Annotated in this window: 50 protein-coding genes, 1 rRNA gene, 2 pseudogenes and 1 riboswitch (1 of these 54 only partly in view); of the genes and pseudogenes, 21 read left to right on the top strand and 32 right to left on the bottom strand. The window is 70.6% G+C overall.

Features of this window, described 5'->3' with window-relative positions; genetic code table 11:
* On the bottom strand, window positions 1–203 hold the beginning of the coding sequence (locus tag FLV34_RS12200) for an epoxide hydrolase family protein (RefSeq protein ID WP_142650943.1). Its footprint begins 943 nt before the window's first position; 203 of the gene's 1146 nt are visible here — the first part of the coding sequence; the start codon lies at window positions 201–203; its stop codon lies off the left edge, out of view.
* 62 nt (window positions 204–265) lie between these two features.
* On the opposite strand from FLV34_RS12200, the pseudogene FLV34_RS12195 reads away from it, so the two are divergent.
* Window positions 266–1213 (top strand): annotated as a pseudogene (locus FLV34_RS12195) (helix-turn-helix transcriptional regulator); the annotation flags it as partial.
* A 241-nt stretch (window positions 1214–1454) separates the two neighbouring features.
* Here the strand turns inward: FLV34_RS12195 and FLV34_RS12190 are convergent.
* The 4 genes from FLV34_RS12190 to FLV34_RS12175 all read right to left on the bottom strand — a co-directional run bounded on the left by FLV34_RS12190 (window position 1455) and on the right by FLV34_RS12175 (window position 5498).
* Complete coding sequence (locus tag FLV34_RS12190; RefSeq protein WP_147943114.1) at window positions 1455–2207, bottom strand: SDR family NAD(P)-dependent oxidoreductase; 753 nt, start codon at window positions 2205–2207, stop codon at window positions 1455–1457.
* A gap of 72 nt (window positions 2208–2279) precedes the next feature.
* Window positions 2280–3635, bottom strand: a complete 1356-nt coding sequence (locus FLV34_RS12185; protein ID WP_261985749.1) for an MFS transporter — start codon at window positions 3633–3635, stop codon at window positions 2280–2282.
* 71 nt (window positions 3636–3706) lie between these two features.
* Window positions 3707–4288, bottom strand: a complete 582-nt coding sequence (locus tag FLV34_RS12180) for a TetR/AcrR family transcriptional regulator (protein ID WP_147943112.1) — start codon at window positions 4286–4288, stop codon at window positions 3707–3709.
* Between the two features lie 37 nt (window positions 4289–4325).
* Complete coding sequence (locus FLV34_RS12175; protein ID WP_142650938.1) at window positions 4326–5498, bottom strand: NAD(P)/FAD-dependent oxidoreductase; 1173 nt, start codon at window positions 5496–5498, stop codon at window positions 4326–4328.
* A 55-nt stretch (window positions 5499–5553) separates the two neighbouring features.
* Between FLV34_RS12175 and FLV34_RS12170 the strand changes: the two genes are divergently transcribed.
* Together FLV34_RS12170 and FLV34_RS12165 are read left to right on the top strand one after the other, a co-directional pair.
* Window positions 5554–6123: a PadR family transcriptional regulator gene (locus FLV34_RS12170; protein ID WP_147943111.1), complete on the top strand. Its 570-nt coding sequence runs from the start codon at window positions 5554–5556 to the stop codon at window positions 6121–6123.
* Between the two features lie 50 nt (window positions 6124–6173).
* A complete protein-coding gene (locus FLV34_RS12165; protein ID WP_147943110.1) occupies window positions 6174–7142 on the top strand; it encodes an aldo/keto reductase in 969 nt (322 codons plus the stop codon).
* Between the two features lie 122 nt (window positions 7143–7264).
* Here FLV34_RS12165 and thpR read toward each other — a convergent pair whose 3' ends face one another.
* From thpR to FLV34_RS12135, 6 genes and pseudogenes are all read right to left on the bottom strand, one after another.
* Window positions 7265–7834, bottom strand: coding sequence for an RNA 2',3'-cyclic phosphodiesterase (thpR, locus tag FLV34_RS12160; RefSeq protein ID WP_147943109.1), 570 nt, complete (start codon window positions 7832–7834; stop codon window positions 7265–7267).
* Window positions 7797–9050: an MFS transporter gene (locus FLV34_RS12155; protein ID WP_142650935.1), complete on the bottom strand. Its 1254-nt coding sequence runs from the start codon at window positions 9048–9050 to the stop codon at window positions 7797–7799. The genes thpR and FLV34_RS12155 overlap by 38 nt, the downstream gene beginning before the upstream one ends.
* A gap of 5 nt (window positions 9051–9055) precedes the next feature.
* Window positions 9056–9499 carry a MarR family winged helix-turn-helix transcriptional regulator gene (locus tag FLV34_RS12150; RefSeq protein WP_142650934.1) on the bottom strand — a complete coding sequence of 148 codons (444 nt, stop codon included), beginning with the start codon at window positions 9497–9499 and terminating at the stop codon, window positions 9056–9058.
* Between the two features lie 282 nt (window positions 9500–9781).
* Entirely contained in the window at window positions 9782–10207 is a 426-nt protein-coding gene (locus FLV34_RS12145; RefSeq protein WP_142650933.1) for a VOC family protein, read from the bottom strand.
* Window positions 10208–10370: 163 nt separating this feature from the next.
* Window positions 10371–10637 (bottom strand): annotated as a pseudogene (locus FLV34_RS12140) (helix-turn-helix transcriptional regulator); the annotation flags it as partial.
* A gap of 173 nt (window positions 10638–10810) precedes the next feature.
* Window positions 10811–12274 (bottom strand): NCS2 family permease, encoded by a 1464-nt coding sequence (locus FLV34_RS12135; RefSeq protein WP_261985748.1) that lies wholly within the window; start codon window positions 12272–12274, stop codon window positions 10811–10813.
* 136 nt (window positions 12275–12410) lie between these two features.
* Between FLV34_RS12135 and FLV34_RS12130 the strand changes: the two genes are divergently transcribed.
* Complete coding sequence (locus tag FLV34_RS12130; RefSeq protein ID WP_147943107.1) at window positions 12411–12668, top strand: DUF2530 domain-containing protein; 258 nt, start codon at window positions 12411–12413, stop codon at window positions 12666–12668.
* Window positions 12669–12680: 12 nt separating this feature from the next.
* On the opposite strand, the gene FLV34_RS12125 is transcribed toward FLV34_RS12130, so the two are convergent.
* The 3 genes from FLV34_RS12125 to FLV34_RS12115 all read right to left on the bottom strand — a co-directional run bounded on the left by FLV34_RS12125 (window position 12681) and on the right by FLV34_RS12115 (window position 17060).
* A complete protein-coding gene (locus FLV34_RS12125) occupies window positions 12681–13181 on the bottom strand; it encodes a TetR/AcrR family transcriptional regulator C-terminal domain-containing protein (RefSeq protein WP_222709477.1) in 501 nt (166 codons plus the stop codon).
* Between the two features lie 133 nt (window positions 13182–13314).
* Window positions 13315–16260, bottom strand: a complete 2946-nt coding sequence (locus FLV34_RS12120) for a sacsin N-terminal ATP-binding-like domain-containing protein (RefSeq protein ID WP_142650929.1) — start codon at window positions 16258–16260, stop codon at window positions 13315–13317.
* Window positions 16261–16262: 2 nt separating this feature from the next.
* Window positions 16263–17060: a DUF3027 domain-containing protein gene (locus FLV34_RS12115; RefSeq protein WP_142650928.1), complete on the bottom strand. Its 798-nt coding sequence runs from the start codon at window positions 17058–17060 to the stop codon at window positions 16263–16265.
* Between the two features lie 137 nt (window positions 17061–17197).
* On the opposite strand from FLV34_RS12115, the gene FLV34_RS12110 reads away from it, so the two are divergent.
* Entirely contained in the window at window positions 17198–18427 is a 1230-nt protein-coding gene (locus tag FLV34_RS12110; RefSeq protein ID WP_261985747.1) for an MFS transporter, read from the top strand.
* Window positions 18428–18594: 167 nt separating this feature from the next.
* Here FLV34_RS12110 and FLV34_RS12105 read toward each other — a convergent pair whose 3' ends face one another.
* On the bottom strand, window positions 18595–18993 hold the full coding sequence (locus FLV34_RS12105) for a cold-shock protein (RefSeq protein ID WP_142650926.1): 399 nt from the start codon (window positions 18991–18993) through the stop codon (window positions 18595–18597).
* A 196-nt stretch (window positions 18994–19189) separates the two neighbouring features.
* Between FLV34_RS12105 and FLV34_RS12100 the strand changes: the two genes are divergently transcribed.
* The 3 genes from FLV34_RS12100 (at window position 19190) to FLV34_RS12090 (ending at window position 23853) form a co-directional block, all read left to right on the top strand.
* The gene (locus FLV34_RS12100) at window positions 19190–21559 is read left to right on the top strand and encodes a helicase C-terminal domain-containing protein (RefSeq protein ID WP_147943104.1); all 2370 of its coding nucleotides are present in this window, start codon (window positions 19190–19192) and stop codon (window positions 21557–21559) included.
* Window positions 21560–21606: 47 nt separating this feature from the next.
* Window positions 21607–22125, top strand: a complete 519-nt coding sequence (locus FLV34_RS12095; protein WP_147943103.1) for a hypothetical protein — start codon at window positions 21607–21609, stop codon at window positions 22123–22125.
* Between the two features lie 72 nt (window positions 22126–22197).
* Complete coding sequence (locus FLV34_RS12090; protein ID WP_142650923.1) at window positions 22198–23853, top strand: DNA repair helicase XPB; 1656 nt, start codon at window positions 22198–22200, stop codon at window positions 23851–23853.
* Window positions 23854–24677: 824 nt separating this feature from the next.
* On the opposite strand, the gene FLV34_RS12085 is transcribed toward FLV34_RS12090, so the two are convergent.
* A complete protein-coding gene (locus FLV34_RS12085; protein ID WP_142650922.1) occupies window positions 24678–25058 on the bottom strand; it encodes a hypothetical protein in 381 nt (126 codons plus the stop codon).
* Window positions 25059–25123: 65 nt separating this feature from the next.
* On the opposite strand from FLV34_RS12085, the gene FLV34_RS12080 reads away from it, so the two are divergent.
* Together FLV34_RS12080 and FLV34_RS12075 are read left to right on the top strand one after the other, a co-directional pair.
* On the top strand, window positions 25124–27109 hold the full coding sequence (locus FLV34_RS12080) for an AAA family ATPase (RefSeq protein ID WP_147943101.1): 1986 nt from the start codon (window positions 25124–25126) through the stop codon (window positions 27107–27109).
* Window positions 27106–27534 carry a GNAT family N-acetyltransferase gene (locus tag FLV34_RS12075; RefSeq protein WP_147943100.1) on the top strand — a complete coding sequence of 143 codons (429 nt, stop codon included), beginning with the start codon at window positions 27106–27108 and terminating at the stop codon, window positions 27532–27534. Before FLV34_RS12080 ends, FLV34_RS12075 begins: the two co-directional genes overlap by 4 nt.
* A 71-nt stretch (window positions 27535–27605) precedes the next feature.
* Here FLV34_RS12075 and groL read toward each other — a convergent pair whose 3' ends face one another.
* The 5 genes from groL to FLV34_RS12050 all read right to left on the bottom strand — a co-directional run bounded on the left by groL (window position 27606) and on the right by FLV34_RS12050 (window position 32650).
* Entirely contained in the window at window positions 27606–29228 is a 1623-nt protein-coding gene (gene groL / locus FLV34_RS12070) for a chaperonin GroEL (protein ID WP_079319299.1), read from the bottom strand.
* Window positions 29229–29631: 403 nt separating this feature from the next.
* Complete coding sequence (locus FLV34_RS12065) at window positions 29632–29832, bottom strand: cold-shock protein (protein WP_079319298.1); 201 nt, start codon at window positions 29830–29832, stop codon at window positions 29632–29634.
* 256 nt (window positions 29833–30088) lie between these two features.
* Window positions 30089–30364 (bottom strand): MoaD/ThiS family protein, encoded by a 276-nt coding sequence (locus tag FLV34_RS12060; RefSeq protein ID WP_142650919.1) that lies wholly within the window; start codon window positions 30362–30364, stop codon window positions 30089–30091.
* Between the two features lie 45 nt (window positions 30365–30409).
* Window positions 30410–31684, bottom strand: coding sequence for a threonine synthase (gene thrC, locus FLV34_RS12055; RefSeq protein WP_142650918.1), 1275 nt, complete (start codon window positions 31682–31684; stop codon window positions 30410–30412).
* A gap of 14 nt (window positions 31685–31698) precedes the next feature.
* Window positions 31699–31838: riboswitch (SAM riboswitch) on the bottom strand.
* A gap of 260 nt (window positions 31839–32098) precedes the next feature.
* The gene (locus FLV34_RS12050) at window positions 32099–32650 is read right to left on the bottom strand and encodes an RNA polymerase sigma factor (RefSeq protein WP_142650917.1); all 552 of its coding nucleotides are present in this window, start codon (window positions 32648–32650) and stop codon (window positions 32099–32101) included.
* 103 nt (window positions 32651–32753) lie between these two features.
* On the opposite strand from FLV34_RS12050, the gene FLV34_RS12045 reads away from it, so the two are divergent.
* Window positions 32754–34178 (top strand): trehalose-6-phosphate synthase, encoded by a 1425-nt coding sequence (locus tag FLV34_RS12045; RefSeq protein ID WP_142650916.1) that lies wholly within the window; start codon window positions 32754–32756, stop codon window positions 34176–34178.
* Window positions 34179–34299: 121 nt separating this feature from the next.
* Window positions 34300–35481, top strand: coding sequence for a sugar MFS transporter (locus FLV34_RS12040; protein ID WP_147943099.1), 1182 nt, complete (start codon window positions 34300–34302; stop codon window positions 35479–35481).
* Window positions 35482–35695: 214 nt separating this feature from the next.
* On the opposite strand, the gene FLV34_RS12035 is transcribed toward FLV34_RS12040, so the two are convergent.
* The 3 genes from FLV34_RS12035 to FLV34_RS12025 form a co-directional block, all read right to left on the bottom strand.
* On the bottom strand, window positions 35696–36382 hold the full coding sequence (locus FLV34_RS12035; RefSeq protein WP_142650914.1) for a hypothetical protein: 687 nt from the start codon (window positions 36380–36382) through the stop codon (window positions 35696–35698).
* Window positions 36383–36392: 10 nt separating this feature from the next.
* Window positions 36393–37214 (bottom strand): trehalose-phosphatase, encoded by an 822-nt coding sequence (otsB, locus tag FLV34_RS12030; RefSeq protein ID WP_147943098.1) that lies wholly within the window; start codon window positions 37212–37214, stop codon window positions 36393–36395.
* An 86-nt stretch (window positions 37215–37300) separates the two neighbouring features.
* The gene (locus FLV34_RS12025) at window positions 37301–37582 is read right to left on the bottom strand and encodes a DUF3263 domain-containing protein (RefSeq protein ID WP_185949070.1); all 282 of its coding nucleotides are present in this window, start codon (window positions 37580–37582) and stop codon (window positions 37301–37303) included.
* Between the two features lie 106 nt (window positions 37583–37688).
* Between FLV34_RS12025 and FLV34_RS12020 the strand changes: the two genes are divergently transcribed.
* Window positions 37689–38495: an S-adenosyl-l-methionine hydroxide adenosyltransferase family protein gene (locus FLV34_RS12020; RefSeq protein ID WP_261985746.1), complete on the top strand. Its 807-nt coding sequence runs from the start codon at window positions 37689–37691 to the stop codon at window positions 38493–38495.
* An 11-nt stretch (window positions 38496–38506) separates the two neighbouring features.
* Here the strand turns inward: FLV34_RS12020 and FLV34_RS12015 are convergent, their stop codons facing one another.
* From FLV34_RS12015 to FLV34_RS11995, 5 genes are all read right to left on the bottom strand, one after another.
* The gene (locus tag FLV34_RS12015; protein WP_142650910.1) at window positions 38507–39523 is read right to left on the bottom strand and encodes an ABC transporter ATP-binding protein; all 1017 of its coding nucleotides are present in this window, start codon (window positions 39521–39523) and stop codon (window positions 38507–38509) included.
* Window positions 39507–40538, bottom strand: coding sequence for an ABC transporter ATP-binding protein (locus FLV34_RS12010; protein ID WP_185949069.1), 1032 nt, complete (start codon window positions 40536–40538; stop codon window positions 39507–39509). Before FLV34_RS12010 ends, FLV34_RS12015 begins: the two co-directional genes overlap by 17 nt.
* A gap of 13 nt (window positions 40539–40551) precedes the next feature.
* Window positions 40552–41499: an ABC transporter permease gene (locus tag FLV34_RS12005; protein ID WP_142650909.1), complete on the bottom strand. Its 948-nt coding sequence runs from the start codon at window positions 41497–41499 to the stop codon at window positions 40552–40554.
* Window positions 41492–42418: an ABC transporter permease gene (locus FLV34_RS12000; protein ID WP_142650908.1), complete on the bottom strand. Its 927-nt coding sequence runs from the start codon at window positions 42416–42418 to the stop codon at window positions 41492–41494. The genes FLV34_RS12005 and FLV34_RS12000 overlap by 8 nt, the downstream gene beginning before the upstream one ends.
* A 133-nt stretch (window positions 42419–42551) precedes the next feature.
* The gene (locus tag FLV34_RS11995) at window positions 42552–44231 is read right to left on the bottom strand and encodes an ABC transporter substrate-binding protein (RefSeq protein ID WP_205830929.1); all 1680 of its coding nucleotides are present in this window, start codon (window positions 44229–44231) and stop codon (window positions 42552–42554) included.
* Window positions 44232–44630: 399 nt separating this feature from the next.
* Here FLV34_RS11995 and FLV34_RS11990 point away from each other — a divergent pair, with 399 nt between their 5' ends.
* The 4 genes from FLV34_RS11990 (at window position 44631) to FLV34_RS11975 (ending at window position 47153) form a co-directional block, all read left to right on the top strand.
* On the top strand, window positions 44631–45536 hold the full coding sequence (locus FLV34_RS11990; protein WP_142650906.1) for an ABC transporter permease: 906 nt from the start codon (window positions 44631–44633) through the stop codon (window positions 45534–45536).
* 22 nt (window positions 45537–45558) lie between these two features.
* The gene (locus tag FLV34_RS11985) at window positions 45559–46356 is read left to right on the top strand and encodes an ABC transporter ATP-binding protein (protein ID WP_168066413.1); all 798 of its coding nucleotides are present in this window, start codon (window positions 45559–45561) and stop codon (window positions 46354–46356) included.
* Window positions 46357–46375: 19 nt separating this feature from the next.
* Complete coding sequence (locus FLV34_RS11980; RefSeq protein WP_142650969.1) at window positions 46376–46912, top strand: YbhB/YbcL family Raf kinase inhibitor-like protein; 537 nt, start codon at window positions 46376–46378, stop codon at window positions 46910–46912.
* 61 nt (window positions 46913–46973) lie between these two features.
* Window positions 46974–47153, top strand: a complete 180-nt coding sequence (locus FLV34_RS11975) for a hypothetical protein (protein ID WP_142650904.1) — start codon at window positions 46974–46976, stop codon at window positions 47151–47153.
* A gap of 385 nt (window positions 47154–47538) precedes the next feature.
* On the opposite strand, the gene FLV34_RS11965 is transcribed toward FLV34_RS11975, so the two are convergent.
* The gene (locus tag FLV34_RS11965; protein ID WP_142650902.1) at window positions 47539–48507 is read right to left on the bottom strand and encodes a hypothetical protein; all 969 of its coding nucleotides are present in this window, start codon (window positions 48505–48507) and stop codon (window positions 47539–47541) included.
* A gap of 388 nt (window positions 48508–48895) precedes the next feature.
* Between FLV34_RS11965 and FLV34_RS11960 the strand changes: the two genes are divergently transcribed.
* From FLV34_RS11960 to FLV34_RS11945, 4 genes are all read left to right on the top strand, one after another.
* Window positions 48896–49465 (top strand): DUF1707 domain-containing protein, encoded by a 570-nt coding sequence (locus FLV34_RS11960; RefSeq protein ID WP_147943095.1) that lies wholly within the window; start codon window positions 48896–48898, stop codon window positions 49463–49465.
* A gap of 17 nt (window positions 49466–49482) precedes the next feature.
* Window positions 49483–50511: a phosphate acyltransferase PlsX gene (gene plsX / locus FLV34_RS11955; RefSeq protein WP_147943094.1), complete on the top strand. Its 1029-nt coding sequence runs from the start codon at window positions 49483–49485 to the stop codon at window positions 50509–50511.
* Between the two features lie 51 nt (window positions 50512–50562).
* Window positions 50563–52284: an arginine--tRNA ligase gene (argS, locus tag FLV34_RS11950; RefSeq protein ID WP_142650899.1), complete on the top strand. Its 1722-nt coding sequence runs from the start codon at window positions 50563–50565 to the stop codon at window positions 52282–52284.
* A 406-nt stretch (window positions 52285–52690) separates the two neighbouring features.
* Window positions 52691–54004, top strand: coding sequence for a hypothetical protein (locus tag FLV34_RS11945; RefSeq protein WP_147943151.1), 1314 nt, complete (start codon window positions 52691–52693; stop codon window positions 54002–54004).
* A gap of 397 nt (window positions 54005–54401) precedes the next feature.
* Here the strand turns inward: FLV34_RS11945 and FLV34_RS11940 are convergent, their stop codons facing one another.
* Together FLV34_RS11940 and rrf are read right to left on the bottom strand one after the other, a co-directional pair.
* Window positions 54402–54785, bottom strand: a complete 384-nt coding sequence (locus FLV34_RS11940; protein ID WP_142625402.1) for a cell division protein SepF — start codon at window positions 54783–54785, stop codon at window positions 54402–54404.
* A 1722-nt stretch (window positions 54786–56507) separates the two neighbouring features.
* A 5S ribosomal RNA gene (gene rrf / locus FLV34_RS11935) occupies window positions 56508–56616 on the bottom strand; the annotation flags it as partial.

Below are 56616 nucleotides of genomic sequence, written 5' to 3'. Positions count from 1 at the left end.
GCGCGCCAGTCGTACCCGTCCCGCCAATACTCGGCCAGCCGCTTCACGTACGCGACCGGCACGCCGTACTCCCAGCCGGTTTCCGGGATCTCGTCGGGCCAGCGGGTCCGGCCGAGCCGGTCCTTCAGGTCGTCGAGGTCGGCCTGCGGGACGTCGATGCGGAAGGGCCTGATGGGCGGCGTGATCTGCGTGTTCTCGCTCATGAGGCCGACATTACGGACCCTTCCGGACAGGTTCCGTCCGGAAGTGCCGCCAGACTGAGAACATGCTGGAAACCTCGGCGCGGCTGCTGCGCCTGCTGTCGTTGCTCCAGGCCAGACGTGACTGGCCCGGCGCGATCCTGGCCGACCGGCTCGGCGTGAGCGAGCGGACGGTGCGCCGCGACGTCGACCGGCTGCGCGAGCTCGGCTATCCGGTGGAGTCCAGCCGCGGCACGGACGGCGGCTATCGGCTGGTCGCCGGGGCGGCGATGCCACCCCTGCTCCTGGACGACGAGGAGGCGGTGGCCGTGGCGATCGGGCTGCGGGCCGCCGCCGGTGTGACGGGCGTCGAGGAGGCGGCCGACCGCGCCGCCGCCAAGCTCGAACAGGTGCTGCCGGCCCGCCTGCGCCGCCGCGTGAGCGCTTTGCAGACGTACACCGAGCCGGTGCCGCCCGACCGCCCGGGTCCCGCCGTGGATCCCGCCGTGCTGAGCACGCTCGCCGCGGCCTGCCGCGACCGCGAGCGGCTGCGGTTCGACTACCGCGGCCACGACGGCTCCACCGGCGTCCGGCAGGCCGAGCCCCATCGGCTGGTGTCCTGGGGCCGCCGGTGGTACCTCGTGGCCTGGGACCTCGACCGTGACGACTGGCGCACGTTCCGGGTGGACCGGATCGCGCCGCGCACGCCCACCGGCCCGCGCTTCCCGCCCCGCGACCCGCCGGAGGGCGGCGCGGCGGCGTACGTCGCCCGCGGCGTGTCGGCGGCGGCCTGGCGGCACCACGCCCGGGCGCTCGTCCACGCCCCCGCCGAGGTGGTCGCCGCGCGGATCAACCCGGCCGTCGGCGTCGTGGAGGACGTCGACGGCCGCACCTGCGTGCTCGTGACGGGGGCCGACACCGTGGGCTCGCTCGCCGTCCACCTCGGCCTGCTCGACCTCGACTTCGAGGTGACCGGCCCGCCCGAGCTGGTGGAGCACCTGCGCGCCCTCACCGCCCGCTACGCCCGCGCGACCGCCGCAGCCCCAGCCCCAGCCCCAGCTCCAGCCCCAGCCTCGGCCTCGGCCTCAGCGGCTCCGACGGCAGAGGCCGACGCGGAGGTAGAGGCGGAGGCGAAGAGGTCAGGCTGAGGCGGCCGGGCCCAGGCCGCGACTCGGGGCCAAACCGACGCTCGGGGCCGGGCTGAAGGGGCCAGGCTGCTGGAGCCAGGCTGCTGGAGCCAGGCGCGGGCGGGAAAGCCGGGCTGAGGCTGCGAGGTCAGGCCGTGGCGCCGCCGTCGAGCACCAGGTCGAGCCCGACAGCGAATCCGGCGTCCTCGGAGGCGAGCCAGAGCGCGGTGCCGGTGATCTCGTCCATGGTGCCGACCCGGCCGATCGGCAGCTCCCTCTGCAGCCGGTTCGCCCGATCCGCCTCGGTCTCGCCCGGCCGCATCGACATCGGCGTGTCCAGCGGCCCCGGGCTGATCGCGTTGATCCGGATGCCGTCCCTGATGCACTCCAGCGCGGCCGTACGGGTCAGGACGCTGACGACGGCCTTCGACGCGCCGTAGGCGCCCAGCCCCGGCACCCGCATGTGCGCGCCGACCCGCGAGCCGATGTTGACGATCACACCGGCGCCCTGCGCGCGCATCGCGGCGATCTCGTGCTTCATCGCGAGGAACATTCCGGTCGCGTTGACCTCCATGACCCGTGCCCAGTCGTCCTCCGCCAGGTCGGCCACCGGGCCCGCGACGAACGTCCCCGCGTTGTTGACCGCGATGTCCAGGCGGCCGAAGTGCGCCACGATTCCCTGGACGAGCCCGGCCATGCCGGCCGAGTCGGTCACGTCCACCGTACGCGTGACGGCACGGCCGCCCTCGGCCTCGATGAGCTTGACGGTCTGCTCCAGCGCGTCACCTCCCCGGGCCGCCGCCACGACGACGGCGCCCTCCCGGGCGAACCCCTGGGCGATCGCCCGGCCGGCGCCGGAACCCGCCCCGGTGACCAGCACGACCTTGTCCGCGAACCTCATCTGTCGCTCCTTTGTCCATGCGAATTTGCCGGAATTCGTCCGCCGCGAACTTGTCCACTACGAACTCGTCCACTAGGGATTCGTCCGCTGCGGATTCGTCCAGGCGAACGCGACGGCGACCGTCGCCGCCGCGAGTAGGAAGGCCGGTGCCATGGCGGTGAGGGCGAACCCGTAGCCCTCCGTCATGGCCCGGGCACCGCCCGCGGGTACGGCTCCCGCGCGGGCGGCGGCGAGTGCCACGAGCGCGGCGAGGCCCACCGTCGGGCCCGCCTCCATGGCGGTGTTGACCAGTCCCCCGGCCGCCCCGGCGTCCTCCGCCCGAACGCCGTCGAGGGCCGCCACGGTGGCGCCGGAGAAGGCCAGCCCCGACGCGACCGGGAAGACCAGCAGCCCGGCGAGCACGGTCCCCCCGGACGCGACACGGCCGAGCAGCAGCATCGACACCGCCGCGAGCAGCAGCCCGGCGACCAGCACATGCCGTACGCCGAGGCGGCGCAGCAGGCGGCCGCTCACCGGGCCCATGACCACGACCAGGAGGAAGGGCAGGAAGGCCAGGCTCGTCGCGATCGGCGACAGCCCGCGCACCTGCTGCATGTAGAGACTGAGCAGGAACGTGGTCGTCGCGCTGGCGGCCGCCGTGAGGAAGACGACGAGCAGGGCGGCGCCCCTGCGGGGATGCGCCACCAGCCGGAGCGGCAGCAGCGGCCGGGGCGTCCGCGCCTGGAGTGCGACGAAGCCCGCCGTCAGCACCAGGCCGGCGACGACGACGGCCGTCTCCCCCTCCAGCAGGCCGTACGCGAACGCGATCAGCCCGGCCGTGGCGAGCAGCGCGCCGGGCACGTCGAGGCGGGCCGCCGTACGCGGCACGGGCGGCAGCAGGGCGATCCCGGCGGCCACGGCCGCGACGCCGACGGCGGCGGGCAGGAGGAACGACCAGCGCCACGAGGCCACGGCGGCGACGAGGCCGGACAGCAGGCTGCCCGCGACCGCCCCGGTGACCGACAGGGTGCCCCACACCGCCAGGGCGCGCTCGCGCTCCCTGCCCTCCGGGCGCAGCCGCGTGACCAGCGAGACGGCCGCAGGGGCGGCCATCGCGGCACCCGCTCCCTGCGCGAAGCGCGCGGCGAGCAGGACCGCGTTGCCCGGGGCCAGCCCGCCCGCCGCCGAGGCCAGCGCGAGCAGGGCCATCCCGGCGAGGAACATCTCCCGGGCGCCCCACCTGTCGGCGAGCCTGCCCCCGAGGAGCAGCAGCCCGCCGAAGGTCAGCCCGTACGCCGAGGTCAGCAGTGCCAGATCCCCCTGGCCGAGGCCGAACTCCCGCTGGATGGCCGGCAGCGGCACGGTCAGAAGTGTGATCGCCGCGACGAGCGTGACCTGCGCCCCGCCGAGCACGGCGAACGCCACCCTGTTTCTGGATCGATCGGTCAAGAATGAGGGCATGAAAAACGCCCTCCCCTTCCTTTGCGAGACGGCTTCGGGAGACGGCTTCCCGGGAGAGATCAGCGGAGCATCGCGAGTGCCTGTGCTGCGGCGTCGCGGAGGCGGGCGGGGTCGCCGTGCCCCTTGCCCATCACCCGCAGCCCTTGCAGGAAGACGAGCATGAAGCGCGCCAGCGCCCGGGGGTCGGACTCGGCGGAGATCTCCCCCTGGGCGCGGGCGCGGATGAGAGCCGAGGTCAGCGCCGTCTCCAGGCCCGTCCAGTTGGCCTCGACAAGCCGGGCGACCGGCTCGTCGCGTGGGAGGAGCTCGGTCGCCGCGTTCACGATCATGCAGCCGCGCCGTTCGCGGTCGCGGATCGAGCCCTCGGTGTAACGCTCGACCAGCGTCCGTACGGCCGGCAGAGCGGGGCCGGGCTGCGACAGCAGCTCGATGGGGTTGGGATCGCACGTCTGCGCGTAGCGCTCCAGCGCCTTCATGTACAGGTCGTGCTTGCCGCCGAAGGTGGCGTAGAGGCTGGCCCGGCCGATGCCGAGGTGCTCGACCAGGTCGGCCATCGAGGTGGCCTCGTAGCCGCGCCGCCAGAACAGATCCAGCGCCCGCTCCAGCACGACGTCGGGGTCGAACTCCTTGGTCCTCGCCATGTCCCCGACCTTAGACCAATTGAGAACGATCGGTCAATTAAGCCGCGACCGGATCGTCCCAGGTGATCCGGTAGTCGTGCATCCAGGCCAGCGCGTTGCGCTTCTCCACCTGCCGCATGACCACGGGAAGGATCAGGTCGCGGACGAAGGCCCCGCCGGCGCCCGGCGCCTTGCCGTTCCCGTTGCGCTTGCCCTGCGCCACGACACGCTCGACCCGGTCGCGCCGCAGCCGTTCGAAGGCGGCGAACGCCCCCGCGAGGTCCGGCACGTCGCGCAGGCACTTACCGAGCACCACGGCGTCCTCGATGGCCATCGACGCGCCCTGCCCGGAGGACGGCGAGGTGGCGTGGGCGGCGTCCCCGACGAGGATCATGCGCTCGCCGGACCACTTCGGCACCCTCGGGAAGTCATAGGTGCTCCAGCCGGGCAGGATGTGCGGGGTCGCCGCGATGATCTCCCGCATCGGCCCGGTGTCGCCCTCGAACAGGTCCATGAGCCGTGCCCGCCACCGCTCGGGCGTGATCGCCGCGAGCTCCTCGGGGGTCATCTCCCTGCGGCTCGGCGGGTTGGCGAACCACCACACGTCCCCCTCCGGATGGATCAAGTATCCGAAGAAGCACCGCCTGCCGAAGATGAAGTTGCAGACTCCCGGCCTGCCCGGCACCCGCACCCCCTTCGCATAACCACCGGTGTTCAGCAGCCCGACATAACGCGCGCGGGGCGCGTTGGGGTCGATCAGGGTGCGGGTGCGCGAGCGCAGCCCGTCGGCCCCCACCAGCAGGTCGCCCTCCGCCCCGGTGCCGTCCGCGAAGACCGCCCGCACGCCGTCCGGGGTGGCCGAGGCGTCGGCGAGCCGCTTGCCGTAGTGGATCCGCACGCCCCGCCGTACGGCCTCGTCGCGCAGCGCCTGGTAGAGGTCGGCGCGCCGGAGCGTGCGGCTCGGCTGGCTCGTGGTCGCCAGCAGCCTGCCGCGCGCGTTGCGGATCTCCATGACCGGCGTGTCCATGCCGAGGTCGCCGACGAGGTCGCGGAGATCGAGCAGGCGCAGGGCCTCCAGGCCGTTCACCGCGAGCGTGAGGAAGGCGCCGACGCCCTCGGCTCCCCGGTCATAGGCCTCGAAGACCTCGCTGTCGATTCCGGCGCGTTGCAGCGCCATGGCCGTGACGGGACCCGCGATCCCGCCGCCGATGATCAGTGCTCTCTTGGTCATGAGATGACTATACATATTATGACTAATCGCCGACAAGGCCCCTATGATTGGGCGCATGTCGACGCGGCGCTCCCCTCTGGCCACGGCCGTGCTCGCCCTGGTCTGCGAGTCGCCGATGCACGCCTATCGGATGCAGCAGCTGATCAAGGAACGGCACCAGGACGACGTGGTCAACGTCGCGCAGCGCAACAGCGTCTACCAGACGATCGAGCGCCTGCTCCGCGACGGGCTGCTGGCGATCCGCGAGACCACCCGCGAGGAGAACCGGCCGGAACGCACGGTCTACGAGGCCACCGAGACGGGCCGCGAGACGCTCAAGCAGTGGATGCGGACCATGCTGTCCACCCCGGCCAGGGAGTTCCCCGAGTTTCCCGCCGCGCTCGCCTTCCTGCCCGTGCTGACGCCGGAGGAGGCGCTGGCGGCGCTGCGGCAACGCATCACCGCACTGGAGGCCCGGCTGTCCGCGCTCGACACCGAGATGACCGACAACCTGCCCTCCGTGCCCCGCCTCTTCCTCGTGGAGACCGAGTTTCAGCGGGCCCAGATCGCCACGGAGCTGGAGTTCGTACGCGGCCTCGCCGCCGACCTGAGCGAGGGCCGCCTCACCTGGGACTTCAAGATCTAGGGCGTGCCGGGCTGGCCTGGAGTCCACTCCAGGCACCTAGGGTGGAGGCCATGGAATACGGACACCTTGGCCGCACCGGCCTGCTGGTCAGCAAGCTCTGCCTGGGGACGATGAACTTCGGTCCGCTGACCACGGAGGAGGACTCCTTCGCGATCATGGATCGCGCCCACGAGCTCGGGATCAACTTCTTCGACACGGCCAACGTCTATGGCTGGAAGAAGGGCGAGGGGATCACCGAGAACATCATCGGCCGCTGGTTCGCCAAGGGCGGCGGCCGTCGTGAGCGTACGGTCATCGCCACCAAGCTCTACGGCTCGATGGGCGACTGGCCGAACGAGGAGAAGCTGTCCGCGCTGAACATCCGTCGGGCGGCGGAGGCCTCGCTGCGCCGGATGCAGACCGACTACATCGATGTCTACCAGGCCCACCACATCGACCGGGACACCCCGTTCGAGGAGTTCTGGGAGGCCATGGACATCCTCAAGCAGCAGGGCAAGATCCTGTACGTCGGCTCGTCGAACTTCGCCGGCTGGCACATCGCCAAGGCCCAGGAGGCGGCCCGCCGCCGCAACACCCTCGGCCTGGTCAGCGAGCAGTCCCACTACAACCTGCTCGTCCGCGCGCCCGAGCTCGAGGTCATCCCGGCCTGCGAGGACTACGGCCTCGGCCTGATCCCGTGGAGCCCGCTGGCGGGCGGCCTGCTCGGCGGCATCCTGCGCAAGATCGACAAGGGCCGCTCGGCATCCGACCAGATCGCGGCCCAGCTCGACAAGCACCGCGGCAAGATCGAGCAGTACGAGGCGTTCTGCGACGAGCTCGGCGAGGACCCGGCCAACGTCGGGCTGGCGTGGCTGCTGCACCAGCGGGCGGTCACCGCGCCGATCATCGGCCCCCGCACGGTCGAGCAGCTCGACGGCACGGTCCGGGCGCTGGAGATCAAGCTGGACGACAAGGCGCTCGCCCGGCTCGACGAGATCTTCCCCGGCTTCAAGACCGCCCCGGAGGAGTACGCCTGGTAGCCCAGGCACCGGTGATCGCAGATCAGGCGCTGTTGAGCAGCGCGCCGACGATCACGATGAACACGAGCAGCGCGAGCACCGTGGGCAGCAACCAGCGACGAGGACGATCCACGCCATGGAGCCTAGTCGCGGACGGCCAATGGGTACGCCTCGACCTGCTCATACCGCACAGTCGCGCCGGTGTGGCTGCGTACGAGGTGCACCGACGACACCTCCCAGCGCCGCCCGCCGAAGGCGCCCAGGGCGCCGACCAGGGGGCGCAGGTCGTCGCCGTGGCGTGACCGGGTCCGGGAACGGGCCAGGGTGAGGTGGGGATGGAACCGCTTGCGGTCCGTCTCCGCCGCCCCGGCCCGCCGGGCGCCGGCCGCGACCGACCCGGCGAGCCTGGTCAGCGCCGGCCCGGCCTTCAGACCGACCCAGAAGATGCGTCCCCGGGAGGCCGAGGGGAAGGCCCCTGCGCCGCCGAACGACACCGTCTCGGGGGAATAGCGGGCGGCCGCGCGGGCCAGCCGCGCGCTCAGCTCGGGCAGCACCTCGTCGGGCACCTCGCCCAAGAAGGCCATGGTCACGTGCCACAGCGCGGGATCGACCCAGCGCAGCTCCGACCACTCGGCACGTACGGTCTCGACCGCCGTGGAGAGCTCCGCCAGCGCCTCAGGCGGCGGCAGCAGCGCCACGAACAATCTGCTCACGTGCCGATTCTTCCCTGCGCGCCACGCGAGCCGCGACCATCCGGGTCACCAGTACGGCCAGGCAGACGCCGCACATGCTCAGCAGGCCGGCGGCCACGACCGAGGCCCGGGGACCGGCCAGTTCGGAGAGCCAGCCCACCAGCGGCGCCCCGATCGGCGCTCCCCCGGTGAAGACCAGCACGTAGATGCCCATGACCCGGCCGCGCATCTCGGGGGAGGCGCCGAGCTGCACCATCGTGTTCGCGGTCGTGTTGACCGTGATCATCGCCATGCCCGCGGGGACGAGCATCAGCAGGAACGCCGCATACACGGGGGCGAGCCCGGCGACGACCTGGAACAGCCCGAAGCACAGCGCCCCGGCGATCAGGAACCTGCGGCTCGGCTTGACCCGGCGCGCGGCCAGCAGCGCCCCGCCGAACGCCCCGACGGCGAACGCGCTGGACGCCACGCCGAACGAGGACGCGCCCGCGCCGAACGCCTGCTTGGCCATCAGCGCGATGCTGGTCGAGAAGCTCTGGGCGAAGATCGCCATGAACGCCACGAGCAGCAGCGGCAGCAGCAGGTCGGGCCGGCCGCCGACGTAGCGCAGGCCCTCGCGCAACTGGCCCTTGCCGCGCGGCACGGGCTCCGGCGAGCGCAGCTCGGACGTCCGCATGAGCGCGAGCCCCGAGATGACCGCGGCGAACGACACGGCGTTCAGCACGAAGATCGGGCCGGTGCCCATCCAGGAGATCAGCAGACCGGCCACCGCCGGGCCGACGACCCGGGCGAGGTTGAAGGTCGAGCTGTTCAGCGCGATGGCGTTCGGCAGGTCGCGCCGGCCCACCATCTCGACCACGAACGACTGCCGTGTGGGCACCTCGACACAGGACACCAGGCCGAGCGTGAACGCCATGGCGTACACGTGCCAGACCTGGGCGGTGCCCGTGATGACCAGGACGCCCATGGTGAGCGCCAGCAGGCCCATGAGCGTCTGGGCCACGATGAGGATCCGGCGCTTGGGGTAGCGGTCCGCGATCACCCCGCCGAACATGCCGAACAGCATCGTCGGCAGGAACTGCAGCGCCACGGTGACGCCGAGCGCCGAGCCGCGGCCGTGCGCGAGGTCGAGGACCAGCCAGTCCTGGGCGGTTCGCTGCATCCAGGTGCCGACGTTGGAGATCACGCCGCCGGAGGCGAACAGGCGGTAGTTGTAGGTCCGCAGGGAGCGGAACATGCCGCCTACATCGTGGACAGCTTCTCCAGGATCGGCGCCGCCGCTCGCAGCGTCGCCCTCTCCTCCGGAGTCAGGTCCTTGAGCCGCTGCGCCAGCCAGGCTTCCTTGGTGCGGCGTTCCTCCTTCAGCAGCGCCGCTCCCTGCGGCGTCACGCTGACCGTCACCTGCCGGCGATCGGTCGGATGAGGTTTGCGCTCCAGCAGACCCCTGGCCTCCAGCTTCGCGATCACGCGGGTCACCGAGGGCGGCTGCACCTTCTCGTGCTCCGCGAGCTCGCCGGGGGTCATTGAGGTGTGGCGCTCGACGGCGACGAGCGTCGCGAGCTGTGTAGGCGTCAGTGAGTGGTGCGCGGCCTGCTTGCGCATCCGTCGCGTCAGCCGGGCGAGGGACACGCGCAGGGCCGACGCGAGAGCGGCGTCGCTGCGCAAGTTCTGGGCGTTCGTTAGCATGACTCATTACCTTTGCTAACTATATGACGCATGTCCGTATTCCTCCAACTCGTCCGACTATCCGGGCAAATTTTGTGACGCTGCACGCCGATCGCGACACACCGTACCGGCGCGGTCCGGGTCGGCGACCTCCGTCGCCTCGCACCACGATCCGGAGCCGCGCACCCGATCACGAGCCGCGCACGATCGGGAGCCGTGCGCACCGTGGGGCGGTGGTCATCTGCCCGTGAACGACCGAGGCCCGGCCCCCGCATGGGGACCGGGCCTCGTATGCGCCTCGCGTCAGGCGAAGTCCTCCGGCGTGAACTCCCTGGGCTCGACCAGGACGAGCCAGTTGCCCTGGTTGTCGCGGATGACCGCCTCCACCCCGTACGGCCGGTCGGAGGGCTCCTGGAGGATCGTCACGCCCTTGGCCGCGAGCTCCTGACAGGTCTTGCGGCAGTCGTCCACGCGCAGCCCCAGGCCGCCGGCCTGCCCCTTGTCGAGCTGCCTGCGGTAGAAGTCGGCGCCCTCGTCGTCGAGCGGCGGCCCCGGCTTCATCAGCGTGATTTCCAGCTCCGGGTGGTCCGGGTGGTTGATGGTGACCCAGCGGAACCCGTCCATCTGGATGTCGGTGTTGGAGACGAAGCCGAGGACGTCCACGTAGAAGTCGCGGGCCTCGTCCTGGTCGCGGCAGTAAAGCGTGATCAAGGAGACGTTCCGAATCATGTGGCGACGCTACTGCGACCCCTCTGACCTGGGCTTCTCCGAAATTGCACAATCGTCGTCGCGCTTGGGCGCACCACGCAGGTCGAGCACGCCGTTCATGAACAGGTAACACCCGGGGACGCGGGGGCCGCCGCGCGCCGCGCGCCGCCCACCGGTCGCGGTATTCGCTCGGGCTCTCCCCCACCATCCGGCGGAACTTGGCCGAGAACGAGCCCAGGCTGCTGAACCCGACGGACATGCAGACCTCGGTCACGGTCAGGTTGGCGAAACGCAGCAGGTCCTGGGCGCGCTCCAGCCGCCGCCTGGTGAGGTAGCGCATCGGCGTCTCGCCGTACGCCGCCTCGAAGCAGCGGACGAAGTAGAACTTGGAGACCCCGGCGACGGCGGCGAGCCCGTCGAGATCGAGCTCGCTCCGGTAGTCGCGGTCCATGCGGTCTCTGGCCAGGCGCAGTCGCGGCAGCAACTCCGCCGGCACCACCCGCTGTCCCCTCACGGCCACGTCACGACCCTATTCGGCCCCACCGACAGATTCCCGCACGCCAGGGCCCTGGGACAGGCGAAGGCCGCCGCGACGTCGCCACGGCGGCCTCCGTACCGCGCGGATCAGCCCAGGCCGAGCAGGCTCTTGATGGGCTCCAGCGCGAAATACACGACGAACAGCGCGCCCACGACCCACATCAGCGGGTGGAGCTCGCGCGCCTTGCCGCGGAGCACCTTGATGACGATGTAGCTCACGAAGCCCGCACCGATCCCGGCGGTGATCGAGTACGTGAACGGCATGAGCACGATGGTCAGGAACGCGGGGATCGCGGTCTCGAAGTCGCTGAAGTCGATCTCCTTGACCTGGGTCATCATCAGGAAGCCGACGACCACGAGAGCCGGGGTCGCCGCCTCGAACGGCACGATCTCCGTCAGCGGGGCGAAGAACATGGCCAGGAGGAACAGCACGCCGGTGACGATGCTCGCCAGACCGGTGCGCGCGCCCTCGCCGACGCCGGCCGCCGACTCGATGTAGGTGGTGTTGGACGACACGCTGGCCGCGCCGCCGGCCGCGGCCGCGAGGGAGTCGACGAGCAGGATCTCCTTGGTGCGCTCGACGGTCCCGTCCTCCTGCACCAGGTTGGCCTGGCGGCCCACGCCGACGATCGTGCCCATCGTGTCGAAGAAGTCGGCGAGCATGAGGGTGAAGACGAACATCACGGCCGCCAGGCCGCCGATCTTGGCGAAGCTCCCGAACAGGCTGAACTGGCCGAGCAGCGACAGGTCGGGCAGCTCGATGAAGTTCTTCGGCCACGCGGGCACGTTCAGCGACCACCCGTTGGGGTTGCTCCCGTCCGGGGTCTGCGGCCCGATCTTGCCGATCGCCTCGACGATCATGGCGAGCACGGTCGTGCCGACGATGCCGAGCAGGATGGCGCCCTTGACCCTGCGGGCGACGAGGAAGGCAGTCACGAGCAGGCCGACGACGAAGACGAGCGTGGGCCACCCGGTCAGCGAGCCGTTGCCCAGCGCGCCGAGCTTGACCGGGACCGTGGTGTTGCTCGCGTCGGGCATGCGCCGTACGAACCCGGCGTCGACGAACCCGATCAGCGCGATGAACAGGCCGATGCCGACGCTGATCGCCGTCTTGAGCTGGGCGGGGATCGCGTGGAACACCGCCACCCGGAAGCCCGTCACCACGAGGATCGCGATGACGATGCCCTCAAGCACGACCAGGCCCATCGCGTCCTCCCACGACATCTGGCTGGCGATGCCGAAGGCGAGGAAGGCGTTCAGTCCAAGGCCGGTGGCCAGGGCGAACGGCACCCGGCCGAAGACGCCCATGATGATCGTGAGGATGCCCGCGACGAACGCCGTGGCCGCGGCGACCAGCGCGATGTTGGGGTTCCGCCCGTCACCGAGGAACTGGCCCGTCTTGTCGGCGACGGTGCCGATGATGAGCGGGTTGAGCACCACGATGTAGGCCATCGTGAAGAAGGTGGCGAAGCCGCCGCGGACCTCCTGTCCGACGGACGAACCACGCGCTGAGATGGAGAAGTACCGATCGAGAAAGCCAGACGTGTTCATGGGGTTCGCATTCACGCGCGCAGAGTCGCAGGCCCTTACCATCCACGGAAAGAGCCAGGGGGGCAGCGTTGTCTTTTCGTGACGGGTTTGTCATGAAGATACCGGCATGCTGCCATGACCTTCTAAGCTGGCTGGCGTGAGCGAGCGCCGGCCGGACCCCAAGCCTCTCAGGACGAGGGACACCCTCACGATCCTGGTCGGGACGGCCCTGTGGGCGATCGCCCTGGTCGTCGTGCTGCTCGTGGTCAGGCCGGCCGATCCACGGCCGGTCTGGGTCTGCGTCGCCGGGATCGGCCTCGGCGTGTTCGGGGTCCTCTACATCCGCCGCCGCGACGCCCGCCTGCGCGAGCCCGTCCCCGCCGCCGAAACCGGCGACCCGGAACCCCGCCGCTGACCGCGGCCCCTCTCAGCGCGCTCCGGCGAGGAGCGTCGCGATGCCGTCGAGAAGCCGCTGCAGGCCGAACTCGAACAGGGCGTCCATGTCGAAGTCGTATCCTCCGGCCGCCTGGAGGCGCTCGAACAGCGGCAGCCCCCCCCCCGCCGTGATCGCGTCGAACGCCGACTTGCGGGCGTCCATCCAGGCGTCGGCGTCGAGCCCGGTCAGCGCCTCGGCCTCCGCCTCGAACTCCAGGTTGATCGCGGTGCCCCGGATGTGGTTGAACACGGTGATGTAGGCGGTGAGCATCGTCACGGCGTCGAGGCCGTGACCGTCGAGAGCGCCGAGCACCCATTTCATGGACGGCAGCGCGCTGGGGATGAGCTGCGGTCGTGTCACGGACATGGCCGGTGCGAGCCACGGGTGCCGCCGGAACGTCGCCCACAGCATCCGGGCGGCCAGCTCGATCCTGCTCCGCCAGTGCCGGGGCGGCTCCTCGGGAAACCGCATCCGCCCGAAGACCGCCTCCATGCGCGCCATGACGCGCCGGCCGATGCGGAACCTGATCGCGGCGCAGTTCGCCAAGGCGTCGAGCATCGACCTGCCCGACTACGACCTGCCTGCCCTGCGCTGAGACCCCACGGCGCTCCCGACGGGCAGTGGGCTACAGCGAGGCCGTGGGGTCGAGGTCGGCCTCGGCGAGCAGCAGGGGCACCCGGGCGGGGTCGCGCAGGAGCGCCGCCACGGCGAGGCGGTCGCCCCACTGGCCGGCCGCCCAGGCGAGACCCCTGGCCAGGCCGTCCACGCCGGTCGCGTGCACCGCGCCCTCGAAGAACCGCCACGGCACCGGCCTGCCGTCCACGAGCAGCTCGTCGTGCTCGACGTACGTCGCGGGGGCGCCGGGCAGCAACGAGCGCACCTCGGGCGGCACGGGCTTCTCGGTCCCGGCCGAGGTGACCGCTCCGGTGACCACCTCACCGGCGAGCGGCAGGTCGAGCACCTCCGACAGCGCCTCGGCGAGGTCGAACGGCGCGAGCACGAGCGGCCGGTCCTCCACCAGGGCGAGCAGGTCGGGCGCCTCCACCACGACCGGGCCGTCCTCGACGTCCGCGACCGTGACCGTGCCCTTCAGCACGGCCCGTACGGCCTCGGGCGGGCTCACCCGGTCGGGATCGACGGCCGCCAGCGCGATCCACAGCGACCGCAGCTGGGCCCGGTCGACCTCAAGGGACGAGTCGGCCAGCAGGTCGAGCAGCTCTTCCGGGCCGCCGTGCGAGTCGAGCAGGTCGGCGAGCGTGGACCGGACGCCGATCATCTTCAGCGCGTCGTCGTCGATCCCCGCGGGCGCCTCGCCGTACAGGCCGAACAGCAGCGGGTCGCCCGTCGGGAGCCGCAGCTCCGTCGGCCTGCGCCCGGCGAGCACCTCGTGCCGCGACAGCCACCAGGCCGTGTAGGACGGCACCTCGACGGTCTCCCCCGCGGCGAGCACCCGCATGGGCCGCAGGGCGGCGCGCAGCGGGGGCCGCGACAGCAACGCGAGGGCGTTCTGCCAGTCGGCGACGTATTCCAGGTCGCGTACGGCGGTGAACTCCCGGACCACCGGCGGCACGTCGAGATCGGGCAGCAGGTCGAGCACGGCCTCCAGCCACTCGTCTTCGAGGTCGAGATCGTGGTCGCACTCGGCAGGGTCGAGCAGCACGTCGGAGTCGTTGACCACGGCGAAGCCGTCGAGCACCCCGGCCGCCGCCAGCACGTGCGGGCCGAACTTCTCCACCAGGTCGGGGGCGGCGACGCCGAACGGCACCTCGGGGTCGATCAGACCGGCCAGCGAGCCCTCGGCCAGCAGCAGCTCGCCCGCCGCGTAGAGCTCGCCGTCGGCGCCGCGCAGCGCCAGCTCTGCCAGCCAGGGGGCCTCCCCCGCGGTCAGGCCCGCCGCGTCGACCAGGGCCAGCACGGCCTGGGCCACCGGCTCGGGGTCGGCGCTGTGCAGCGACTCGGCCACGGCCGCGTGGGTGAGCGGGTCCTCCAGGACCGTACGCGGGGTCGCCTCGGCCGCGCCCAGCCGCAGCAGCAGCGGGTGCGCGGCGTCCGGGTGGACGATCCGCAGCCCCAGCGGCGCGAGCAGAGCAGGGTCGAAAGTTCCCGATTCCTGTGACAGCACGAGCGTGCCGCGCGGGCCGCGCACCAGGCGGCCGTCGGCCAGCGGCACGGCGATCGCGCCGATCGCCTCCGGGTCGTCGGCGGGCAGCACGTCGTAGAGCGACCGCCACCACGCCGGGTCCTTGTCCTCCACTGCCTCGCCCGACAGCATGTCGACGACGTCGGCCAGCTCGACCCGGCGCACGCCGAGCGTGGTCAGGGCCGGGTGCCGGGAGGACCAGCCCGATGGCAGCAGCCCGGGCACGATGCCGGCGATCTTCTCCAGGAACTCGGCCTGCCCCTCGACCGCCCGCGCCTGGCTGCCCGGCACGACGCCCTCGGAGATCGTCGGCAGCAGCGGCGTGTCCGGCAGCGCCCTGACGATCTCCCGCCTGATCGCCGCGTCGAGCGCGCCCTTGCCCATCAGGCCGGGCACGAGGCCGAGCAGGTCCGGGGTCGCCGGAAGCTCCCCCAGCAGCCGTACGTACGCCTCGGCGGCCCTGGCGACCAGGAAGTCGGTGAGCGGCCCGGGGGCGACGTGCCGCCGGTCGGTGGTCATCGGGAACGACGCGATCAGCAGCGCGGGCAGGTCGAGCGGCTCGTCGCTCGGCGTCGGCGCGTGCACGACCCTGGGGACGTCGCCGCGGCGGCCACCGGGGACGGCCCAGCGGACCTCCCAGTAGGGCCGGGCCCGCTCCTCGGTCGGCCGGTCGGCGAACAGCTCGGCCACCTGATCCGGGGTGAACGTGCCCGACTCGGTGACCACGTGCCAGCCCTCGGCCGAGATCGTGCGGACCTGCCCGTCCACCTCGATCTCGACGGCCTCCAGCGCCGGCATCGACAGCGGCAGCGCGGGCCCCGCCTCTTCGAGCATCCGCCGTACGGCCTGCTCGGCGGCCTCGTCGCGCAGCGGGAGCCGTACGAGCGTGTCGAAGCCCTCGGGGACCTCAAGGGAGTCGTCGGAGAACGGCAGCCGCAGCAGCGGGACGTGCCCCTCTCGGCCCTCCAGCTCGGCCGCGAGCTGCGGCCGGGCGGCGACCAGCGCGGCGGTCTCCTCGCGGGACCAGCGCACCCCGTGGGCCTCGCCCGAGGGCAGCCGGGAGGCGATCGAGGGCGCGTCGGTGACCGACACCACGGCCGCGAAGCCGACGCCGAAGCGGCCGGCCGCGCCCACCTCGTCCTTCTTGCCCGAGACGCGCAGGGTGCACAGGCCCTCGACGCCGGTCTGGTCGAGCGGCGCGCCGACGTTGGCGGCCAGCAGCACGCCGTCGGCGAGCGTCAGCCGCAGGCGGCCCGGCACGCCGGCCCGCAGCGCGGCGTCGGCGGCGTTCTGGGCGAGCTCCACGACCAGCCGGTCGCGGTAGCCGCCGAGGGCGAAGTCCTCCTCGGCGTTGGCGTCCTCGCGGAAGCGGGCAGGCGAGGCCGTCCAGGCCGCGAGAACGGTGTCACGCAGGCGCGCGGTATCGAACATGATCAGGCGTGGCCCAGGGGTTCGGAGCCGGCCTCGTCCACGGAGCCCGACTCGATGAGGTCATATCCCATGTCGTCCAGGATCGGCGGCGCCGGATCCATGACCATCGAGGGCACGGTGGTCGCCTCGGAGTGCGCCCCGCAGCCGTGGTCGGCGGACACCACGCGGCCGTCGTCCGGCGCGTACTCGTTGGCGCAGACGCCGAAGCCGAGGCCCAGCGCTCCGGCGAGCGGCCAGTAGAAGCCGCAGGTGGAGCATTGCGCCGGGGCGGCGTGCGCGATCGGGGTGTGCGGTCCGGCCTCACCGGCGCGCCAGCGTCGCGCGGCGAGGTCACGGCCGAGCACGGACAGGACGCGGGCGCGTCCAAGCCCGAGCTCGAAGAGCATCTGCTTGTCGATGTCCTCGTCGGCGGAGGCGAACCCGGGCACGAGCCGGTCGTCGTCGGCCTCGGCGGGCAACAGGTCGCCCACGCCCAGGTCACCCGGGCGCAGGCGCTCGTTCCACGGCACCCAGCGGGGAGCGAGCAGCGCGCCCGAGCCGGGCAGCAGCACGGTCTCGCTCACGGTCACCACACGGGCGCGGGAGGCGCGGGTGACGGTGATCGCCCAGCGCCAGCCGTGGTAGGCGCGGTCGAGGCACTCGAAGTAATGGGTGACGACCCGGTCGCCCTCGTTGTCGAAGCCCAGGTGCTCTCCCACCTCCCCGGGGCGCGCGATGTCTTCGGCGGCCCGGCGGGCGAGGTCGACCGCCGCCGCACAGGCCTGGTCGACTGGAGTGCTACGGATTCGGGTACGACTCACACTCCATTTTCACCCACGCCGCGAGCGGACCGCACCGGCTCGATGGGCAAAACATGGAAGGACCCTCGGTGCCTATGGTGAAGATTTGGGCGAAAGTTACGCGTGTTGTGAGGGCACCGGCGCGTGCGACGCGCCGGTTGACGCACGCCCAGGGAGCCGGGCGCACCGGTCTCGGCCACCTCATCGAGGTGACCGCCGCCCATTCCGCCGGGGACGCTCTGGTCACCGTGGCCCTCGCCGGGGCGCTGCTGTTCGGGCTGCCGGTCGGCCAGGCCCGCGGCCAGGTCGCGGCATATCTGCTGATCACCATGCTGCCGTTCGCGGTGGTGGCGCCCTTCGTCGGGCCGGTGCTCGACCGGCTCCGATCGGGCCGCCGCTACATCATGGCCGGCACCCTGCTCGCGCGCGGCCTGCTGTGCTGGGGGATGGCAGGCGCCGTCCACGCCTCCGACACGGTCACGCTGTTTCCTTCGGCGCTCGCCGTGCTCGTCCTCTCGAAGGCCTACAACGTGTCACGGGCGGCGGTCATGCCGAGCGTGCTGCCCGCCGACATCCCGTTGGTGACGGCCAACGCCAGGGTCGCGCTGTTCGCGCTGGTGTCGGCCGGCGCCGGCGCCGGTGTCGCCGCCGGCCTGTCCGCCGTGGCCGGGGCCGACTGGGTGCTGCGCGTCGCCGTGCCGCTGTTCCTGCTGTCCGGGGCGTTCGCCGTACGGCTGCCGCGGCACGTGGACGCGCCCGACCTGGAGGAGGCCGGGCCGCGCCCCCGCTGGCGCACCGTGCTCAGCCTGGGCCCGGTGGTGGGCGAGGCCATGGGGGCCAACGCCGCGATCCGGGTGCAGTCGGGCTTCCTCGTGTTCTTCCTGCTGTTCCTCGTCCAGGACGGCCACCTGCGCGGCGTGGATCCAAAGGCCGCGCTGGCGCTGCTGGCCGCCGCCGCGGGCGCGGGCGGCCTGGCCGGGGCCGCCGCCGGCTCCTGGTCGCGATCCCGATCTCCGCACCTGACCGTCATGGCCACGCTCGCGCTGGCCACGGTCGCCACCGTCGCCGCGGCCTTCTTCTTCGACGTGTGGACCGCCGCCGCCGTGGCCCTCGTGGGCGCGTTCGCCCAGGGCCTCGGCAAGCTCGCGTTCGACGCCATCGTGCAGCGCGAGATCGGCGAGGAGGTGCGCTCCTCGGCGTTCGGCGTCGCCGAGACGCTGCTCCAGATCGCCTGGGTCCTCGGCGGCCTGCTGGGCCTGGTGATGTCGCTGTTCGTGGCCGGTCCCGCCGGGCTCGGCGTGATGTCCGCCGCCCTCGCGCTCTCGTTCGGCCGCCTCGTCATCCTCCGCCGCCGCAGGCTCGCCGCCCGCACCGCCACGGCCACCTGAACCGGCCACCTGAACCGGCCACGTGGACCAGCGCCTTGAACCAGCCGCCTTGAATCGGCCACTCGCGCCACCACGCCCGCCTACGCGGCCCCGCACCCCGCCACGGCCCGCGTCCGCCCAGGGGTTGGCCGGGCGGCGGGAACGGACGCGGCCGGTGAGGGGACCGGTCAGGCGTCGAGGTCGTCGGCGACGGCGCGCAGGACTGTGGCGATCTTCTTGGCGTGCGCCGCGTCCGGGTGCTTGCCCCGCTGGTAGGAGTTCGAGATGTCGTCGAGAAGCTTGATCAGATCCTCGACGATCACGACCATCTCGTCGGGCTTCTTCCGCTTCGCCTTGGCCTTGGCGGTCTTGGCCAGCGTCGGGGGCTGGTCGATCACCCGCACCGAGAGCGCCTGCTGACCGCGGCGGCTCTCGGCGACACCGAACTCGACCTTCTGTCCGGGCTTGAGCGCCTCGACCCCCTTGGGCAGGGCGGAGGAATGCACGAAGACCTCACCGCCGTCGTCGCGGGTGAGGAAGCCGAAACCCTTGTCGGCGTCGTACCACTTGACCTTGCCACTCGGCACAGGGGTGACCTCGTTCAGACTGTCGTGAAGGTGACTGTAGGTAGGTTATGCCCAGAGACCGGCCCCATGGACCCACTCGAAGGCCAATGAAGCGTCCCGTGACGAGATTCTTGTCGATCTTCCCGGCGAGTGCGCAAACCCCTGCCACACGGGCGCTCCGGCGGCCGGACGAAGGCCGAGCCCTACCATGGAGAGAATGACGGGCACGGACTTCGCCGAGTGGCTTCGCGGCCGTTCCGACGAGCTGCTGCGGGCGCTCGTGGCGGCGCGGCCCGAACTCGTGACGCCCGTCCCCGCGCACATCGACGGCCTGGCCGCCCGCGCCTCCAGCCCCTCGGCCATCGGCCGGGCGCTGGACCGGCTTGACCGGTTCACGCTCGCCGTCCTGGAGACGCTGGCCCTGCGGCCCGGTCCCGCCGATCGCGAGACGTTGCTTTCCCTGCTCCGCCGCGCCGTTCCCGCCGATCACGACGACGAGACCCTCGGGTCCGCCCTCGACGCCGCGCTCGGCGTGCTGACCACGCGCGCCCTGGTCTACGGCGCCGCCGACGCGCTGCTGCCCGCGCCGGGCGTGGCCGAGGCGCTCGAACCCCCGGCCTCCCTGGGACCGCCGGCCGCCGAGGTGTTCCGCCACCACCCGCCCGAACGGCTCGACGTGCTTCTGCGGGACATCGACCCGGCGTACGAGGACGGGCGGGCGGACGGCGAACGGCCGGCCAGGGAACGGCTCGCGGCGCTGCTGGCCGATCCCGCGACGGTCGCGCGGCTCGTCGGCGAGGTCTCCCCGCAGGCGCAGACGGCCCTGAACGAGCTCGTCTGGGGCCCGGCGAGCGGACGGCTGCCCAACGCCCGCCGCGAAGTGGACGCCGCGAACGCCCAGTCGCCCATCGAGCAACTGCTGGCCCGGGGCCTGCTCGGCGCGACCGGCGAGGAGACCGTCGCGCTCCCCCGCGAGGTCGCCCTCGTGCTGCGCGACGGCAGGGTGCACCGCGACCTGTCCCCCGGCCCGCCCGCCCTGGAGGGGTCCGTACGCGACCAGGACCTGGCCGACCGCACGGCCGCCGGGCAGGCGTTCACGTTCGTGCGCATGGTCGAGGAGCTGTGCGAGGTGTGGAGCGTCGACCCGCCGGGCGTGCTGCGCACGGGCGGCCTCGCCATCCGCGACCTCAGGCGTACGGCCCAGCTTCTCGACCTGCCGGAGTGGGCGGCCGGGCTGGTGGTCGAGGTCGCGCACGCGGCCGGGCTGGTCGCGGCGGGCGAGGGGGAATGGCTGCCGACGGGCGGCTACGACGGCTGGCGGATCAAGGCCACCGAGGACCGCTGGGCCGTGCTCGCCGACGCGTGGGCCGCGATGGAGCGCGCCCCCGGGCTGATCGGCGAACGGGACGACCGCGACCGTCCCATGAACGCCCTCCACCCCGATCTCCGCAGGCCGGGGGCGGCCCAGACGCGGGCGCGCACGCTCGCCGTGCTGGAGGCGGCGCCGCCCGGCCTCGCACCGACGCCCGAGTCGGTGCTGGCCCGGCTCGCCTGGGAGCAGCCCCGCCGTCGCCCCGCGCTGCGCGACCGGCTCGTACGCTTCGCCCTGCGCGAGGCCGAGCACATCGGCGTGACCGGGCTCGGCGTGCCGTCCTCACACGGCCGCGCCGTGGCCCGGGGCGACGGCACGACGGCCGACCTGCTCGGCCCGCTGCTGCCCGAGGCGGTCGACCACGTGCTGCTGCAGGCCGACCTCACCGCCGTGGCGCCCGGCCCGCTGACCACCGACCTCGGCCGCAGGCTCGCGCTCATGGCCGATGTGGAGAGCAAGGGCGGCGCGACGGTCTACCGCTTCTCCGAGCAGTCGGTGCGCCGGGCGCTCGACGCGGGGCACTCGGCCGACGACCTGCTCACCGTGCTGGAACGCCACTCGGCCACCCCGGTGCCGCAGCCGCTGCGCTACCTGGTCACCGATGTGGCCCGCCGCCACGGTCGGATCCGGGTCGGCACGGCGTCGGCGTACATCCGGTGCGACGACCCGGCCCTGCTCGACGAGGTGCTCGCCGACAAGCGGGCCCACCTGCTGCGGCTGCGGCGGCTCGCGCCGACCGTGCTGGCGTCCAAGACGTCCAGGGCCGCGCTGGTCGACTCGCTGCGGGCGATGGGATACGCGCCGGTGGCCGAGTCGCTGGAGGGCGACGTCGTCGTCGCGCGGGCCGACGCCCGGCGGACCGAGGGGCAGCCCGCCGCCCGGGTGACCGCGAACACCGCCCCCGACCCCGAGGTGGTCGCCGCGGCCGTACGGGCGATGCGGGCGGGGGACTCGCGGCGGCGGCCCGTGGAGGCGCCCGAGGGCCAGGTGCCCCGCTCCCCCGCGACCGCCACGATCAGCGCGCTCCAGGACGCCATCCGGCAGGGGACGCGGGTGTGGATCGGCTACCTCGACTCGCAGGGACACGCCACCAGCCGCATCCTCGAACCGGCCCGGATGGAGGGCGGCTACCTCACCGCGTACGACGAGACCCGGGCGACCGTCCACCGCTTCGCCCTGCACCGCATCACCGGCATCGCCGAGATCGGCCGATGACACATCCGTGGTAAATCTTGAGGTCCCCCGTAGTAAAGGATCTCAGGATGACGACTCCGGAGCAGCCGGGGCAGGGGCCCCAGGATTGGCGGACGCCGTCCAACCCCTATGGACCGCAGTCCGGCTCCACCCCCTACGGACAGCCCCCCTACGGACAACAGCAGTACGGCCCGTACGGCCCGCCGCCCGGACCCGACCCCAACCAGCAGTACGGGCAGCAGTACGGGCAGTATGGCCAGTACGGGCAGTACGGGCAGTACGGGCAGTACGGGCAGCAGCCGTACGGCTACGGCTACTACCCTCCCCGGCAGCAGGGCCCGCGCACGCACGCGATCGTGGCCCTCGTCGTCAGCATCGTGCTGGCGCTGAGCTGCTACTTCACTCTCGGCGGCATCGCCGGGGCGATCCTGTCCGGGGTCGCGCTCGGCAAGGTGGACACCGAGCCGGACCAGTCCCGCAAGCTGCTCAAGTGGACGTGGATCTCCATCGGCATCAACGCCGCCCTGTTCGCGATCGGGATCGGCGCGCTCATCTGGGCCGGGATCAACGGCTACCTCGACGACTGATTCCCGCGACCGGGACTGATTCGGCCCGGCCTCGTGTTTGATAGGCGTTAGCCGTACGAGGGGGAGCAGGCATTGAGTGACGGGCCGCTGATCGTCCAGTCGGACAAGACGCTGCTGCTGGAGGTCGACCACCCGAGGGCGGACGAGTGCCGGAAGGCCATTGCCCCGTTCGCCGAACTCGAGCGCGCGCCCGAGCACGTCCACACCTACCGGGTCACCCCGCTCGCGCTGTGGAACGCCCGGGCCGCCGGGCACGACGCCGAGCAGGTGATCGACGCGCTGATCGGCTTCAGCCGCTATCCGGTGCCGCACGCGCTGCTCGTGGACGTCGCCGAGACCATGGCGCGGTACGGCAGGCTGCGGCTGGAGAAGCACCCCATCCACGGCCTGGTGCTCACCAGCACCGACCGGGCCGTGCTGGAGGAGGTGCTGCGCTCCAAGAAGATCCAGCCACTGGTCGGGGAGCGCTTCGGAGCCGACATCGTGGCCGTGCACCCCTCCGAGCGCGGCAACATCAAGCAGACGCTGCTCAAGCTCGGCTGGCCGGCCGAGGACCTGGCCGGATACGTCGACGGCGAGCACCACCCCATCGACCTGCGCGAGGACGGCTGGTCGCTGCGGCCCTACCAGAAGGAGGCGGCCGACGCGTTCTGGCACGGCGGCTCCGGGGTCGTGGTGCTGCCGTGTGGCGCGGGCAAGACGATCGTCGGCGCGGCGGCCATGGCGCACGCCCGCGCGACCACGCTGATCCTCGTCACCAACACGGTCTCCGCCCACCAGTGGAAGCAGGAGCTGCTCAGGCGCACCTCGCTGACCGAGGACGAGATCGGCGAATACACCGGCACCAAGAAGGAGATCCGGCCGGTCACGATCGCCACCTACCAGGTCATGACGACCCGGCGGCAGGGCACCTACCGGCACCTTGAGCTGTTCGACGCCCGCGACTGGGGGCTCGTCGTCTACGACGAGGTCCACCTGCTGCCCGCGCCGATCTTCCGGATGACCGCCGACCTCCAGGCCCGCCGTCGCATCGGCCTCACCGCCACGCTCGTACGCGAGGACGGCCGGGAGGGCGACGTCTTCTCGCTCATCGGGCCCAAGCGCTACGACGCGCCCTGGAAGGAGATGGAGAACCAGGGCTACATCGCCCCCGCCGAGTGCGTCGAGGTGCGGGTGACGCTCAGCGACGACGAGCGGCTGGCCTACGCGATGGCCGAGAACGACGAGCGCTACCGGTTCTGCTCGACCACACCCGCCAAGACGCGGGTGACCGAGGCGCTGGTGCGGCGGCACGCCGACGAGCAGGTGCTGGTCATCGGGCAGTACATCGACCAGCTCGACGAGCTGGGCGAGCACCTGAACGCGCCGGTCATCAAGGGCGAGACCAAGGTCAAGGAGCGCGAGCGCCTGTTCCAGGCGTTCCGCGACAAGGAGATCCGGGTGCTGGTGGTCTCGAAGGTCGCCAACTTCTCCATCGACCTGCCCGAGGCGTCCGTGGCGATCCAGGTCTCCGGCACGTTCGGCTCACGCCAGGAGGAGGCGCAGCGGCTCGGCCGGGTGCTGCGCCCCAAGGCCGACGGCGGCGGCGCACGGTTCTACTCGGTGGTCAGCCGCGACACGGTCGACCAGGAGTTCGCCGCGCACCGGCAGCGGTTCCTGGCCGAGCAGGGCTACGCGTACCACATCATCGACGCCGACGACGTGGGCGAAGAAGACCCCGCACGCTGACGACGCAGGCCAAGAGGACCCGGCGCTGACCGCGGCCCCGGCACAGAGCTTCGGGTTCGCGACGTACGGCTTCGCGCAGACCCCGATGCACGGATCCCGGGCCGACACAGCGCTCGGGGTTCCTGCACCTTTCGCAGCCCGGCGCAAAGCTTCGCGGCCCGGAGCAGAGCTTCGCGGCCCGGAGCAGAGCTTCGCGGCCTGGCGTAGGGCTTTCGGGGTCCCAGCCCAAGGCTTCGCGGCCCGGGGCAGAGCTTCGCGGGCACCGGCCGGCGTGGCGCGAAGCAGGCCGCCGCGCCCGGCCTTGTTCACCGGCTGCGACCTTGTTCACCGCGCGCGACTCGATGCGCCGCGCGCGGGCTGATCGGCGACGAGGGGGCAACCACCGCCGCGGGGCGGGCGCTGCGCGACCAGGTCCAACGCATGACCGGCGAACCGGCGAGCCCGGTCCCGGTCCTCGCCAAGCCCGCTCCGCTCCCCGAGCCCGGTGGCGTGTGCTCACTAGGTCCAGGAGATGCCCTTGGGGCTGGTCACCACATCACCTCCTCGCGCTTTGCCCTCACATGATGCAGTCGTGATGGCGGCAATACCCAGCAGACAAGGCGAATCACACAATATGCGCATTTTTCGTCTTGATCCTGGTTTCTCGCTGCCCCTCATCCCGCCCGTCTATACGCCCGGCTCACGCAGAACGGCGAGCCCGGCTCACCCACGCGGCATATCAGGACAAATCACCCCACTACTGCATGTCGTTCTCCCGGGGGCCGACGATGGAGCGCTCCAACGCCTCCTCCGGAAAGCTTCTCGCGCCGGTCAAGGGGGCGCGGTCACTGGACAGTCAGGCCGCCGACGAACAACACCACCAGCGCGACGATCCAGGCCGCCACGGCGACGCCGTACAGGGACTCGCGCCGGGCGAACCAGGCGAACCCGGTGGCGCACACCGCAACCACTCCGACCATCACGGACACCGTGACCACCGAGGCGATCCGGTCCGCACAGCCCGGCGACGGTCCCACGCTCGTCGTGCAGAAGGCCTGCGTGCTCCAGTCGCCGAAAACCGCGAACCCCCACAGCGCGGCGAGCAGCAGGCTCGCCGCGGCCGGGATCGCCGGAGGAACCACGGTGCGCGTCACCCGAGTACAGATACCCGTCCCGGGAAAGAGCGACACGCGAGAGAAATACCGTTTCGGCATCGCGGTGTCCATCGCTAAGCTCTTGAGTTTCCCGCTTCCACAAGTCCCGACCTCGTCATGCCCAGAGGAGTTTTCGCATGCCCGGAGATGTGCTCGAAGCCGAGCGCGCCCATCTCGCGGCCTCCCGAGCCGCGCTGCGAGCGATGCGCGAGCACGCGCAGTCGCTGTCGGCGGACGCCGCCGGCGACTGGGTGTCGCAGCAGGTTCTGCAGGGCCTGCTCGACCAGCGGGTGGCCGCACTGGCCGACCACCCCGACGCGCCGCTGTTCTTCGGCCGGTTGGACCGTGCGGCCGGCGACGACCTGCCGAGCACGGTCTACGTCGGCCGCAGGCACGTCCACGACGAGAGCAGCCGGCCCCTCGTGATCGACTGGCGCGCCCCGGTCTCGCGCGCCTTCTACCAGGCCAGCCCCGCCGACCCGATGGGGGTGGCGCTGCGCCGCCGGTTCGGCTACCAGGGCGGCGACCTCACCGCGTACGAGGACGAGCCGCTCGACGGCCGGGCGCTCGGGCAGAGCAGGCTGCTGACCGAGGAGATCGAGCGGCCCCGCACCGGCCCGATGCGCGACATCGTGGCGACCATCCAGCCCGACCAGGACGAGATCGTCCGCGCCGACCTCGGCGTGACCGTCTGCGTGCAGGGGGCGCCGGGCACGGGCAAGACGGCCGTGGGCCTGCACCGCGCGGCCTACCTGCTCTTCACCCACCGGGAGAAGCTGGCGCGCTCGGGCGTGACGATCGTCGGGCCCAACCGGGCCTTCCTGTCCTACATCTCCTCGGTGCTGCCCGCGCTCGGAGAGGTGAAGGTCGACCAGACGACGGTGGCCGGGGTCCTGGGCGACCACGCCCATCCCGAGGACCCCGCGGTGGCGGCCGTGAAGGGCGACGCCCGCATGGCCGAGGTCGTCAGGCGGGCGCTGTGGCTGCACGTGACCAAGCCGGTCGACGGGGTGCTGTTCACCAAGGGCATCAACCGCTATCGGGTGCCCGATCACGAGGTCCGCGAGATCGTCGCCTCGCTGCGCGGCACGACCCGGTACGGCCCGGGCCGCGCCACCCTGGCCCAGCGGCTCGCCCACGCCGTGCTCGTCCAGATGGAACGGCGCGGCGAGTCGCCCGACGACCGGGTCCAGGACGCCGTGGCCCGGTCGAAGCCGGTCAAGGCCGTGCTCGACGCCGTCTGGCCGAAGCTCACCCCCGAGCAGGTGCTGTTCCGGCTGCTGTCGGACGCGGAGTTCCTCGCCAAGGCGGCGAAGTCGGACCTCTCGCCGGAGGAGCAGGCCCTGATCCTGTGGCGCAAGCCGTACAAGTCGCACCGCTCGGCCAAGTGGACGGCCGCCGACGCGGCGCTGCTGGACGAGCTGGCCGACCTCATCGAACGGACGCCGTCGCGGGGACACCTCGTGGTGGACGAGGCGCAGGACCTGTCGGCGATGCAGTTGCGGGCGCTCGGACGCCGCTGCCGCACCGGCTCGGCCACCGTGCTCGGCGACCTCGCCCAGGGCACCACTCCCTGGTCGGCGCGTTCGTGGAAGACCGTGCTCGACCACCTCGGCCAGCCGTCCGGCGAGGTCACCGAGCTCACGCTCGGCTTCCGTGTGCCTCGCGAGGTCCTCGACTTCGCCGCGCGGCTGCTGCCCTCCGTGGCGCCGGATCTCGCCCCGCCGCGCTCGCTGCGTCCCGGCGCAGGCTCCCTGTCCGTACGCCGCGAGGCCGACGTCACCGCCGCCCTCCCCGGGGCCGTACGGCAGGCTCTCGCGCAGGAGGGCTCCATCGGCGTCATCGCCCCGGACTCGGCCCTTCCCGCGCTCTCGGCGGCTCTGGAGGCCGCGGCGGTGCCGCACACGGTGCTCGGCCCCGACTCGACGGGCGACGACCGGGTGCTGCTGGTCCCGGCGACGCTCGCCAAGGGTCTGGAGTACGACCACGTGATCGTCGTCGAGCCGGCCGCGATCGTGGAGGCGGAGGAGCGTGGCCTCGCCCGCCTCTACGTGGTCCTCACCCGGGCGGTAACGTCGCTGACCGTCCTGCACGACCGCGATCTTCCGGAGGAGCTGCGATGACCTCTCCCGACGTACGCGTCCGCTATGGAGCGCTCGACGACGTCCCGGCCGTACTGCGGTTCTGGCTTGAGGCCGCGGAGAACACCGACAGGCACGACGACGCGGGCAAGGTGGTGGCCCTGATCGAGCGCGATCCCGAGGCGCTGCTCGTCGCCGAGATCGACGGCCGCATGGTCGGCACGCTCATCGCCGGATGGGACGGCTGGCGCGCCCACCTCTACCGGCTCGCCGTGGACCCCGCCCACCGGCGCATGGGCATCGGATCGCTGCTGATCCGGGCCGCCGAGGAGCGGTTCAGGAAGTTCGGCGCGTTCCGCGCCGACGCGATGGTCCTGCACGACAACGCCCTGGCGCATCACGCCTGGACTGCGGCGGGATACACGATGCAGACCGACTGCGCCCGCTGGGTCAGACGCCTCACCTGACGCGTTCAACGGGAAAGGGCGGTTCCCCCGAGGGGAACCGCCCTTCCGTTGAGACGAAGCAGGCAGATGGATCAGAAGTCCATGTCGCCGCCGCCGGGCATGGCGGGGGCCTTCTCCTTCTCGGGCTTCTCGGCGATGACGGCCTCGGTGGTCAGGAACAGCGCCGCGATGGACGCCGCGTTCTGCAGCGCCGAGCGGGTGACCTTGGCCGGGTCGATGATGCCGGACTCGAACATGTTGACGTACTCGCCGGTCGCGGCGTTGAGGCCCTCACCAGCCGGGAGGTTGCGGACCTTCTCCACCACGACGCCGCCCTCGAGGCCGGCGTTGACGGCGATCTGCTTCAGCGGCTCCTCAAGGGCCTTGCGGACGATCGCGGCACCGGTGGCCTCGTCGCCGTTGACCTCGAGCTTGTCGAACGCGTTGGCGCCGGCCTGCAGCAGAGCCACGCCACCACCGGGGACGATGCCCTCCTCGACCGCGGCCTTCGCGTTGCGGACGGCGTCCTCGATGCGGTGCTTGCGCTCCTTGAGCTCGACCTCGGTGGCCGCGCCGGCCTTGATGACGGCGACGCCGCCGGCCAGCTTGGCGAGGCGCTCCTGGAGCTTCTCGCGGTCGTAGTCGGAGTCGGTGCGCTCGATCTCGGCGCGGATCTCGTTGACCCGGCCGGCGATCTGCTCGGCGTCACCGGCGCCGTCGACGATCGTGGTCTCGTCCTTGGTGACGACGACCTTGCGGGCGCGGCCGAGCAGGTCGAGGGTGGCGTTCTCGAGCTTGAGACCGACCTCCTCGGAGATGACCTGGCCACCGGTGAGGATGGCGATGTCGCCCAGCATGGCCTTGCGGCGGTCGCCGAAGCCCGGAGCCTTGACGGCGACGGACTTGAACAGGCCGCGGATCTTGTTGACGACCAGGGTGGCCAGGGCCTCGCCCTCGACGTCCTCGGCGATGATGACCAGCGGCTTGCCGGACTGCACGACCTTGTCGAGCAGCGGCAGCAGGTCCTTGTTGGCCGAGACCTTGGAGTTGACGATCAGGATGTACGGGTCCTCGAAGACCGCCTCCATGCGCTCGGGGTCGGTCACGAAGTAGCCGGACACGTAGCCCTTGTCGAAGCGCATGCCCTCGGTGAGCTCCAGCTCCAGGCCGAAGGTGTTGCTCTCCTCGACGGTGATGACGCCTTCCTTGCCCACCTTGTCCATCGCCTCGGCGATGAGGGCGCCGATCTCGGTGTCGGCGGCGGAGATGGAGGCGGTGGAGGCGATCTGCTCCTTGGTCTCCACGTCCTTGGCGAGCTTCGACAGCTCCTCGCTGACGCGCTCGACGGCGGCCTCGATGCCCTTCTTCAGCGCCATCGGGTTCGCACCCGCGGCGACGTTGCGCAGACCCTCACGGACCAGCGCCTGGGCGAGCACGGTAGCCGTCGTGGTGCCGTCACCGGCGACGTCGTCGGTCTTCTTGGCGACTTCCTTGACGAGCTCGGCGCCGATCTTCTCCCACGGGTCCTCGAGCTCGATCTCCTTGGCGATGGAGACACCGTCGTTGGTGATCGTGGGGGCGCCCCACTTCTTCTCCAGCACGACGTTGCGGCCCTTCGGGCCGAGGGTCACCTTCACGGCGTCGGCGAGCTGGTTCATACCGCGCTCGAGACCGCGCCGGGCGTCCTCGTCAAACGCGATCATCTTGGCTGCCATTAGGCTAGACCTCCCAGTAGCAGGGTGTCTTCACGGACCGAGCCGACGCCCGCGACGGCATGGACCCGCTATCCCTGCGCGGGCCCCATCGCCCCGATCCCGATTGTTGTCACTCTCGACCTCAGAGTGCCAAACAAGTATTTAGCACTCTACCCCTGAGAGTGCAAGCGGAAGCCATGCTGACCAGCTTGTACGGTATGTCCGGAGCATCCCTTCGGTGCGCCGCGCCACCTGCCGAGACTCACCAGCCGAGCCGGCCGAGACCAAGGGGCCAGGCTCCCTCCGGAGCACCACACTCACCGGCCTGAACCGCGGGGCCGAGTAAGGCAAAGAAGGCGTACAGCAGGCGGAAGGCCCGGTGCGCGGGGTCGCGCACCGGGCCTTCCGTAGGTCGATGACGGGATCAGACGGCGCGTACGGCTTCCGCCTGCGGGCCCTTCTGACCCTGCGTGATGTCGAACTCAACCCGCTGACCCTGCTCGAGGGCCTTGTAGCCGTCCATCAGGATTGCCGAGTAATGGACGAACACGTCCTTACCACCGTCTACCGCGATGAAGCCGTAGCCCTTGTCCGCGTTAAACCATTTGACGGTGCCCTGCGCCACTTCCGACTCCTCTTGCTGGGCTGGGGACCACACCCAAGAAGCCCCCGGTTTTGTCGATCGACATCGACCATACCCGTGTCAAGCCGTAGGACAACAGAGTCAATCCGCAAACTACTACTTGGCGTTCGCTCAAAGCGGGACCGAAGAATATTCACTTTACTGTTTAATAGTTGAGAGCTGCACCATTTGCCATGGCACCGTATGACTTCTCCACCCGCAGAAGCGCATGTCAGGTGCTCGGCCCCGGTGCGGCGGCTCAGCCTCCGGCGACGGCGGGGATGACCGAAATCTGCACTCCGTCCGGCGTGGCGGTGTCCAGACCCTCGGCGAATCGGACGTCCTCTTCTCCGACGTAGACGTTGACAAAACGCCGGATCTTACCCGTCTCGTCGAGGATGCGCCCGCCGATGCCCGGGTAGTCCGCGTCGAGCTTCTGCAGGACCTCGCGAAGCGTTCCTCCCTCGCCGCTCACCTCCGCGGCCCCGTTGGTGTACGTCCGGAGAATCGTCGGAATCCGCACGGAAACGCTCATTGTTCGCTCGCTTTCGTTACTGCCGATGGGCCTTTTGAAACGCTTTCAGTTGGCGAATGCCGCACGGAACGCGTCGAGAGAGGGACGGATGACGGCGGTGGGACGGGCGTGCTCGGCCACCGCGTCGAGCGTCTTGAGCCCGTCGCCGGTGTTCAGCACCACGGTCTCGGCGTCCGGGTCGAGGCGGCCCTCGCGGACCAGCTTGCGCAGCACGCCGACCGTGACGCCGCCCGCGGTCTCGGCGAAGACGCCCTCGGTCCTGGCCAGCAGGCGGATCGCGTCGACGATCTCCTCGTCGGTCACGTCCTCCACCGCGCCGCCCGTCCGGCGCGCGATGTCGAGCACGTACGGCCCGTCCGCCGGGTTGCCGATGGCAAGGGACTTGGCGATGGTGTCGGGCCGCACCGGCTGCACCACGTCCTGCCCGGCCTTGAACGCCCGGGAGACCGGCGAGCAGCCCTCGGCCTGCGCACCGAAGATCCGGTAGGGCCGCTCCTCGACCAGCCCCAGCTTGATCAGCTCACGGAAGCCCTTGTCGATCTTCGTGAGCTGCGAGCCGGAGGCCACCGGGATGACGATCTGGTCGGGCAGCCGCCAGCCGAGCTGCTCGGCGATCTCGTACGCCAGCGTCTTGGAGCCCTCGGCGTAGTAGGGCCGGAGATTGACGTTGACGAAGCCCCACTTCTCACCCAGCTCGTCGCCGATGAGCTCGGAGCAGAAGCGGTTGACCTCGTCGTAGGTGCCGTCGATGGCGACGAGGCGGCCGCCGTACACCGCGGCCATGGTCACCTTGGCCGGCTCCAGGTCGGCGGGGATGAACACGCAGGAGTCCAGCCCGGCCCGGGCGGCCGCCGCGCCCACCGCGCCGGCGAGGTTGCCGGTGGAGGAGCACGACAGGGTGTGGAAGCCGAAGTTGCGCGCGGCCTCCAGCGCGATCGCGACGACACGGTCCTTGAAGGAGTGGGTCGGGTTGCCGGAGTCGTCCTTGACGTGCAGCGACCGCAGGCCCAGCTCGGCCGCCAGCCTGTCGGCCTTCACGAGCTTGGTCCAGCCTGGCTGGAGGTTGGGCTTGGCCGTCACGCCGGCGGGAACGGGGAGCAGGGAGCGGTAACGCCAGATGTTCGCCGGGCCGGACTCGATGTCCTCCCGACGGATCTCGCCGAAGTCGTACGCCACCTCAAGGGGGCCGAAACACTCCGTACAGGCGAAAATCGGGCCGAGTTCGTAAAGAGCGCCACATTCACGACACGAAAGTCCGGTGGCGGGGCCGAACTCGACGGTGTTCGCGGGAGTGCTAGCGGCAGTGCTGGTGTGCGCCATGAAGCGAGGCCTTTCCCTCATCTTCGCTCGCGACCACCTTGGCCACGAGCCGGAATTGGCACCTGTCCCGGCCGGGCCTCGTGGGCACGAGTTCGACACCGGGGAGGTTGCCGGGGCTTCGCAGGGCCGGTCCCTCCACCCCTCTGGATGAGCATGTTCAGTTGTAGGACCTTCCAGAGAAGGTCCTTAAGTGCCCCTCCTGCCAATCTTTGCCCCGTCGCGTCACCCAGAGCGGCACCTCGCGGCGTTGTCGTCGTCGCCCGTGGCCTCCGGCTACGAGCTCCTCCTCCGCCTTGCGATGCACCAGTCTGGCCACCGCCCCGTGCGGGCAAATCTTGTCAGTCGCGGCACTAGCACTGTACCCCGGCGTCCCCGGTGTCCGTTCTGACGTCTCATATGGCGAGACGTTTTGTATCAGCCGTACGCCTCGCCGAGGGCGCTCTGCACGTACTTGCGCGCTTGGTGGATGCGGGACTTGACCGTCCCGAGGGGGATTTTGAGCTGGTCGGCGACCTCCGCGTAGTCGAGCTGGCAGATGTCGCGCAGCACGAGCGCCTGGGCGAGGTCGGGCCGCTCGGCCTCCAGCGCCTCCATCGCGTCGAGCAGGTCGAGCCGCGAGCCGGCGATGACGCTCACCCGCCGGGGATCGGGCCGCTGCTCGGGCAGCTCCTCCACCTGTTCGGACGAACGCCGCTTGAGTGAGCGATAGGTGGTCCTGGCGCAGTTGACGGTCACGATGTGCAGCCAGGTGCTGAACCTTGCCCGCCCCTCGAACCTCGCGATGTTGCGCGCCACGGCGAGCAGCGTGTCCTGCGCCGCCTCCTCGGCGTCCTGCCGATACGGTAGAAGCCTCTCGCAGTGCCGCAGCACGTCGGGCTCGATGCGCCGCAGCAGTTCGCCGAGCGCGCGATGGTCCCCCCGGGCAGCAGATCGGGCCAGGTCCTCGGTGGTGTCGTCCAGTGCCATGCCGTATCCAGCCCTCCCGCGATCGGTTGACATCCTATTGACGGAGGTCGGCTTTTATTAATCTTCCGGCATGCGCGCCCGCTCTGATCGAGGGAACCCGAAGATGAGCAGCACCGTTCTGATCGCGTCCAACCGGGGCCCGGTGTCCTTCACGCTGTCTGAAGACGGCGGCCTGACCATGCGCAGGGGCGGCGGCGGGCTCGTCTCCGGCCTGTCCGAGGTGGTCAAGGACACCGACGTCCTGTGGGTCTGCGCGGCGCTGTCGGACGGCGACCGGGGGGCGGTGCGCCGGACGCACGGCGGGCGGCTCGACCGGGCCTTCGACACGGGCCCGATCCGCATGCTGGACATTCCGCCCGCCGTCTTCCACCGGGCCTACAACGCCGTGGCCAACTCGACCCTGTGGTTCGTCAACCACCTGCTTTACAACACGCCCTTCTCCCCCGAGTTCGGCACGCGGTTCCGCCGCGAGTGGGAGTCGTACCGCACGTACAACGGCGCGTTCGCGCTGGCCCTGGCCGAGGAGGCGGCCCACCGGGCGCGCGTCATGGTGCAGGACTACCACCTGACGCTGACCCCGGCGATGCTCCGGGTCGAGCGGCCCGACCTGCGCATCGCCCACTTCTCGCACACGCCCTGGGCGCCGCCGGAATACTTCGCACTGCTGCCCGAGGACGTCGTGGCGGAGGTGCTGACCGGCATCCTCGGCGCCGACCACGCCGGATTCCTCACCGCGCGCTGGGCCCGCGCCTTCATGGACTGCTGCGAAGCCCTGCTCGGCGCCGACGTCGACCACGCCGCCCGGACGGTCACGTACGAGGGGCGGACCACCAGGATCGGCGTGCACCCGCTCGGCGTGAACGGCGAGGCGCTGCTGGCCCGGGCCGCCGAGCAGGACGTCGAGTCGCACATGTCCGTGATCAGAGACCTCGTGGGCGACCGCAAGCTGATCGTGCGCATCGACCGCACCGAGCTGTCCAAGAACATCGTGCGCGGCCTGCGCGCCTACCAGGAGTTCCTGGCCACCCACCCCGAATGGCACGGCCGGGTCGTCCACCTAGCGTTCGCCTACCCCTCCCGCCACGACCTGCCGGAATATCGCGAATACACAGCGGCCGTGCAGCGCTGCGCCAAGGAGATCGAGGACGAGTACGCGACCGAGGACTGGGACCCGCTGATCCTCAACGTGAACGACGACTATCCGCGCTCGCTGGCCGCCTACCGGCTGGCCGACGTGCTGCTCGTCAACCCGATCAGGGACGGCATGAACCTGGTGGCCAAGGAGGGCCCGATCCTGTCGCCCCGGTGCGCGCTCGTGCTGTCCCGCGAGGCGGGCGCGGCGGCCGAGCTGGGGGCCGACTCCCTGCTCGTCAACCCCTACGACGTGTCCGGCACCGCTGCGGCGCTGCACGACGCGCTGACGCTGCCCGAGCAGGAACGGCTCAGGCGCGGCCTGCGGCTGCGCGAGGCCGCCACCGCCCTGCCGCCCCAGCGCTGGTTCGACGACCAGCTCGCCGCACTGCCCTGATCCCGGCCGACCCCGCCCGGCGCTGACGTGCCGTCGCCTTGCGCTGATCCGGTGCGGGTGCTGTACGCCACAGCGTCCGGCCCTCGTCCCGGATGATCGGCTGCGCTAGCCTTGCCTGACTTTGGACCGCAACATAAAGGTCATCAGGGACAGCCCCACCTGGTTGATCTATCTCCAGCTCGCCACCTTCGCCACCTACCTCTACGGCCTGTCCGCCGCCCTCCCCCTCCTGCGCGCCGAGCTCGGCGTCTCCCAGGCCGTCGCCGGGCTGCACGGCACCGGGATGGCGCTGGGCGGCATCGCCGGCGGGCTGGCCCTGCCGGCGCTGACCAGGCGATTCGGACGGCGCGTCGTCACCTGGGCCGGCCTGACCGGGATGAACGCCGGGGTGCTCCTCGTCGTGTTCGGACACGCCCTCCCGTTCACCCTGGCCGGTTTCACGCTCGCCGGCTGCTGCGGTTCGACGGCGCTCTACGTGATGATGGCGGTGCTCAGCGACCACCACGGCCAGGCTGGGGCGGCCGTCATCAGCGAGGCCAACGCGGTCGGCGTGATCGCCGGAATCGCCACCACCTACGCCTTCAGCGTGGTGGCCGAATCACCGGCCGGCTGGCGGCCCGCGCTGTTCGTGCCGGTGGCCTCCACCCTCCTGCTGGCCCTGCTCATGGGCCGGATCTGGGTGCCATCACCGTCCGCGGCGGTGCCAGAGGGGCCGGGCAGCGGCACAATGCCGGAGGCATCAGATGGCAGGGCGCCGTACGGCTGGCGCTTCCACATCGCCGGGGTGGTCCTGCTGTGCTGCGTGGCCATCGAGTTCGCCTTCAACCTGTGGGCCGCCGAGCTGCTCTCCCAGCGGACCGGGTTGTCGCCCGGCCTGGCGGCGACCGGGCTGAGCGCGATGCTGGCCGGCATGGCGGCAGGCCGGTTCGGCGGCGCCCGGCTGGCCCTGCGCTTCGCGCCGGGTTCGGTGCTGCTCGGCTCGCTCGGGGTGACCCTGGCGGGCTGGGCGCTGTTCTGGGCCGGGACCTCGGCGCCGGTCTGCTACGCCGGGCTCGCGCTCAGCGGGCTCGGCATCTCGGTCCAGTTCCCCATGGGCCTCACCCGCATGATCGAGGTGTCGGGAGGCCGGCCGGACCAGGCGTCCGGCGCGGCCTCGATCTGGGCGGGCGTGGGCTCGGGCAGCGGGCCGTTCGTGCTCGGCGCGCTGGGCGACGGCTTCGGGACGCACACGGCGTTCCTGCTCGCGCCCGCCCTGATCGCGGTGGCCGCCGGAGGAGCGGCCGCCTCCCGGACGCGTTCCTAGCGCCGTCCATCGACGCGCGTGGAGGGAGCGGAGCGGAAGGGAGCGAGGACCGCAGCGAAGGCCCAGCGAAGCGGGTTTCGCGAGGACCGGAGCTTCCTTGCGGCGCAGTGACCGACTTGCCCAAGATCCGGCGACACGTCCACCAGGCACCACCAAGAACCAAAGCCCCCCGCACAGCGACCGACGTGCCCCAGGCGCAGGCCGGAGCCGGTCGTCAGTGCCAGGTCGCGTTCTTGAGAATCGTGCTCAGGCCCGGGGTCCGCCACTGGTCGATCACCAGGATCTTCGACATCGGCAGATACCATTCGCGCTGGTTGTAGCGGGCCCTCACCTTGCCCGAGGTCATGGTGCCGCAGGTGCCCGCCCAGTCGCGGTAGTACGCCTTGTGTCCCGGCCCGATCTGCCGCAGCCCCTTCTCGGCGAGCGTGGTCCTGCGGATGACGAGGTTCTTCTTCACCGGGCAGGGCCCGACGTCGGTGGCCGGATAGAACGGGCCGTCCGGCGTGTACTTCTGGAACAGCTCGTGGCCTATGGCGATGGCCTTCGGCCCCATGATCCAGAAGCTGTGGCAGCCCGAGTCGCGGAAGCCGTACATGTCCGTGCCCTTGGTGGGGCACGAGCCGGTGATGACGCGCAGCCAGTCCTTGCGGACGGCGTCGACCTTCCAGGACGACGGGATCCTCAGCGTCAGCCCCTTGCGCAGATGCAGAGCCTTCGTCGCCGCACTGCCGCTCGCGAACGCCGTCACCGGAGCCGCCATAGACGCCACCGGAGCCGTCATGGACGCCGCCGCAGACGCCGCAGACGCCGCCGGAGCCGCCAGGGACGCCGCCAGTGACGCGGCGAGAGATGTAGCGAGCACGGTCAGACCGGCCGCCACGGCCGGGATCTTTGTCCTCATGCCCGGCACGCTAGGCCCCGCCGCTTGCAGACGACTTGCCGAGGCGTGCCACGAGGTCGCCGAGCAGGGCCACGACGCCGTCGGGGCCGTCCACCACCAGGTCGGCGCGCTCCGCCAGGGCGGTCACCTCCGCCGAGCCGCTGCAGACCCGTACGCCGGGGATGCCGGCCGACTCGACCGCGTCGAAGGCCGCGAGGTCCCCCAGGTCGTCGCCGACGAACATGACCGAGCGGGCGTCCCGCTCGGCGAGGAAGGCCGACAGGGCCTTGCCCTTGTCCATTCCGGCCGGCCGCAGCTCCAGCACCATGCGGCCCGGCTCGACCGCCAGCCCGGCCTCCTCGGCCAGCGCCGCGACCGGCCCGCGCAGCGCCTCAAGCGCCCCTGCGGGGTCGGCGCACCGCCGGGTGTGCACGGCGACGGCGCGGTCCTTGTCCTCGATCCACGCGCCGTCGAGGCCCTTCACGAGCTCGGGCAGCCGGGCGCGGACGAGGCCGAGCCCGGGAGGCGGCGGCGGGGCCGTCAGACGGCCGTCCTCCCAGCGTTCCAGCCCGTAATGGCCGAGGATCACCAGGCCGGGCACGTCGGCGAGGGACGGCACGCCGGCTACCTCTCCGAGTGCGAGAGCCGTACGCGGCGGGCGGCCCGTGACGATCACGACGGCGCGCACCAGCGGGGCGAGGGCGGTCAGCACGCCGGGCACGCCGGGATGCACGCGGGCGGCGGCGGGGTCGGGCACGATCGGGGCGAGCGTGCCGTCGTAGTCGAGCCCGATCACGGCTCCGGCCGGATCGGCGATGATCGCGTCGAGTCCTGCGTGCTCGGGCAGGGTCATGGCCTCACTCCGAAGGGGGTTCCGTGCGTACGCCTCGACGGCCTCATGCCCCGGATGCGGGGCTCATGCGTGAAGGGGAGGGAAAGCTAGGAGTTGAACCCGAAGCGGCGGGCCGAGCGGTCGCGCCGCCTCCCGGCTCTCATCCGGCGCAGCCGCTTGACGAGCATGGGGTCGTGCTCCAGCGCTTCGGGCCGGTCGATGAGCTCCCCGAGTAACTGGTAGTACCGGGTCGCGGAGATGCCGAACGCCTCCCTGATCGCCTGTTCCTTGGCGCCCGCGTAACGCCACCACTGGCGCTCGAACGCGAGCATCTCGCGGTCGCGGTCCGAGAGGTCCGGCCCGTCGCCGCCGGCCGGTTCGGTGTCCATCGGCTCCTCCTCGATCGGCTCGCGGGCCCGTCCCATGGTAATGCCAAGCCCGCGAGACGAACCCGGGGTGTTCAGGCCGGGCGGGACAGACGTAATGTCACGTGGTGTGAGCTCTGTAATCACGCTTCTGACCGACTACGGGCTGGAGGACGGGTACGTCGCCGCGTGCCACGGCGTGATCGCGGGCATCGCCCCGCAGGCTCGGATCATCGACGTGGGCCATCTCGTCCCCTCCGGGGACGTACGCCGCGGCGCGGCCATCCTCGCGCAGACCCTGCCCTACCTGCCGGCGGGCGTCCACCTGGCGGTGGTCGATCCCGCGGTGGGCGGCAACCGGCGACCGGTCGCCGTGAAGGCGGGGGGACGGGTGTTCCTCGGCCCTGACAACGGCATCCTGTCATGGGCCGTCCGCGCCGCGGGGGGCGCCGACGCCGCCTACGAGATCACGAACAAGGACCTGTGCCTGGAGAACGTCTCTCCGACCTTCCCGGGACGGGACCTGTTCGCCCCGGTGGCCGCCCACCTGTGCACCGGACGCTCGGTCGCCGACGTGGGGCCGCCGATGCCGGTGGACCGCCTGGTGACCCTGCCCGCGCCGACCTGCCGGTTGCGGGACGGCGCGGCCGAGGGCGAGGTGCTGTCGGTGGACAGGCACGGCAACGTCCAGTTGTCGATCACCGCCACCGACATGGCCGAGATCGGCGTACGGCTCGGCGACACCGTCGCCGTGTGGCTGGGGCGCCGCCAGGTCGCCGTGCCGTACCGGGAGACGTTCACCGCCGTGCCGCCCGGCGATCTGGTGGCGTTCACCGACTCCGCCGGGCTGGTCGCGATGGCGATCAACGCCGGGGACGCCTCCGACCGCCTGGGTCTGCCCCCGGGCGCGCACGTACGGCTGTCGCCCGGGCGCTGACCCGGCCGGTCCTACTGGGCGTTCACCACGTCGCGGACCTCCGCGAAGTGGCAGGCGCTGGGGTGGTCGCTGCCCGGGCGCGGCTCCAGCGCGGGCGTCTGCTCGGCGCAGATGTCCTGCGCCTTCCAGCAGCGCGTGCGGAAGTGGCAGCCCGACGGCGGGTTGGCCGGCGAGGGCGGGTCGCCCTGCAGGATGATCCGCTGGCGGGTCTCCCGGCCCTCGGGGTCGGGCACGGGCACGGCCGACAGCAGCGCCTGGGTGTACGGGTGGGTCGGGCCTTCGTAGATCTGGGCGTCGCTGCCCAGCTCGACGATCTTGCCGAGGTACATCACCGCGACCCGGTCGGAGATGTGGCGGACCACCGACAGGTCGTGCGCGATGAAGATGTACGCGAGGTCGAACTCGTTCTGCAGCCGCTCCAGCAGGTTCATGACCTGGGCCTGGATCGACACGTCGAGCGCGGAGACCGGCTCGTCGCAGATGATGATCTCAGGCTGGAGCGCCAGGCCGCGGGCGATGCCGATGCGCTGACGCTGGCCGCCGGAGAACTGGTGCGGGTAGCGGTTGATGTGGTCGGGGTTGAGGCCCACCACTTCGAGCAGTTCCTGCACCCGGCGCCGGCGGCCGCCCTTCGGCACGACGTCCGTGTGGATCTCGAACGGCTCCCCCACGATGTCGCCGACGGTCATCCGCGGGTTCAGCGAGGTGTAGGGGTCCTGCATGACCATCTGGATGTTGCGGCGCATCCGCTTGAGCTCGGCGCCCCTGGCCGAGGCGATGTCCCTGCCATGGATGCGTACGGAGCCCGAGGTGGGCCGCTCCAGCGCCATCAGCAGCTTGGCCAGGGTGGACTTGCCACAGCCCGACTCGCCGACGATCCCGAGCGTCTCGCCCCGGTGCAGGTCGAAGGAGACCCCGTCGACGGCCTTGATCGCGCCGATCTGCCGCTTGACGACGATGCCCTGGGTGAGCGGGAAGTGCTTGACGAGGTCGCGGACTTCGAGGATCGACTCAGCGTTCGCCTTCATCGATGACCTCCCTCCAGTAGTGGCAGGCGCTGCCGCGGGTGCCACTGATCGTGTACAGCTGGGGAACGTCGGTCACGCAGTTGTCCCGCCGGTACGGACAGCGCGGGTGGAAGGCGCAGCCCGTCGGCATCTCCAGCAGGTTGGGCGGCAGGCCCTTGATCGCGTAGAGCTCCTGGCCCTTGTGGTCCACCCTGGGGATGGACTCCAGCAGCCCCTTCGAGTAGGGGTGGGCCGGGTTCTTGTACAGGTCGTGCACCGGGGCGTTCTCCACGATGCGCCCGCCGTACATGACCGCGATCTTGTCCGCGACGTCGGCGACGACGCCGAGGTCGTGGGTGATCAGGATCAGGCCCATGTTGCTGTCGCGCTGCAGCTCCGCGAGCAGACCCATGATCTGTGCCTGGACCGTCACGTCGAGCGCGGTGGTCGGCTCGTCGGCGATCAGGATCTCCGGGTCGAGCGCGATCGCCATGGCGATCATGATGCGCTGCCGCATGCCGCCGGAGAACTGGTGCGGGAAGTCGTTGACCCGGTCCCTGGCGGCCGGGATCCTGACCCGGTCCATCAGCTCGATGGCCTTCTTCTTGGCGTCCGCCCGCGACGTGCCGCGGTGCATGCGGAACATCTCGGCGATCTGCCAGCCGACCGGGAAGACCGGGTTCAGCGCGGACAGCGCGTCCTGGAAGACCATGGAGATGCCCTCTCCGCGGATCTTCCTGCGCTGGTCGTCCGGGAGCTTGAGCAGGTCGACGCCCCGGAACCGGATCTCGCCACCGGTGATCTTGCCCGGGGGCATGTCGAGGATGCCCATGATGGTCTGGGCGGTGACGCTCTTGCCCGAACCCGACTCGCCCAGCACGGCGAGCGTCTCACCGGCGTCCACGCTGTACGTCACGCCGTTGACGGCCTTGGCCACGCCCGCCCGGGTGCGGAACTCCACGTGGAGGTTGTCCACCTCCAGCAGGGCGCCGCTGTGTGAGCCTCTGCCCACCTGCTCGGAAAGCACTTCCGTCACTCGCTGTGCCTCCTCATCGAAGCTTCGGGTCGAGGGCGTCGCGTACGGCTTCGCCGAGCATGACGAAGGTCAGCACGCACAGGGACAGGAACGCCGCGGGGAAGAGCAGCGCGTGCGCCCCGGTCCGCATGTACGACGCGTGGTCGGCGATCGCGATACCCCAGGAGATGACCGGCGGACGCAGGCCGATGCCGAGCAGCGACAGCGTGGCCTCGGCGCCGATGTAGCTGCCGATCGTGATCGTGGCGTACACGAGGATCGGCGCCAGCGAGTTGGGCAGCAGATGCCGGAAGATGATCCGCAGCGGCCCGGCCCCGAGCGCTCTCGCGGCCTGCACGTAGTCCTGGTGCTTGGCCTGGATGACGGCGGAGCGGGCGATGCGCATCAGGATCGGCCAGCCCAGCAGGGCGAGCACGATGATGACGACCGCCATGATCATCGCCTTGCCCGGGTTCGACTGGGCAGGCGCCACGGTGCCGAGGATGATGATCGCGCCCAGCACGTACGGCAGGCCGAGGAACATCTCGCCGACACGGGAGACGATCGCGTCGATCCAGCGTCCGAAGTAGGCCGCGAGCACGCCCGTCAGGCCGCCCAGCAGGATGGTGGCCAGCGTGGCCAGCACACCCACGATGATCGAGGTGCGGGCGCCGTAGATCGTCCTGGCCCACACGTCCCGCCCCTGCAGGTCGTAGCCGAACCAGGCGTCCGCGCTCGGCCCCTCCATGCTCTTGGCGAGCGTGGCGTACTCCGGGTCCTTGTGCGTGAACAGCGTCGGGAACGCCGCCATCAGGAGGAACAGGATCAGCATCACGAGCGAGACCCAGAAGATCTTGCGTCGCTTGAGGATGTCCCACGTGTCGCGCCACAGGCTGCGCCTGTCGCCCCGGACCGCGACCGGACTCGCGGCCGGCTCGTCCGCACCCTTGATGAGGTCTTGCGTCACGGTCGGGTCACTCATAGCGGATCCTCGGGTCGAGCACGCCGTAGAGGAGGTCGACGAGCAGGTTGGACACCAGGTACACGAGCACGAGCAGCGTGGCCACGGGGACCACGATCGTGTAGTCCTGACCGTTGATGGCCCGCCACAACAGGCCGCCGATGCCGTGGATGTTGAAGATGCCCTCGGTGATGATCGCGCCGGACATCAGCGAGCCGATCTCGGTGCCGAGGAACGTCAGCACCGGGATGAGCGAGTTGCGCAGCAGGTGGATCCCGACCACCCGCCGGTTGCTCAGTCCCTTGGCCACGGCCGTCCGCACGTAGTCGGCGCGCAGGTTCTCCACGATGCTCGTACGGGTGAGCCGCGCGGTGAAGGCCATGTTGAGGCTGGCCAGCACGAGCGCCGGGACGACCAGCTCGGGGACCGTCGCCGCGTCCGACACGGTCGGCTCGATCACGCCGAACTGCACGCCGAGGATCCACTGCAGCAGATAACCGGTGACGAAGATCGGCAGCGACAGCAGGATCAGCGTGGCGACCGTCACCACGTTGTCGACGAAGCCGCCGCGCTTGAGCCCCGACAGCACGCCGGCGCCGATTCCGATGATCGCCTCGAAGAGCACCGCCATCAGCGCGAGCCTGATGGTGATCGGCCAGGCGTCGCCGAGCTGGGTCGCGACGGAAACGCCGTTGAAGTCGGTGCCGAGGTTGCCGGTGAACAGGTTCTTCAGGAAGTTCCAGTACTGCACCAGAATGGGCTGGTCCAGCCCGAACTGCTCGCGCATGGCCGTGACATAGCTGTCCGGACAGGGCCGCTGGCCGCATCTCCCGGCGAACGGGTCGCCCGGGAGCTGCCAGACCATGTAGTTGATGATGAAGGTCGTGCCCAGCACGACAGGCACGAGTTGCAGCAGGCGCCGGATCGCGTATCGGCCCATGCGCACCTCCGATCTGACGCTAAAGGTCGTACATGCGCTCCCCGTGGGTCAACACGGGAAGTCGCGAATGGACAGCCCACGAGGCCGGCCCCGGGTGGGGAACCGGCCTCGGGGGGTTCACCTACGAGCTGTCCTACGCTTCCTTGATCGCGATCGACAGCGGGTCGAGCACGCCGAAGGGAGTGACCTTCACGCCGGTCACCCACTTGGAGGTGCCGGCCTGCAGACCGTACGACCACAGCGGAATAGCGGGCATGTCCTGCTGCAGCATAGCCTCGGCCTCCTGGTAGAGGGCGTTGGCCTGGGCCGGATCGGTGGCGGTGTCGGCCTCGTGGAGCTTCGCGTCGAGAGCCTTGTTGCTGTAGAGACCGTCATTGGACGAAGCGCCGGTCTTGTACAGCGGGTTCAGGAAGTTCTCGATGTGGGGGTAGTCCATCTGCCAGCCGGTGCGGAACGCGCCCTTGATCTTGTGCTGGGTGATGGTGTCACGCAGCTCGGCGAAGGTGGGCATGTCCTTGTGCACGAACTTCACGCCGGAGTCGGCGCCGAAGGCCTGGTTGATGCTGTTGACCGTGGCCTCGATCCACTCCTTGTGAGTGCCGTCGGCGTTGGACCAGATCGGGAACTCGGCCGGCGGGGTGTAACCCTCGGCCTTGGCCTTGGCGAGGTACTCCTTCGCCTTGGCGGGGTCGTAGGTGCACAGGTCGCCGCAGGCGCCGTCCTTGAAGCCCTCGACGATCGGCGAGACCCAGCCGTTGATCGGCACACGGCCCTTGTTGAAGATCTTGTCGGTGATCGTCTTCCGGTCGATCGCGTACGACACGGCCTTGCGGAAGTCCGCGTTGCCGCCGAACTCCTTGTCGTACAGCGGGAAGGTGATCGTCTGGATGACGCCCTGCTGGCCGTCGATCGCGCGGTCGCCGAGGTCGGTCTTCCACTTGTCGCCGGCGAGCGCCGACGGCGGGATCAGCTCGGTGAAGTCGAGGTTGTTGGAGACCAGGTCCGCGTAGGCCGCGTTGTCGTCCTTGTACATCTTGTAGACGATCTTCTTGACCTTGGGCTTCTCCGGCCCGGGGTAGTCGGGGTTCGCCTCGACGATGATCTGCGAGTTGTGGTCCCACTGGACGAACTTGAACGGACCGTTGGTGACCGGCTTCTGCGCGAAGCCCTTCGGGTCCTTGAAGAAGGCGTCGGGCAGCGCCGAGAACGACGAGTACCCCAGCTTGGTGCGGAACACGGCGACGGGCGCGGTCAGCGTGACCTTGAAGGTGAGGTCGTCGATGACCTCGAGGCCCTTCAGCTTGTCGGTCTCCGGCTTGGGGGCCTCCTTCGGGCCGTCGGGGCCGTCCGGGTCGGCGGTGTTGACCTTGTCGAAGCCCTCGATGTCACCGAACCAGAAGCTGCCGAGCTGAGCGTTCGGCGAGTACGCGGTGTAGTTCCACGCGTCGACGTAGTTCTTCGCGGTGACCGGCGTGCCGTCGGTCCACTTCAGGCCGGGCTTGAGCTTGATCGTCCACACCTTGTTGTCGGTGGTCTCGATCGACTCCGCCTGGTCGAGCTCGGGAGCGGCCGTGTCCGAGTTGTACTTGACGAGACGGCTGTACACGAAGTCGTTGATCGTGCCACCGCAGGTCTCGTTGATGTTTCCGGGGACGAAGCCGGTCTGCGGCTCACAACCGCGGATGTAGACGGTCCCGGTCGCGGCCCGGGGGTTGTCCCCGCCGCCGCTACTGGACCCGCCGCCCCCGCCGCACGCGGCGACGCCGAGCGCAAGCAGCGCGGTGCCGGTGGCGATCTTCGCGCCCTTAGTCACGCGCATAGTGGATTGGTCCTCCCTCTAAGGATGGGCGTTCGCGCTGGTTGGCACCCGGTTTGCCGGGCATCGTCAAACCAGCTGACGTCCTGCCAGTCGTCCGGAGCATCCCTTACCGGACGCACCAGAGGAGTCTCCAGCACGTTGCAGTTCGGTCACACGTGCGTCAGTCGGGCGTCACACACAATCCTGCGAGCCCAACCTTAAATGCCCAGCACGGCATCAAACTCCCCTTTAGGGTACATATACCAACAGAACGCCAGTCCTTTGATCCGGAACAGGGGCGACACCCCGTGCCCCGGTCCCCGGATCAAGATGTCCTGGGCTACCTTTGACCAGTCGCAGCCACGTTCGGTGCGACAGCCGTCCCACCGACCTCCATCCAATAGAGTCCATGCCATGAGCCAGCCGGAATCCGCGCTCGCGGAGGCCCAGGGTGGCGGCCGAGCCCCGGAGTCGCTGGCCGCGCTTGCCGAGCGTCACGGACTACGACGCGCCATCGCACGCCCCAGCATGCCCGCCTACCTGCGCCAACTGTGGGACCGGCGGCACTTCATCCTCACGTACGCCACCTCGCGCAACGTCTCCAAGTATTCCGAGTCGATGCTCGGCCAGCTCTGGCAGGTGCTGACCCCGCTGCTCAACGCCGCGGTGTACTGGCTGATGTTCGGCGTCATCCTCGGGCAGAGCAAGAAGATCGAGAACTACCCGGCCTTCCTCATCACCGGCGTCATGGTCTTCACCTTCACCCAGCGCACGGTGATCAGCGGGGCCAAGTCCATCTCGTCGAACCTCTCCCTGATCCGGGCGCTGCACTTTCCCCGGGCCGCCCTCCCCCTGGCGTACGTCATCCAGGAGCTCCAGCAGCTCGGCTACTCCATGGCCGTGCTCCTCCTCCTGGTGCTCGTCACCGGAGAGCCGGTGAGCCTGCTCTGGCTGCTGATCCCCGTGGTGCTGCTCATGCAGCTCGTCTTCAACATCGGCACCGGCATGTTCATGGCCCGCCTCGGCGCGTTCATGCGGGACATGAACCAGCTCCTGCCGTTCATCACGCGCACCTGGCTGTACGCCTCCGGCGTCTTCTACGCGATCGACGATCGCACCAAGGACCTGCCGGACTTCCTCCGGTGGGCGCTGGAGTTCAACCCGGCCGCCGCGTACATCGAGTTCATGCGCGATCTGCTGATCTACCAGCGGTTCCCCGAGCGCTGGGCGTGGGTGACTTGCATATTCTGGGCAGTGTTCGCGCTGATCGTCGGCTTCTGGTACTTCTGGCGGGCCGAGGAGAGGTACGGCCGTGGCTGAGCTGACCGAGGAGCTGTCGCAGGTGGCGCCCCAAACTTCTGAGACGCAGAACCACGAGACGCAGAACCCCAAGGCCGGGACCCCGACCGTCATCGTCGACGACCTCCACATCGTCTACAAGGTGTACGGCTCGGCCAGCGACGCCGAGAAGGGCAACGCGGCCAGCGCGCTCATGCGCATCCTGCGGCGGCAGGGCCGGCCGCAGATGAAGGAGGTCCACGCCGTCAAGGGCGTGAGCTTCGTCGCCCACCACGGCGACGCCATCGGCATCATCGGCCGCAACGGCTCGGGCAAGTCGACCCTGCTGCGCGCGATCGCCGGCCTCCTGCCCCCGCACAAGGGCGCCGTCTACACCAACGGCCAGCCGTCCCTCCTCGGCGTCAACGCGGCCCTCATGAAGGAGCTGACGGGCGAGCGCAACATCATCCTCGGCTGCTACGCGATGGGCATGACGCCGAGCGAGGTGCGCGAGAAGTACGACGAGATCGTCGACTTCTCCGGCATCGGAGACTTCGTCCAGTTCCCCATGTCGACGTACTCGTCCGGCATGGGAGCCCGGCTGCGCTTCGCCATCTCCTCGGCCAAGACGCACGACGTGCTGCTCATCGACGAGGCGCTCGCGACGGGTGACCGCGAGTTCAAGAAGAAGAGCCAGCAGCGCATCAAGCAGATGCGCGACGCGGCCGGCACGGTCTTCCTGGTCGCCCACAACCTCGACGTGATCGAGGAGACGTGCAACCGGGTGATCTGGTTGCACAAGGGAAAGATCAGAATGGAAGGCGACCCCCAGGAGGTCCTGGAGGCGTACAACAAGGCCTGACAGAAACGGAGGGGTGACCGTGCCGACGCCGCCACCGATCCCGTACGACCATCTGCCCGAGGTGCCCGCGCTGACCGTCGAGAGCGACGACATACGCGACGGCGAGCGGCTCCCCGAGGCCCACGTGTTCAACGACTGGGGCATGAACGGGCAGAACCTCTCCCCGCACCTGCGCTGGTCGGGCGCCCCGGAGGGCACCAAGAGCTACGCCGTCACCTGCTTCGACCCCGACGCGCCGACGGGCAGCGGTTTCTGGCACTGGGTGCTGTACGACATCCCGGCCACCGTCACCGAGCTGCCGACCGGCGCGGGCAACGGCCCCGACTTCAAGGGCCTGCCGGAGGGCGCCAAGCACGCGCGCAACGACTTCAGCACCAAGGAGTACGGCGGGGCGGCGCCACCGCCCGGCCACCCGCACCGCTACGTGTTCGCCGTGCACGCCCTGGGCGTGGAGTCCCTGGGCCTCGACACCGACACGCCACCGGCCGTGGTCGGCTTCAACATCACCGCCAACACGCTCGCCCGGGGTTATATCGCACCTGTGTACGAAACCTGACGCGGAAGGGCCGCTCGTTCCACTATGATTCGAACGGAGATTCGACATAGGGGAGGGGCGGATGAGCGACCTCGCGACGGCGATCGACAATCTGGCCGCTGAAGATCCCTCGGAGCTTCCCGTCGGGCTGATCGCGGAGCAGCTCATCGAGCTGCACTGGCAGATGGCCCGTCTGCAGGCCCAGATCGCCAGGCGCACCCACCTGCGCGCACGTTTCGACTCGCCGGCCTCGCCCAACTGAGGCCCGGCCTGCCCTGCCGCATGGTGTTCGCCGCCGGGCGGCCGCGGGTGAGCGCCCGTGTCCGCTCCACGGCGGGCACCCCGGCAGGGCTCGATCCGGCAGGGCTCGATCCGGCAGGGCTCGATCCGGCAGGGCTCGATCGGGCAGGTCGGCCTGGCGTGGACACCTTGGCACAACGACCAGGCGTTACGGCCCGGCACAACGGTCCGGCACAACGGTCCGGCATAACGCCTTGGTATGACACCGGACGGCCGGCGCCCCTCGGGGGTGCCGGCCGTTCTCGTCGTTCGACGTCTTTCTGACAGCCCTGCCGTACGTGTCCGATGGCCGTGCAGCAGGGTCACCGGCGAGCCGCCTCGACGGTGACGGCGGCCTCAGGCGAGGCTCACCGGCCGTACCCGCGGCTCCCGGTCGGCGCGACGTCGGCCACCGTGTCAGGGGCGGACGAGACCGTGCTCGACGCCGCGGCGTCGGCCGTGGCCGAGGCGGAGGCGGCGATGTCGGCCGCGGCCCCCGCCGTCGCGGCGGCACCCTGCGCCGGAGCGTCCGCGGTGTTCCTGATGGTCTTGGTGACCGCGCGGGTGTTGGCGTCGGCCTGGGTGGCGGCGTCGGTCGCCGCCGTCTGGGTGCTGCTCATGGCGCTGTCCGCCGGCGTCTCGCACGGCACCAGCGCCAGCAGGCCGCCCGCGCTGCCGGCGGTCGCCGCCACGGCGCCCTTGAGGCTGAGCAGCGCGTTGAGCCGCGCGGTGACGTTGAGCCCGGCGTTGACCACGGCGCCCACGTTCGCGACGGCCGCCGCCGAGGCGTCCACCGCCGTGGCGGCCTGGCCGGAAGCGGCGACGACCGGCTTGCCGACCTGGGCGACGAGGCCCGCGGCGACGGTCGCCTTGGCGGCGAGAGCCGCGTTGACGTCCGCGACCGCGACCAGGGCGGCGGAGAGGTGGGCCTCCAGCCGGGCGATGACGTTGGCGTCGACGGTGACGGCGGCGTCGGCCACGATGTCGGCCGCGATGGCGGCGGCCGCGCAGATGTGCGCGTTCGCCTCGGCGGACAGGTTGGCGGTGACGGTGCCGGCGAGCTTCGCGACCGCGACGAGGTTGGCCCTGATGTCAGCGGTCAGGTCCACCGCCACCCCGGCGGCCACGTCGGCGGCCACGTCGGCTGCCGCGTCGGCCTGCGCGACGACGCCGCCCGTGGCCCCGCCGACGACCGTGCCCTGCAGATCGGCCAGAAGCCTCGCCACCGTCGTGACCCGCTTCTCCGTGCACTTCTTGGCGCACACGTCAGCCTGTGCGGGCGCGGCCAGCATGCCGGCGATGCCGATCGTGACGGCGACGACGGCTGTCCTAACCACTCGTTTCATTGACTTGCCCCCGGTTCATATTCCTTTTCACGAGAGTGGGAATGACGAACCCAAGAACCCCCGTGCGTCGGCGAGCACGCCGACAAAGACGTCGGCATTTCTATCACTGCCGATCACAGGGGAAAGCCCTGCTGACCAGGGGATGTAGGGCCGGCACCCCGTCCGGAAAGTCGGTATATCGAGCACCGGACGAGCACTTGACGGTCACCCCAATCCCGCCTCCGGAGAAAGCGACGGTAAACACCGCGCCCAGGCCCCGGGGCAGATCTTTCCGCTCACTTTTAGCGACGCGCCGGCGGACGTCGCGGCCCGGCCGGTCGGAGGCCGTCCACGAATCCGCCCTATCGCGACATATCTCGATAGGGGTTACGCTGGTGAGGTGACCTCCCTCACCCCGTACGCGGGAGACGACCCCGCACAGCGCGCCTCGGACGCCGACCGCGACCGAGTGGCGGCCGTCCTCGGCGAGGCGCTGGCCACCGGCCGCCTGACGAGCGTCGAACACGCCGACAGGCTCGACGCCGCCTACAGCGCCGTGACCATCGGCGACCTCGCACCTCTGATCAAGGACCTGCCCGACACGGCCCACCCGCCGACCGTGCTCTCCACGGAACGGCAGCAGGTCTCCGCCGTGTTCAGCAAGATCATACGTCGTGGGCGCTGGGTCGCCGGGCGGCACACCGAGCTGAGCTCGGTGTTCGGCGCGCTGATCGTGGATCTCAGCGACGCGGTCCTGCCCGGCCGTGAGGTGACGCTGGAGCTGAACTCCCTCTGCGGCAAGCTCATCGTCACCGTGCCGGCCGACGCCAGGGTCGTCGACGAGGGCAGCGCGATCTTCTCCAAGCGCTCGGTGACCGGCGGGAGCGCCGACGGCGACGGCCCGCTGATCCGCGTCACCGGCAACGCGCGCTTCGGCAAGATCGTGGTCTACCGCGGGACCCGTCGCTGACGCCCTACGATGCGGCCATGCAGCCCGCCGGACGTGCGCTGCCCGTGGCCCTCGACGCCATGGGCGGTGACAACGCGCCCGGGGAGATCGTCGCGGGAGCCGTACAGGCCGTCCGGGAGCGGGACGTGCCCGTCGTGCTCGTCGGCCATCCCCGCCTGCTCTACCAGGAGCTGGCCCGGCACGACGCGGTCACCGAGATCCCCATCGTGCGGGCCGAGGAGGCGCTGGCGATGGACGAGGGGGCTCTGGCGAGCCTGCGACGCCCCCGTTCCAGCATCGCCATCGCCTGCCATCTCGTACGGCGCGGCGACGCCTGCGCGGTCGTGTCCGCGGGCTCGACGGCGGGCGTCGTCGCCACCGGCCGGCTGCGGCTGCGGGCCCAGCAGGGAGTCGTACGCCCCGCGATCGCGGTCGGCCTGCCGACCCTGCCCCAGCCGACCGTGCTGCTCGACGCGGGTGCCACGGCCGACGCCAAGCCGGAGATGCTGGTGCAGTTCGCCCACCTCGGTGTGGCGTACGCCGAGACGGCGCTCGGCATGTGGCGCCCCCGCGTCGGCCTGCTCACGATCGGCGCCGAACCCGAGAAGGGCAACAAACTCGCCAAGCGGGCCCACGAACTGCTCGCCGCCGCGCCCGGGATCGACTTCACCGGCAACATCGAAGGGCACGACCTGCTCACCCGGAAGGTCGACGTGATCGTCACCGACGGGTTCACCGGCAACGTGGCGCTCAAGACCGTCGAGGGCACCGTGCGGTACGCGTTCGAACAGGTCAGGGAGACGATCGCGGAGAGCCGGGTGGCCAGGCTCGGCGGGATGCTGCAGCGCGCCCGGCTGCGGGAGCTGGCCGGCCGGCTCGACCCCGAGGCACATGGCGGGGCCGTGCTGCTCGGCCTCAGCGGCACCGTGGTGATCGCCCACGGCTCGTCGCGGGCACGTGGTGTGGCCGCCGCCTGCGAGCTCGCGGCCCGCCTGTCGGCCCAGGGCATCATCGCCAGGATCGGCGAGCGGGTCGCCTCCACCAACAAGTCGCACCGCCGCTGGTGACCCCCGATATGGAAAGGCGGGCAGAAGGCGTACGCCGATAAGCTTGGCTTCATGACCGACCCGCAGCTCGTGCTCACCGAGCGGGTCCAGCAGGCGCTGGGTTCCGCCTTCGGTCCGGAGCACGCCACCGAAGATCCGCTGATCAGGCCCTCCCAGTTCGCCGACTATCAGGCGAACGTCGCGCTCAGCCTGGCCAAGCGGCTCCGACGTGCCCCGCGGGAGGTCGCTCAGGCCATCGCCGACCACCTCGACACGACCGACGTCAGCGTGGAGGTCAGCGGGCCGGGGTTCCTCAACCTGACGCTGCGCGACGGCTGGATCGCCGGGCAGGCCGAGCAGCGGCTGCTCGACGAGCGCATCGGCGTGCCGCAGCCGGCCCCGCAGACCGTGGTCGTCGACTACTCCGCGCCGAACGCCGCCAAGGAGATGCACGTCGGCCACCTGCGCACGACGATCGTCGGCGACACCCTCGCCCGCACCCACGAGCACCTGGGCAACCGGGTGATCCGGCAGAACCACCTCGGCGACTGGGGCACGCAGTTCGGCATGCTCATCGAGCACCTCCTCGACATCGGCGAGGACAAGGCGCTCGGCATGCTGGCCGCCGGCGACGGCAACGCCTTCTACCAGGCGGCGCGGCACAAGTTCGACAACGACCCCGAGTTCCAGCAGCGGTCCCGCCGCAGGGTGCCGCTGCTGCAGGGCGGCGACCCGGAGACCCTGCGCCTGTGGCGCGAGTTCATCGAATACAGCAACCGCTACTTCCGCAAGGTCTACCAGACGCTGGGCGTCACGCTCACCGACGACGACATCGCGGGCGAGAGCATGTACAACCCCATGCTCCCCGACGTCTGCGACGAGCTGGAGCGCACCGGCGTCGCCGAGATCAGCGAGGGCGCGCTGTGCGTGTTCCCGCCCGGCTTCAAGGGCCGTGACGACCAGCCGCTGCCGCTCATCGTCCGCAAGAGCGACGGCGGGTACGGCTACGCCACGACCGACCTCGCCGCGATCCGCTACCGGGTGCGCGACCTGAAGGCCGACCGCATCCTGTACGTCGTGGGCGCCACCCAGTCGCTCCACTTCCAGATGGTCTTCGCCGCGGCGCGCATGGCCGGCTGGCTGCACGACGACGTCAGGGCGGAGCACGTCCAGATCGGCAGCGTGCTCGGCAGCGACGGCAAGATGTTCAAGACCCGCAGCGGCGAGTCGATCAAACTCACCGAGCTGCTCGACGAGGCCGTCGTACGGGCCGAGGCCGTCATCGCCGACCGCGGCTACGACCCGGAGGCCCGCAGGCAGATCGCGCGCCAGGTCGGCATGGGCGCGGTCAAGTACGCCGACCTGTCGGTCAGCCACGACAGCGAGTACGTCTTCGACTTCGACCGCATGCTCGCCCTCACCGGCAACACCGGGCCTTATCTCCAGTACGCCACCGCCCGCATCCGGTCGATCTTCCGCAACGGCGGGATCGATCCGGAGTCGGTCACCGGTCCGATCACGCTGGGCCACCCGGCCGAGCGGACGCTCGCGCTGCAGCTGCTCGGCTTCGGCTCGGTCGTCGCCGCCGTCGCCCAGCTGTCCGAGCCGCACCGGCTGTGCAACTACCTGTTCGACGTGGCCCAGGCGTTCACCTCGTTCTACGAGAGCTGCCCGGTCCTCAAGGCCGAGGACGAGTCCGTACGGCAGTCGCGGCTGGCTCTGTCGGCGCTCACCCTGCGGGTGCTGCTGCGCGGGCTCGACCTGCTCGGCATCGAAGTCCCCGAACGGATGTGAGCGGGGTGCCTGATTCCGCTTCGGCGGACACGGGAGAAGGCGACACCGGCACCTCCAGTGCGGGAGGCGCCGGTGTCGAGCCCGGAGATCACGTCCCCGGGGCACGAGATGGTGCCTTCGAGGCGGGAGATCGCTTCTGCGCGACCAAGGGCAGCCTCCCCGGGGCACGACATCGCCTGCGCGAGACCGGAGATGGCGCCTCCAAGGCAGGAGATCGCCCGCGTGAGGCCGGGAACGGCGCCCTTACGCGATCACAGGCCGTCCGATTCAGGGCGGTCCGTCCTTTCCGTTCCCGCCGGTCAGGCCCGTCCACGGCGCGCCTCGTCCGTGACTGTCGCACCAAGCCTCTAGTCTGGCGCGGTCAAGGGAGTGCCAGCCGACTCCTCGGGGAGCGTTTCGCGTGAGCATGGACCTGACCACGAGTCCGGACCCAGGAAACCTGGCCGAGGCCACGGAACTGCACCGCTACGCCGAGGCGCTGATCGTCAGCCTGGCGGCCGACGGCACGGCGCCCGACCTGCCGCCGGGGATCAACGACGTGCCGGGCTACTGGCTCGGGCCCGCCGTCGAGGCCCTCGTCCTCATCCTGTCCGGCAAGGACGCCCTGGAGCCGCTGGCCCTGGCCAACGAGCTGGACGAGCGGCGCACCTCTCTGTTCCTGTGCCTGGCCCTCGCCGTCTGCGGTCACGGCGACCGCATCCACGCCTCCTGGCTCGGCACCGCCTTCGGCGACCTGTCCGAAGACCGTCCGGTGGCACCCGGCCAGCGGGCGCTGTGGCTCGCCGCCGCTCGCGGGGCGTACGGGCCGGTCGGCAAGATCTTCGTGCTCCGCAAGCTCGACGCGGTGGACGTGCCGGCCACCGACGACCGGTGGCTGAAGGCCCTCGTGCCCGGCCTGCCGGAAACGTCCGTACCCGCCTCTCTGGAACCGTTCCCCGAGCTGGCGAAGGTCGCCGAGATCGAGCGGTCCTTGCAGGCGTCGGCCACCCTGCGCCGTCTGCGCGAACGCTGCACCGAGATCACCTCCATCCGGCAGGCCGGCGAGATCACCAGGGTCGTACGCGGCACCGTATGGGCCGAGGACGAGCCGCTGGCCGTGCTCCGCGCCCTGGCGGGGCAGGGCGGCCAGGAGGGGCCGCTGAGCTCGCTCACCGGGCATCTGCTCCAGGACCTCGCTCCCGACGCCGATCCCCACATCGCCGCGCTCGCCCTGCACGTGGCGGCGCCGGCGATCAAGGCGGCGGCGGAGTCCCTCGTCGAGGTGGTGCGCGAGCCGCCACCCGACACCCTGGACGTGCCGATCCTCGGCTATCCGATCAGGCTCAGACCCGAAGGACCCGACCAGGAGTCGATGGCGGCCGCCGAGCAGCGGCTCGTCACCGAGTGCGTGCCGAAGCGCACCCGGCCATGGCCCGGATATGTCCTCCTGGTCCTCGCCGTCGTCGTCATCGTCAGCGGGTTCGTGGTCGCCCTGCCGCTCGCCCTCGTCGGCCTGCTGATCGCCGCCGTAGGCGGGCATCTGCTGTGGCGGCACCGCGTCCGGGAACACTCCGACGTACGGTTCGTCCAGACCCGGGCGGGCAAGCTCGCCGACCTCGCCGACAAGGCCGTCTGGGCTCTGCACGAGTACGCCAGAGAATCCGAGGAGCGCGTCTCCGTGGCCGAGCGGGACCTGACCGAGGTGTCCACGCTCCTGCGCCGCGGCCCCCGGGCCGCATAGGGACGCCGCGCCGACCCCTGCGGCCAAGCCGGCTACGGAGCGCGAGTGCGCCGAGCGGATGGGCCGTAAGCATGGTGCGGAGCCTGCCCGGTGTCGGCCGCGCGGGCGCTGTCGGCCAGGTGCTTGTGCGGAGCCTGCCGATGTGGACTCACTGCGTTGACGGTCTGGGCGTGGGGGGTGTAGCCCGCGCGTGTGAGCCCTACGTGTGGTGTTGGCCGCGGACGCCTCACCCGGCGCTGTGAGCGCGCGAGACGGTCCGCACGTTGCCACAAGGCACAAGAACGCGGGGGAACGGCTGGCGCCGGGCCTGCTCATGCGCATGAAACCGGGCCAGGCGCCACTGCGCCCGCCGACCGAGTGGGCGGCGGGCACACGACCAGAAGTCGAGCCGACCGGCTCAGGCCGTGGAAACCTCCACCGTCGCCGGAGTGATCAGAAAGACCTTGTCCGCGATCCGCTCGATACGTCCCTCGCAGCCGTAGGCCAAGCCCGCGGCGAAGTCCACCATTCGTGTGGCCTCCGCCGTCGACATGCCCGCCACGTCCATGACCACCGTGTGGCCCTCGCGGAAGTGCCGGCCGATCGTCAGGGCGTCGTCATACTTCCTCGGGCGGACCATAACGATACGGGCCGGATCGGCGTTGGGCTGCCAACGCTTGGCGGCACGCTCGGCCGCCGGCATCCAGTCGTCCTCGTACTCGTCCTCGGCGTAGGTCTCGTCGTCGTACTGCTCTGCCCCACCCAGGCCAAGGTAGCTCGCCACCTTGCGCACAGCCCCCATCGGTTCGTCCTTTTCCGGCTTGTCCTTTTCCGGGCTCGTCCCGACACACGGGACCGTATCCGACGATTCAGCGAACCCCCGCCGACACGCCCGGCCGTTTAAGTGTTGTTGGCCGGAGAATGTGGAGGCCGGGTAAGCGTGTCTTCATCGTCAATTTGTCAGCCCTTCCAGGGTAACTCGCGAACCCGTCTACCCCATGGAACCCTTCGCAAACATTTTTCACAGTCACCTCTAACGACGGCACACCTTCAGTAGATCACAACGGATGCTGCCGATGTCGGGTTCCCGAAATACGATCTTGCTGGTCGGAGCAGGTACGCCATCGACGGGAGCCGCGATTCGCGGCGGCAGCGATGAAGATCGAATTACGCACCGAGACCCTCCGAATTCGCATATCGAAAACATTTTCGACGGTAGCGCGCCGAGTTGATCATCGTTCTCCAGGCGGCGGGCCGCGAACCACACCGGCCGCAATTTCGGGAACAGCCAGCGAGAACTCTTTCTTCTCAGCACCTTCCGCGGAAACGATATCGAGCACAATTTCGACCGGCCATCGGTTTTTGCAGCCGTACGGACCCGCGTCCTACTCACCCTCCGCGTAGGGAGGGCAGATGCACTGGAGAAGCGGCCGAGGCCGGTGGAAACCCAGGAGCCAGGCCGTCCCTCCGAGCTCACGGCCGCCGAGAGACACCGGCCGCACCGCGGACTGGTGAACGAGGCCGGCTCTCCAGCGGTGGACAACCCAGGACGCCGTACGGCCCAGTGCGGCCACAGCGGGCGCTGAAATGCTCGGGGTTCTTGGGAAGCTCGGAGCTTGTGGAGCTGCGCTCGCTGCGGCGGCCGGAGCGCATGAGTGCCTTCGCGCCCCTGTGCCTGGAGCCGCCGCGCTCGCCGAAGCCGGTGCGGTCGCTGAAGCCGGTGCGGTCGCTGAAGCCGGTGCGGTCGCTGAAGCCCGTGCGGTCGCTGAAGTCGCCCCGATCGCAGGCGGTCCGCATCGACCGCAGTCGCGGTCTCAGCCCGGCAGCGGCGTACCCACAGCCGTGGTCTCTCCAGAAGCACCTGCCGATTCTCTCGCGCGAGCACTGGGCCGGTCGATGGCCCCCACCCCTGAATTTCGGGCTCTCCGGCGGCGCGGACCCGGATCTTGATCGAGACTGGGACGTGGCGTGTGAAGCGCGGAAGGCTTTCGCGATGAGGCGGGCCTTGTGGTCGAGTGGACCGAGGCATTGGGTCGGCGCCAGCTACGTCGAGGCCAGTTGGGCCGGGGGCAAGCGTGTCGAGATCGGCGTTCGAGCCGCTTGGATCGAGGCCTTGGACGGTCGGGTTGGCGTGCTGAATGGGTGGGTTGGGGCCTAGATAGGTGCGGTTGGGACGTCACTGCGCCGGCCGGAAGCTCCGGTCCTCGCGAAGCCCGCTCCGCTGGGCCTTCGCTGCGGTCCTCACTCCCGCCCGCTCCGCTCCTCCCCCATCCCCGCTCGCGCCCCGGCCGGCCAACACACCCTGGACATGCGAAAGCCCCGGCCACACCCCGGCCGGGGCCACCACACACCACACACCCGCCCCCACACACGCAGGAACAAGCAGCGGGAACCAACACCCAGCAACCCGCCGGGGAACACACCCCAGGAACAAACCCCGGAAACAAACCCGCGAAAAAGAAAGGTGCCCGAAAATGCGGAAGGGCCACCCCACAAGGGATGGCCCAACCACATATCAAAGATTGTCCGGCGGTGTCCTACTCTCCCACACCGTCCCCGGTGCAGTACCATCGGCGCTGACAGGCTTAACTTCCGGGTTCGGAATGTAACCGGGTGTTTCCCTGCCGCTATGA

Origin of the sequence: Microbispora sp. CSR-4, assembly GCF_008033685.1 — a bacterium.
Lineage (GTDB): Bacteria > Actinomycetota > Actinomycetes > Streptosporangiales > Streptosporangiaceae > Microbispora.
The sequence above is the reverse complement of the archived record's forward strand: the minus strand, read 5'-3'. Positions and strand labels throughout refer to the sequence as shown.

What these genes read in the sequence shown, in the direction of transcription:
- FLV34_RS12190 (WP_147943114.1), bottom strand. Translation starts at nt 2,207, where the DNA reads ATGAGGTTCGCGGACAAGGTCGTGCTGGTCACCGGGGCGGGTTCCGGC.
- FLV34_RS12180 (WP_147943112.1), bottom strand. Translation starts at nt 4,288, where the DNA reads ATGGCGAGGACCAAGGAGTTCGACCCCGACGTCGTGCTGGAGCGGGCG.
- FLV34_RS12175 (WP_142650938.1), bottom strand. Translation starts at nt 5,498, where the DNA reads ATGACCAAGAGAGCACTGATCATCGGCGGCGGGATCGCGGGTCCCGTC.
- FLV34_RS12170 (WP_147943111.1), top strand. Translation starts at nt 5,554, where the DNA reads ATGTCGACGCGGCGCTCCCCTCTGGCCACGGCCGTGCTCGCCCTGGTC.
- FLV34_RS12165 (WP_147943110.1), top strand. Translation starts at nt 6,174, where the DNA reads ATGGAATACGGACACCTTGGCCGCACCGGCCTGCTGGTCAGCAAGCTC.
- FLV34_RS12155 (WP_142650935.1), bottom strand. Translation starts at nt 9,050, where the DNA reads ATGTTCCGCTCCCTGCGGACCTACAACTACCGCCTGTTCGCCTCCGGC.
- FLV34_RS12150 (WP_142650934.1), bottom strand. Translation starts at nt 9,499, where the DNA reads ATGCTAACGAACGCCCAGAACTTGCGCAGCGACGCCGCTCTCGCGTCG.
- FLV34_RS12145 (WP_142650933.1), bottom strand. Translation starts at nt 10,207, where the DNA reads ATGATTCGGAACGTCTCCTTGATCACGCTTTACTGCCGCGACCAGGAC.
- FLV34_RS12135 (WP_261985748.1), bottom strand. Translation starts at nt 12,274, where the DNA reads ATGAACACGTCTGGCTTTCTCGATCGGTACTTCTCCATCTCAGCGCGT.
- FLV34_RS12125 (WP_222709477.1), bottom strand. Translation starts at nt 13,181, where the DNA reads ATGGAGGCGGTCTTCGGGCGGATGCGGTTTCCCGAGGAGCCGCCCCGG.
- FLV34_RS12120 (WP_142650929.1), bottom strand. Translation starts at nt 16,260, where the DNA reads ATGTTCGATACCGCGCGCCTGCGTGACACCGTTCTCGCGGCCTGGACG.
- FLV34_RS12100 (WP_147943104.1), top strand. Translation starts at nt 19,190, where the DNA reads ATGACGGGCACGGACTTCGCCGAGTGGCTTCGCGGCCGTTCCGACGAG.
- FLV34_RS12095 (WP_147943103.1), top strand. Translation starts at nt 21,607, where the DNA reads ATGACGACTCCGGAGCAGCCGGGGCAGGGGCCCCAGGATTGGCGGACG.
- FLV34_RS12085 (WP_142650922.1), bottom strand. Translation starts at nt 25,058, where the DNA reads ATGGACACCGCGATGCCGAAACGGTATTTCTCTCGCGTGTCGCTCTTT.
- FLV34_RS12080 (WP_147943101.1), top strand. Translation starts at nt 25,124, where the DNA reads ATGCCCGGAGATGTGCTCGAAGCCGAGCGCGCCCATCTCGCGGCCTCC.
- FLV34_RS12075 (WP_147943100.1), top strand. Translation starts at nt 27,106, where the DNA reads ATGACCTCTCCCGACGTACGCGTCCGCTATGGAGCGCTCGACGACGTC.
- groL (WP_079319299.1), bottom strand. Translation starts at nt 29,228, where the DNA reads ATGGCAGCCAAGATGATCGCGTTTGACGAGGACGCCCGGCGCGGTCTC.
- FLV34_RS12060 (WP_142650919.1), bottom strand. Translation starts at nt 30,364, where the DNA reads ATGAGCGTTTCCGTGCGGATTCCGACGATTCTCCGGACGTACACCAAC.
- thrC (WP_142650918.1), bottom strand. Translation starts at nt 31,684, where the DNA reads ATGGCGCACACCAGCACTGCCGCTAGCACTCCCGCGAACACCGTCGAG.
- FLV34_RS12050 (WP_142650917.1), bottom strand. Translation starts at nt 32,650, where the DNA reads ATGGCACTGGACGACACCACCGAGGACCTGGCCCGATCTGCTGCCCGG.
- FLV34_RS12045 (WP_142650916.1), top strand. Translation starts at nt 32,754, where the DNA reads ATGAGCAGCACCGTTCTGATCGCGTCCAACCGGGGCCCGGTGTCCTTC.
- FLV34_RS12035 (WP_142650914.1), bottom strand. Translation starts at nt 36,382, where the DNA reads ATGAGGACAAAGATCCCGGCCGTGGCGGCCGGTCTGACCGTGCTCGCT.
- otsB (WP_147943098.1), bottom strand. Translation starts at nt 37,214, where the DNA reads ATGACCCTGCCCGAGCACGCAGGACTCGACGCGATCATCGCCGATCCG.
- FLV34_RS12025 (WP_185949070.1), bottom strand. Translation starts at nt 37,582, where the DNA reads ATGGACACCGAACCGGCCGGCGGCGACGGGCCGGACCTCTCGGACCGC.
- FLV34_RS12015 (WP_142650910.1), bottom strand. Translation starts at nt 39,523, where the DNA reads ATGAAGGCGAACGCTGAGTCGATCCTCGAAGTCCGCGACCTCGTCAAG.
- FLV34_RS12005 (WP_142650909.1), bottom strand. Translation starts at nt 41,499, where the DNA reads ATGAGTGACCCGACCGTGACGCAAGACCTCATCAAGGGTGCGGACGAG.
- FLV34_RS12000 (WP_142650908.1), bottom strand. Translation starts at nt 42,418, where the DNA reads ATGGGCCGATACGCGATCCGGCGCCTGCTGCAACTCGTGCCTGTCGTG.
- FLV34_RS11990 (WP_142650906.1), top strand. Translation starts at nt 44,631, where the DNA reads ATGAGCCAGCCGGAATCCGCGCTCGCGGAGGCCCAGGGTGGCGGCCGA.
- FLV34_RS11975 (WP_142650904.1), top strand. Translation starts at nt 46,974, where the DNA reads ATGAGCGACCTCGCGACGGCGATCGACAATCTGGCCGCTGAAGATCCC.
- plsX (WP_147943094.1), top strand. Translation starts at nt 49,483, where the DNA reads ATGCAGCCCGCCGGACGTGCGCTGCCCGTGGCCCTCGACGCCATGGGC.
- argS (WP_142650899.1), top strand. Translation starts at nt 50,563, where the DNA reads ATGACCGACCCGCAGCTCGTGCTCACCGAGCGGGTCCAGCAGGCGCTG.
- FLV34_RS11945 (WP_147943151.1), top strand. Translation starts at nt 52,691, where the DNA reads ATGGACCTGACCACGAGTCCGGACCCAGGAAACCTGGCCGAGGCCACG.
- FLV34_RS11940 (WP_142625402.1), bottom strand. Translation starts at nt 54,785, where the DNA reads ATGGGGGCTGTGCGCAAGGTGGCGAGCTACCTTGGCCTGGGTGGGGCA.